This is a genomic window from Companilactobacillus futsaii JCM 17355, from assembly GCF_001435505.1.
Classification (GTDB): Bacteria; Bacillota; Bacilli; order Lactobacillales; family Lactobacillaceae; genus Companilactobacillus; species Companilactobacillus futsaii.
Genome location: NZ_AZDO01000146.1, coordinates 8,424 through 66,094, shown reverse-complemented (window position 1 = coordinate 66,094; position 57,671 = coordinate 8,424). Strand labels below are relative to the sequence as shown.

Genomic DNA, 57,671 nt, shown 5'->3' with positions numbered 1-57,671 from the left:
GTGAAATTGCAACTAACATCATGTTGATAACTAATTCATTCATAGGCAATCCTGAATGATTATTGAATATACCAACGGCAAAGATCACAGCAGCGATCCCTAAAATCAACCAAGTTAATGTTTTACCAAGTGAGTTTAAATTATCTTGCAGTGGTGTGCTAGTTTCTTCGGCTTTGTTGATCATTCCAGCAATCTGACCAACTTGTGTGTCCATCCCAACACCAACTACGACCCCAGTTCCACGACCATAAGTAACATTACTATTCATGTATGCCATGTTCTTACGATCACCTAACGGAACGTCCTCATCGGGTAAAGTTTTCGCTTCTTTTTCAACCGGAACGGATTCACCAGTCAAAGCGGCTTCTTCTATCTTCATTGAAGCTGAGTCAATCAAGCGGATATCTGCTGGAACAATATCACCAGCTTCTAGTAAAACCAAATCTCCTACTACTAAAGCTTCACTACTAACTGTTTCTAGTTTACCATTTCGTTTGATATGGGCTTCAGGTGTCGACATTTCTTTCAATGCATCAATTGCTTCTTCAGCTTTTGATTCTTGGAAAACGCCAAAGACAGCATTAATAATTACCACTGCCAAAATCAAAGCCGCATCAGCCCACTCTTGAGCCACAAATCCAGAAATCAGCGCTGCGACCAATAAGACAATAATCATGAAATCTTTAAATTGATCAAAAAATCTTTGGAACAAATTCTTTTTCTTGCCTTGTGCTAAAGCGTTTGGCCCATTTTCTTCCAAACGCTTTTTCGCTTGGTCGGTACTTAATCCAGCTTCACTAGTTTGCAACTTATCTAATAGTGAAGCTTTATCCAGTGCATAATATCGAGTATCTTTCAAAATCCAACCCCTCCTTTGGTTTAAAAAAAGAGACTTGCACGCCAAAAAGCGTACAAGTCTCACTAATTAAGACAAAACCAGACTTACGTCTTGCTGACGATTTTGTCACAGGCAACTTTTCTGCAAGTTACTCCCTTGTTTAAAATCAGTATATCGAATATCTATATTTAAATCAAAGAAAAGATGCAATAAATTAAATTATATATTTGGCATTAACCCATTCATTGGTTGCTACTCGATAATATGTTGTTCCATCGACAACCTTAGTTTGATCAGTTTGCCATGATGTGTTATTTGCTAAAGCACGATTAGTTATCGTTGTCATACTTCCGTCATCTTGTAAAGCCATCAACGGTACATAGCTACTTGAAGAATTGTCTACTTCAATTATAGAACTAGTAGATCCACTATCAGTTACAGCCGAATCATCTGTTGAGGTGGTTGTACTTGAAGTATTTGGTGACTGATATGTTGTAAAGAAATCATCATATAACTCAGATACATCAAAATAACCACTGCTTCCACTAAAAGTATAAGTACTCGACCATTGCCAGCCGTGATTAGATGTGTACCATTCTTGTCCAGCAGGATTATATGGATATGATGCGATCCAACCGGTATCGACATTCATTACACTACCGACCCATGAACCCATGGTATAAATTGTTGAACGATAACCATACTTAGCAACTTCGGTCATGAAAGCTTGATTATCGGCATCATTTTGTGATTCAGATACAGAACTTTGTTCTGAACTTTCAACATCAGTAGCTAAAACTGCTCCTTGTGGTAACCCATCAGCTTGAGCCAATTTTCCAGCATAATCTGCTTCAGCAATCGCACTAGCTACGCTATTATAATGAGCAAAGTGATAACCACTAATATACATGCCCGCTTTTTGAGCATTTGCAATATTATTAGCAGCTGTACTATCCTTAAAAGAAGTACCTTCACTAATTTTAATTACGACTGCTTTAACGCCATAGTTGTTGTACATATCTTGGAAATTAGCAACAGTCATAGCTCCATTATTGTTAGACACATCGACCATATCTGTCCTTGCAGCACTAACATTAGTTGCTCCCAAAAGTACTACCAAAAGCGAAAATATCAAAGCTAAAAGAATTGTCGTTTTTCTTTTTAAAACCATTATCAAATCTCCCTCTTGTTGTTATCACAACAAAAGAATTATAAAACTGGTATTAAAAAATGAACCAAAAATTACATGATTGTACTAATAAATTAACATGGTAACTATTTTTTAATCAAAAATTAACTTGATTTATTGTTTTTTTTGATTTTTATTTTTAACAACAATTCTTGCTTATTTACGGAGGTTTTTATGAACTATAAATACATCTTAATCGACTTAGACGACACTATCCTAGATACGAGAGCCAACACACGTAATGCTCTAAAAGAAATGTCAGAATTCGTCGATTTTCCCTTTAATGATGAACAAATTCAATATTGGTATCAGATGAATGACTACTTATGGAAACAATTGGAAGAAAAACAAATTAGCCGACAGGAACTGATGAACAGTCGCTTTCCAAACTTATTCCGTCATTTCAATAAAAAAATCGATACTACCAATATAAATCAACAGTACTTTGCTGTATTAAACCAACAACATGAATTAATGCCCGGTGCTAAAAAGACTCTACAAGAATTAAATAAAACTTATCGGTTATTTGCCGCTTCAAACGGAACTAGCGATAAACAGTATTCCCAGACTGCTGGTGCAAAAATCGACCAATATTTTGAAAAGATATTCTTATCAGAAAATATTGGTTTCGATAAACCTGATAAAAAATTCTTCGAATCTATTGAAAGTGAACTACAAGCACCGCCAAAAGATTTCTTAATGATCGGTGACTCACTTTCTTCAGATATAGCCGGTGCTAATGATAGCGATATTGACAGTCTTTGGTATAACAAGAATAAAAAAGTCAACCAAAGTCACGTCAAACCAATTTTTGAAGTAACTAGTCTACCAGAAATCATTAATATCCTTCAGTAATTATTCCATAGTTAAGACAATTCTCTTACCTTTAGTTTGTTGATTTTCCAGCAATTGATGGGCCTTTGCTGCTTGATCAAGTGGCATTTTTATAATTTCATCAGTTAACAAACGTCCAGCTTCAAAATTATCATTTAAAATCTTGCCCGCTGATTGGATTTGGCTTAAAGTAGCGTGGCTGATGACGAATCCATTGATGCTTTGGCTCTTCGTGTACATTTGACGAACACGAAAATTGAATTGATTATCTTTTGGAGCTGTAATCAGAGCAATTTTCCCATATAAATTCAGATGATCTAAGTTGTCTTGTAAATTAACCTTTCCGGACGTATCAACAATGTAGTCATAACTACCTTGGATTGATTTATGGTAATCGAATGTCTTATCAGTTCCCAATTGCTGTAATTTCTCAAAATCATTGGGATTACTAGTAGTCGTTACTTCAAGGCCCAATGATTTGGCCAATTCGATAAATTTTGTCCCGACGTGGCCTGCTCCGCCCTCAATTAAAATTTGTTGATCACTTTTTACTTGAAGTACATCTGACAATACAATCGCGGCGGTGGCTGAAGAATGAACTGAAGCAACTAATTTAACTGGATCAACTTCTGGTGCACGAAACAGTCTTTTTGCAGGTACGGCAACAAATTCACTACTCGTACCCATGCGACCGTCGTACCCCATACTGTTGGTCCAAACTAAATCGCCTATTTGAAAATCAGAAGTATCTTTTCCAATCGCACTGACTGTTCCAACAGCATCTCGTCCAATCACGAACGGAAAAGCTTGTTTAGTTTTAAAACTTCCCGCTCTAACAAAAGTATCGACAAAATTCACTGATACGGCTTTAACTTTTACTAAAATTTCATCTGTTTTTAATTCTGGGACTGGCAATTGAACAATTTTTATGGTTGATGCCGGTCCATTTTTTTCGATATATGCTGCTTTCATAATTACTCCTGACAAAAAAGACATCCGACTTGGATGTCTCTTTTCTATTTAATATCGTAATCAACTGGATTGATTTCTTTAGAAGCTTTCTTCAAGTGGAACATAGCTCTGAAGAAGATAACTAACAAGATGACCACTCCAGCTGTGAAAATAATATCAGGCACTGATCTAGCAATCGTTAAGCCATTTTCTAATGGTTGACGATAAAAGCTGATCTGTCTAGCGTGCCAATAACCATTTTCAAGAGCATCTTTTAACTGTAAATAACCCAATGGCATCAAAGTAACGAAGACCATTCCAGCTAAACCTACATTCATTGTAATGCATGCCCATTTGATCCACTTCTCAACTTTTGTAGTCCAGAAGTTAGTTTCAGTTAAATGTCTAATGGCAAACAACATGATAGCAACGGAGAAGAATCCGTAAACACCTGCCATTGAAGCATGAGCGTGTGCTGAAGTCCATTGTGTTCCGTGTTCAAAGTAATTGATAGCTGGGGCATTGATCAAGAATCCTAAAGCACCAGCACCTAAGGCGTTCCATAAACCAGTTGAAACTAAGAACATAAAAGTACCTTTGTAAGGGAAGCCTTTATGACTATCTTTATAAACACGATAATGAGTATATGCTTCCCATACCAATAGACAAAGTGGGATTACTTCTAGTGCTGAGAAACAAGCACCTAAGGCTAACCAAATCGAGTGGTCACCTTCCCAGAAGTAATGATGTCCCATACCAACAACACCTGTTCCCAATAGTAAAATCAATTGGAAATATAGCGCTCTGATAGTTGATTTGATAGTTGTTAACTTCATATCGACCATCAAATAACCAATCAAGATAACCGCAAATGACTCGAAGATTCCTTCAACCCACAAATGAACGATCCACCATCTCCAGTAATCAGCGAATGTGACGTGTGAATTTGGCAAGATGAAGAGCGATGCCAAATAGAAAGCTGGAATGGCGATGGAACCAATGATCAATAATTGTAGTAATCTGGAACGATGAAGATTCTTTTTGATTTTAATTGCTGGTACGAAACCACGCAACATAATGAAAATCCACAAGAACATCCCAATAATGAAGAGAATCTGCCAGAATTTACCCATTTCAGCGTATTCCCAGCCATAATGACCAAAAATCCACCATTTACCATTGATAAAACCAAGTGTTGATCCCCACTCACCTAACATGGAGCCACCAACGACAATGATCAAAGCCCAGAACAAAATATCAACTAAAATTCCTTGACGTTTTGGCTCTCGACCAAGAACCCGTGGCGTGATATAAATTCCAGTTGCTAACCAAGCTGTAGCAATCCAAAAAATAACTAGTTGCAAATGCCAAGTTTTCGCTAGATTGAATGGCCAGATGTATTGCAATGGCAAACCAAAGAAGGTGTCTTCAACATAATAATGCGACATCAACTCACCTAAAAGAATTTGAACTAAGAACATCATCATAACGATCAAGAAGAACTTAGCTGTCTTTCTTTGTGAATTACTGATTGGTTCATCCGTCCTAATTTCCGGTATATCAGCGTATGATTCATTAAATTGCATATCAAAATGATATTTCTTATAGAAATAAATTACTACTCCAACACCAGCAACTAATACCGCAACGGATAAAGCTGTCCAAACCATAGCCTCACTAGTCATAATATTGCCAGCATCTAAATCATAGGGCCAATTATTAGTGTATGAGTATGTTTGATGTGGTCGATTAGTTGATGACAACCAAGCACCCCAGAAGAAGAAATAAGTCAATTGGTCAATTTTATCACCATTTTGCATGAAATCATCAGTATTGTTGTGAATCATGTTCTCCGGTAAACCTGCTTCGTGAGGATTATTTCTAAACTCATGACGGTAGTGTTTCGTCAAATGATTCACCCCAGCCACTTGCGCAGTAGTCAAAACTAATTGATCCGTTTTACTATTGTAGCGATTTTTACGGATCTCGTGTTTTACTCTTCCCTTAATTCCTGATTGTTTTTCAACACTTAAATCTTTGAAATTAGTTTTGTATTGTTTTTGAGCATAATAATTTTGCATCCCCTGAATATAAACGTGCAAAGATTGTGCCGTGTAGTCGGGACCAAAATAAGTTCCGTTTCCTAAATAGGACCCGTAGTCAGTTAAGCCATATTTTTCATAGACCGCTTGTCCAGAAAGCAATTGTTTCTTAGTGACGATAGTGGTTCCTGATTCATCTACCATTTTTGAAGGCCTAGGTGCTTCGTTTTTAAAAATCAAAAATCCACCTGCAATCAAAATAGAAAAGGCAATTACTAGAACCCAAAGAAGCGTTCTATTCAGTCTTTTATAGACTTGCATTCTATCTCCCCCTATAACAAAATCATGGTCAATTTCGAATAATTTCTAAATGAACAAAGAAGACCACACTTTGAGTGTAGTACGCTTACAATTGAATGTAAATGATTTTTATATGATTTAATTATATTCTTGATATACTTTTATAAATATCAAGTTTTGCACTTTTGTATATGGGATTTGATGTGGAACCGGTTCGATAGACTAGAATAACCGTGATTACAGCGTTGATTAGTTTACATTGCGTTATAATCGATTTGGTCATAAATAATTTTATTTTTATTGGGGAGGGATTTTTATGTTACATTATTTTGACCTGAAACGTCCTCAAAAATTGGGCTTATCAATTGACGAACAAAAGAGTCGTTGGTTTCGTGAATTCTTAAAGTCATTTTTGGTCGTCTTCTTCGTTTATTTCTGTATGTATTTGATCCGGAATAATCTTTCTGCAGCACAACCTTTGTTAGTTAAAGATGGGATTTCTACAACTTCACTAGGTTGGATCGGTTATGGATTCTCACTAGCTTATGGGATTGGTAAAACCGTCTTAGGTTACGTTGTCGATGGTAAGAATACTAAGAAGTTCATGTCATTTCTTTTGATTCTCGCTGCAATTATGACATTAGTCATTGGGGTTGCCTTATTAATGGATCAAGCCCCCGTCGGATTAATCTTAGTCCTCTGGTCATTGAATGGTATTTTCCAATCACCTGGTGGTTCAGCCTCCTTGTCTACCATTTCACGTTGGACAACGACTACTACTCGTGGACGCTATATCGGGATTTGGAACATTTCTCATGAATTCGGTGGTGCCGTTGCTGGTGTTATTGCTCTTTGGGGTGCAAACCATCTCTTTGGTGGTAACGTCGGTGGTATGTTTATTTTTCCCGCTATTATTGGTTTGATTATCGGTTTCTGGGGATTATTCTTCGGTGCCGATGACCCACAAGAACTAGGTTGGGACCCTAGTGAAGTCATCTTTGGTGAAAATATCTCAAAAGCTGATCAATCGGCTTCTAAGATGAGTAAGTGGACTATTTTTAAGACCTTTGTTATGAAGAGTCCTTGGGTCTGGCTATTGTGTATCGCTAACGTCTTTGTTTATGTCGTTAGAATCGGAATCGTCAACTGGGCACCTTTGTACACCGTTCAACAACTTCACTTTACTGTTGCTCAAGGTGCTAACACTTTGTTGCTCTTCCAACTAGGTGGCATTATCGGTAGTGTTGTTTGGGGCTGGTTCTCTGATCTTCTGAAAGGACGTCGGGCAGTCGTTTCGATTATCTGTTTAGCTTTAACGGCCTTCGTTGTTTTAGGCTATCGTTACGGAACAACTCCTATGATGATCAATACTTCATTGTTTTTCTTAGGTATGTTGATTTACGGACCACAACTACTGATTGGTGTTTCTGTTATCAGCTTCGTTCCTAAAAACGCCTTGAATGTTTCTGATGGATTGACAGGTACCTTTGCTTATATTTTCGGTGATTTGATGGCTCAAGTTGGTTTTGCGGCTATCGCTGACCCTAAACAAAATGGTCTCTCAATTCTTGGAATGAATCTTCATGGTTGGAATGATACCTTCATTGTCTTCTATTTGGCAGTCGTGTTGAGTATCGTTATTCTAGCCATTATCGCTATTGGTGAAGAAAAGCGGATTCGCCAACAACTAAACTAATCTAACAAAAACAGGTTTGATTCCTTAGTCGAAATCAAACCTGTTTTTATTTACTTTTCTTTTACAAAATAATCTTCTAGAAACTTAGCTAGACCATCTTTAGCATTAGTTTCGGTAACAAAATTAGCTACCTTTTTAACCTCAGGTAAGCCATTACCCATTGCTACTGAATATTTAGCTTCTTTCATCATCCCAACGTCATTCATTCCATCACCAAAAACAAAAGTATGATCATAATCAATACCCCATTCTTGTTGAATTCTTTTGACCGCAGTTCCTTTATCCGTCCTCAATGGTATCATCTCCAAATTATCTGGACTTGAAGATGACATTTCCATTAGTTGGCTGTCGACCAATTCATCTCGAACGATATTGAGCTCCGACATATCGCCACGACTCAAAATCACTCCATTAGTAATGTCTTTAGTAACTGATTCTAATTCCGAAAAGCTTTCGACTTCCTCATAGCCAAAATCTTCATCAAAATTACCAGCATTTTGAGCTATAAAATCAGGAATTTTTCTAGTGAAGTAGGCTTTTTCTGGTGTGAACAGCATCATTGGCAACTGATATTTGGACGTTATTCGATAAGCTAATTTAACTGATTCTGAACCTAGTTTAATTATTTCACGACCCTTTGCTCCATCAAATACAGCACCGTTAGACGTTATCATTTTTACATTAGGATTCAATAGTCTTTGTGTAATTTTAGCTAATTCATACATACGTCCAGTTGCAATGTAAAAAACTACGCCTCGCTGTTGTAAATCTTCGATTGTTTGCTTAGTTCGTGGAGATATATGCTTATGATCACTTGTTAAAAGCGTTCCATCAAGATCCATAAATACTAAATACTCTGGCATGAATTTTCCCCTCGATTTTTTAAATAATTTCATAATCTATTGTAGCAAAGTTTTTGTAATCGGTTACTTTATTCGGGCTAATTGTTTAAGTAATTCTTCTCTTTGTTGCTTTAATCTCTTACCAACATCGGTTTGAGCGACTCTTTTTCGACTTACAGCTTGTTCTATTACCCTTTTGGTCGAAACAACGTCAGTCATTTCTTTGATTGCTTTATCTCTAGTTGTAAAAGGCTCGTGGGTCACTAATTGCAAGCCATAAGAATTTGATAGCAGTGTGTATCCACCAATACCAGTCGTTTTGTGATATGGCTTTGACATTCCACCATCTATCACAAAAATTTTCCCATTAGCCATAATTGGCGATTCTCCAACTCTGACTGGCGTATGACCATTGATAATATGACCATTCTCTAAGCCAAAGTTTTGTAACAACTTATCGGCAAACCATTCTTCTTGACGTAAAGAGTAATAAGGATTTAAAACTTCAACATGGGTCTTTTTATCAGCGATAAAATAACGTTCAAAAGTTGTCATTCGGTCTTTTCCAAACAGAGGCGATAATTTTCCCGTCCATAAATACCAAATCATATCAACATCTTGACTAGTCGCTTTATTTTTTAAAGCTTCTCGGATGATTTCATCGAAATAGTCAAATAGAGTATGTCCAAAATATTTATGACCATCAATTTCTAAACTCAACAATTCTCCATTTTTATCAACGGGAACACAACCGTGTAACAAAAGATTATCATTATATTTTAAATACATTGAACCGTTGTCAATCAAATAATTAATATGACGATGTAGCTTCTCTGAGTTAGCAAATTGTTCCATCAAATAATCAATTATTGCAGTTTCATCTTCCGTCAATTGATAAGGATCCTCTCGATCAATTAACTGAAAACATCCCTCTTGAATAGGATAAGTTTGTCCATCTATCGTGATAGTTTGACGATCAAAATCAATTTTTTCTAATAAAAGCCGACTCTCCATTTGAAATTCTGGATGTTTTTTTATTGTTTGACCTTCTAATTTAAACTGCATGATGGCAGCGGCCTGTTGAACGCAGCCATCGATTGTTGCTTGTGATTTAGAAATTTTTTTGCCTGTGTCCGATTTTGGTAAAAACACTGTTTGTGCCTGATAATTTTTCAAAGAAAAATCAACCATCTTCTGTAAATCGATTCCATATGCAGTTTGTAAAATCGTTAAATTATCATAACGTGCACAAATTCGTAAAAGGTTTAGCATACACAATTTAGATCCAGCCAGACTACCCATCCACAAAATATCGTGATTCCCCCATTGAAAATCAAAACTCTGCCAATGTCTAGCTAAATGTTCGATCACAAAATCCGGATGTGGACCACGATCATAAATATCACCGATAACATGAACGTGATCGACTACCAAACGCTGAATAGAATGACATGTTGCAATAATGAACTCATCAGCCATTTGTAAATCAATAATCCCATCCAAGATATTCTGATAAGACAATTGTTTTGTTTCCATATTGTTATCAGCATAAAGTAATTCTTCAGTCACATAAACAAATTCGGGATCGAGGGTTTTTCTAACTTTAGAACGAGTATATTTGTTAGCTGTATAACGTAACATTTCAATTAAATTATTAAAAGTATCCATATACCACTGCGTCAAATCATCTTTATCATCAATACTAGCTTTCGTTCTTTTCAAAATTTCTGAAGGGTAATAAATCAAAAAAGCTAACTTCTTTTGAGAAACGCTAGACAAACGACCGGTAAATAATTCAGCAATTTTTTGTTTAGTATTTCCTGATCCATTACGCATAATGTGGGCAAATTCATCATATTCACCGTGGATATCGCTGACGAAAACTTCGGTACCTTTGGGCAATCCTAAAATTGCCGATAAATTAATCAATTCCGTCTTAAGTTCATTTTCCGTTGTAAAATTATTAGCCATTTGTATATACCTTTCTAAATATTATTGATTAAATAGTTATATTAACAATGACAATTAAAACTATACCATTTAAAGAAAACGATTCCAAGACACAAAAAAGACACCCATTTGGATGTCTAATTTTTTTAAACTGTCAATTCGATTTGATTGCCTTCAGGATCACAAACGACACTTTCATAGTACCCATCACCAGTCACTCTAGGCCCACTTAGATGTTTGTAGCCAGCTTTTTTTATTCTTTCAGTTAACTGGTCAACTTTTTCTTTTGATCCTAAGGCAATAGCAATATGCATATAGCCGAGTGGATTACCCTTTTCATGATGTCGGTTCAGGTCATCTCTAGTACCGACTTCTAATCTTGCTCCATCTGGAAAAGTCAAAAAACGAGAAGAAAAAGTTGTGACTGGATTATGATATTTGTCTGAAGCTCTAGCCTCAAAATAAGTTTCATAAAATTCGACTGTTCGTTCTAAGTCTCGTACAAATAGACCAACGTGTTCTATCCTCATAAAACCCCTCTAATCTAATTTTCTATATTTATACTTATTAGTGTAGCTTACTTTCTGATTGGCGGGTAGAATTGTGTTTCCAAAGTCTGGATGATGAATGGCATCTGGCAAAGTTTGTAATTCCATAGCAATTGAACTGAAATCATGATTTTGAGCTTTCGTAGAATCAATTGGATTAGCTGTGAAAATAACTAAACCATCTCTATCAGTATATAAATCAATTGCACGATGCTCAGACTTCAATGTAGCAGCCTTTTTACCAACAACAAAAGCATCATCAAATTCAACTTTATCCAATGGTTTAAGCTGTTTTAATCCCTGACCTATTTTTTTGAAATTTTTAAAATCATAAGCATTAGTCGTAGCTAGTAATTTTCCAGTGGGAATTTTTTTGTTGTCAACATCAACAAAACGTTTAGAATTAATTTTCAATTGTTGCTGGCGAATATTTTCATCGTCAATATCAAAATAAACGTGACAAGTTGGATTAAATAATGTGTCGTGATCAGTTTTAGCGTTGTAAGTAATTTGTACCTCATCATCATCGTTTAAACTATAACGAACTTCGACATCCAATATCCCTGGAAATTCATCTTCACCTTTGACTGTATGAGTAAACAAAACTGAATTATCTGAATCGATCGTACTGTCAAAGTTTTGACTCTGTAATCCATGATCACCACTGTGCATCACATTCTCGCCATTGTTAGGTGTCATCTGATAATCAACGCCATTAATCGAAAATTTAGCACCTTTGATTCGTCCGGCAACCCGTCCAATAGTTTTTCCAACCATGTAAGGCGTTTTAATGTAATCTTCCAAGTTATTGAAATGCTCGATCAAAGAATGCTTAACACCATCTTCAACCACTTCAAAGTTTTGCCACGTTGCTGCATAAGTCAAAACATTGATACTAGTTTGATTTTTATTTGTTATTTTGTATGAATAAACGGGATCAGTTCCAATTTCCCCAAAAATTGTCTTCGTTACTGTCATATTTCTACCCATTCTGTGCAATCAATATCTGATACTGCGATTAGATAATTAATCCATAGCCTTTTTAATATTTTCTAACGTTACTTCAGAAGTATCGTTGAAGTTAATATCTGCTTCATTAAGAATCTTTGGATCACCAATCCCAAGAGAAGTTTCATAAGCCCCGTTGATTGATTTAATTCCAGCAATTGCATCTTCTAAGCCGATACATTCCTCAGGTTTTAGGTTTAAGACCTCAGCTCCACGAGTATAAATTTCTGGATCAGGCTTTCCATGAGTCAAAGTGGCTGGATCAACTTTTCCATCAAAGTATTTGGCTAAATCTAATTTTTTCAAGACGATTGGTGAATTTTTTGAAGAAGAAGCCAAAGAAATCAAATAGTGATGAGCTGATAAATCTTCGATAAATTCCTTCATTCCTGGCAAAATATCATCTTGACTCAAAGAATCTAACAATCCTAAATAGTTATCGTTTTTCTTAGCAGCTAACTTTTCCTTTTCAGCTTGCGTGTAGTCATTTTCTTTGCCACCAGCTTTAAGGATTAAATTCAAGGAATCCATTCTGGCGACCCCTTTTAATTGGTTAGCCAAATCTTCAGTCCAAGTAACACCCAATTCATCAGCCAATTGATGCCAAGCTTTGCCATGATAAAGTGACGTATTAGCAATCACGCCATCCAGATCGAAGATAAAACCTTTAATTTGTTCAAATTTAACCATACTATTCTCCTTTGATAAAAAAGTGCCTGAATAAAATTATCCAGACACCTTTATTTTTTACAATTATTTAAGCATTTGTGGCTTACCGTAAACTTGAATCTGTAATGGTTCACCAGAAATCAATCTGAATTGTGGTCCATCACTTGAAACAGACACTTCAATTACACGATTTCTAAAGACTTGTCTAAATGAATAACTGTTCCATTTCTTAGGCAAGAAAGGCTTGTAACTTAACGTTCCATCATCAGCTACTCGCATACCGGCAAATCCTTGAACCATTGCTAGCCAACCACCAGTCATCGAAGTAATGTGTAAACCATCCGCGGTGTCGTTATTATAATTGTCTAAGTCTAGTCTAGCGGTTCTCTCATATAATGCAACCGCTTTCTCTTCGTAGTGAAGATCAGCAGCTAAAACAGAGTGAATTGCTGGGGAAAGACTTGATTCATGGACTGTCATTGGTTCATAAAAATCAAAGTTACGTTTCTTTTCACGTTCACTGAAGTCGTCGATGAAGTCCCAAATCCCTTGGAGAACATCACCTTGTTTGATATATGGCGAACGTAAGATTTTATCCCATGACCAATATTGATTGATTGGCAATTGATCACTTGGAATAGTTGAAACGGGATCATGATTCTTATTCAAGTAACCATCATGTTGAACGAAGATACCCAAATCTTCATCATAAGGTAGATACATCTTATCGATGATGTCTTGCCACTGATCCATTTCAGCCTTAGAAACAGCTAGCTTATCAAATTGTTCTTCTGAAACTTCGCCGAGAATTTGCAACGTATACTTCAAGGTCCACTTAGCTAAGAAGTTCGTGTACCAGTTATTATCAACGTTATTCTCATATTCATCTGGTCCGGTAACGCCAAAGATCATGTAACGGTCATGACGCTTGCTGTAGTCAACTCGATCAGCCCAGAAACGAGAAATCTCTGTTAGAATCTTGCTGCCTTCATTGAGAACAAAGGATTTATCACCGGTATAACGAGTATAGTTATAAATAGCAAAGGCTATATCGCCGTTACGGTGAATTTCTTCAAAGGTAATTTCCCATTCGTTATGGCATTCAATTCCGTTGAAAGTAACCATTGGGAACAAAGCACCCTTTAAGCCTTGTTCTTTAGCATTGACGTAGGCACCGTCTAATTGGTTATAACGATACATCAAGAGATTTCTTGAAACATCTGGTTGAGTGATACCTAAGTAAACTGGAATACAAAAGGCTTCGGTATCCCAATAAGTAGCACCACCATATTTTTCACCAGTGAAGCCTTTTGGTCCAATGTTCAAACGAGAATCTTCACCAGAATATGTCGTCAATAAACCGAAGAGATTGAAACGCATGCCTTGTTGAGCATCAATATCGCCGTCAATTTTAATATCTGATTGGCTCCAACGTTGGTCCCAAACATTTTTGTGTTCACTGAGTAATTGTTCATAAGAGAACTTAGTAGTTTTGGCACTAACTGCTTCAAGGGCATCTCTTAAATCGTCAACCGTTTCATAATCACGTGATGTTAAAACAACGACACGTTTTTCAATGCTTTTAACTTCTTTTGGCTTCAAAGTCTTTTGGAAAATTTTGCTTGTCTCAATATCGGTAACTTTTTGATCAACTTCATCTAAGTCAGTTACATATTTGGCATCCATCCCCGAAGTAAATCTCGGCGTACCAAAGTCATTAGGCTTAGTCTTGGCAATCAAATAATCTTCGTTAATTTCTAGAACTTGCCAGAAACGTTCGTCGTAGTTAGCATCTTCATTTTTTACATCAGCATCAATACTTGAGATGACTTTAATAGTGACATTTTGATCAGAAAGGTTCTCAAAAGTTACTTTTTGAACTGACAAATTCTTCTGAGCAGCACTTAAAAATCTTACAAAATTAAATTTGATCTTTTTACCATCTTTGTCAACGATAAAAGATCTCGATAAAGTGGCATCTTTCATATTTAAATCTAATGTGAAATCACTGATTGAATCTTTATTTAAATCTAGTTTTGATCCATCGATCAAGAAATTCATTTTAATGAAGTTGACGGCATTAATGACCTTTCCAAAATACTTAGGATAACCATTCTTCCACCAACCGACACGTGTTTTATCGGGGAACCAAACCCCTGCTAAGTAAATTCCAGGAAGACTATCCCCTGAATAATCTTCTTCGAAATTACCTCTCATCCCCATGTATCCGTTACCTAGACTCGTAATACTTTCTTGGAGTCGCTTGTTTTCTTTATCTAAATTGTGGGTTAAAACATTCCAAGGACTAACTTCAAAAATCCTTTGCATTTTGACACCTCCTATAAAAAAAGGCAATTAGGTAAACACCTAATTACCTTTTATAATCCTTAAAGAATTGTTTCTTCTGTATCTTTGTCAAAGTAATGTGCTTTTGTCATTTCAAAAGCCATTTGAACGTTATCGCCAGGTTGTCTATGATCACGTGCATCAACTTTTGCAATAAAGTCAGTTCCACCGAGATTAGAGTAAAGGATTGATTCAGCACCTAGCAATTCGGAAACTTGAATCTTAGCATTAATTATGGCATCAGGGAAAGCTTGAATTGCAACTTCTTCGGCATGAATATCTTCTGGACGAATACCAAAAGTAACTTCCTTGCCGACGTAACCTTTTTGTTGAAGTACTTTGTATTGACCTTCAGGAATAGCGATGTTGATACCACCGTCATTTACAATTTTGCCATCTTCAATTTTGACATCGAAGAAATTAGTAGCTGGTGAACCAATGAATCCAGCAACGAATTTATTTTCTGGCTTACTGTACAATTCAGAAGGACTACCAACTTGTTGAATCTTACCATCACTCATGATGACGATACGATCAGCCATAGTCATAGCTTCGACTTGGTCGTGAGTAACATAGATAAAGTTACGTCCCAAACGTTGATGCAATTGAGCGATTTCAGTACGCATCTGAACTCTCAACTTAGCATCCAAGTTTGACAATGGTTCATCAAGTAAGAACAAGTTCGCATCACGGACAATGGCACGACCTAAGGCAACACGTTGTCTTTGACCACCTGATAGAGCAGCTGGTTTACGTTTCAAATATGGTGTCAATCCTAAGATTTTAGCGGCGTTTTCAACCCGTTTCTTAGTATCTTCCTTATCGTTTTTACGAATATTTAAACCAAAAGCCATATTATCAAAGACTGTCATATGTGGATACAAGGCATAGTTTTGGAAAACCATCGCGATATCACGATCTTTTGGTTGAACCTTATTCATGACCTTGCCGTCCATCTTAAAGTCACCTTTAGTAATATCCTCTAGTCCCGCTATCATACGTAATGTGGTGGATTTACCACATCCGGAAGGTCCAACGAAGACAATAAACTCACCATCTTTAATGTCTAGGTTGAAATCACTAACTGAATAGTCAGTATTACCTTGATAGCGTTTGTAAATGTGTTCCAAATTAATTTTTACCATTCTTAACGCTCCTTTTATTTTTTGACTTCCAGTTAACTAATAAGTTTAATCTTACTAATCAATCTAGATGTGTCCTCCACACCCAAAGTCAATCCTTTTTGGCTACTTGACCACCTAATAATCTGTATGAGACATACGTTGCAAGCGAGACACTACAGATTACACTCAAGAAGGCCAACTGCAAAACGAAATTCAACAATATCAAGATTAAAAATACTATTACTGAGATTATAATTGGTAAAGGCTTTTCAACGAATAGAGTCAAAGTACTCTCAAACTTATTCGTTGCTAATTGGAAACTAGCAGCAACTAAAGCCATGAAGTAAACGAACGTTAAGATCATTACTGCTACATGCCATTGCGTGCTTCCCATTGCAATTTTATTTAATAAAATAAACAAACTTGCAACAAAACCTAAACCAAAGTTGAGAAGATAGTTTTTCTGAAAATCAAACCATTTTTTAAAAAAATATTTGAAAAAACTTACACTACCATTTAATTGCCATTCTTGAACTGCTGCATAACTTGCAACTAATCCAGGAATTGTAAAAACTGATAACATCAACCACACGATTACTAGAAGTACCGTATAGGTTGTTGAAAACTTCAAACTGAACAAGATAATTGCTGTCAATATCACTGGAAAATTGATGATAAAGAATGAGAAATTAATGGTAAACAATGACCAAAGCCAGTTACCACTAGCCATTAATCTTTGTCCGTTTTTCGATTTGAGATTGATCACAATAATCTGTCCTTTCTTTAATTACTTAACAGCACCATCGGTAACACCCTTGATGATCCATTTTTGTGCGAATAGATAAAATAGGATGACCGGAATGATGGAAATAGTGATACCAGCCAAGGCTAAGTGCCATTGCTTTGTGTATTCACCGAAGAAATTAAACATTTGAAGTGGAATTGTGTATTGCGCTTGAGGCAATACTAGTGATGGCAATAGATAATCGTTCCAGATAGCAATGATATTTAGGATTGCTACAGTAACTGTGATAGGACTGAGCATTGGGAAGATAACTTTAGTAAAGATCTGCCAACGACTTGCCCCTTCTAGTTCAGCTGATTCATCCATTGCGATAGGAATACTTGATAATGTACCCTGATACAAGAAGACTGACAAACTACAGTCAAATCCTAGATACATAACGACAAGTCCCCACATGTTAAGAAAATGTACAGCACCGAAGTTAGCTGTCAAAGGAATCATAACTGATTGGAAAGGAATCAACATAGCGGAGATGAATAGCAACAACAATCCACTACTCAATTTACTATGATTTCTTTGCAGAGCATATGCGGCCATTGATGAAGCTAAAATGATGACCAATACACTGCAGACTGTAATAATCAATGAATTCGTTAACGAAGCGATAAAGTGTAAAGCTTGGAACGAATTAACATAGTTATCAGTTGTACTTGGATGTGGCAATGATAAAACTGATGCAAAGATACCTTTTGGTGTCTTAAATGAATTTGATACGATCAAATAAAATGGGAACAACCATAAGATACCTAACAAGAGTCCGACAATTCCAATAACGGTTCTACTTTTTGTTTTCAATGGAGATCAGCCTCCCTCTTACGGTTATAAGCAACTTGCAATAGTGAAATAGCAGCAACAATTACGAAGAACACGATAGCTTTAGCCTCTGACAAGGAGAAGTTAGCTGAGTTATAAGCGGTATTAACAATATCCATCGCTAACATTTGTGTTGAATTGTAAGGACCACCATTTGTCAATGACAAGTTTTGATCATAAATCTTAAAACCATTTGATAAAGTTAAAAACATGCAAACTGTAAATGCAGGAGCAATCATTGGGAACGTGATTTTTGTGAAACGTTGCCATGCTGAAGCTCCATCGATCTTTGCAGCTTCGATGATTTCATTAGGGATGTTTTGTAGGTAAGCGATGTAGATGATCATGATGTAACCACTCATTTGCCATACTGTAACAATAACTAGTCCCCAGAAACCAGTTGTTTCATTTGTTAGCCAATTCAATAGCCAATGCATATGCAAGGCATTACCTAAAGCTTGGAAACCTTGAGTAAAAATAAATTGCCAGATGAAACCTAAAATTAAACCACCAATCATATTTGGCATAAAGAAAACGGTACGTAAGAAATTATTTCCCTTGAATTTTTGTGTTACTAATAATGCTAAGCCCAAGCCTATTACGTTCAGCATAATGACAGTGACAATTACAAACCCCACTGTAAACCAAAAGGCGTTAATAAACGCCTTATCGTGGAACAATGTTATGTAATTTTGAAATCCTACCATCTTGGTAAAAGTTAAACCGTCCCAATCAGTAAATGAGTAAAACAATCCTTCAATTACCGGAATAAATACTACCAAAGCTAACGCAATGAGGGTTGGTGTTAAAAATAGCCAAAACGAAAGACTTCTATTTTTCATATTCATTGCCCTCTTTTGTTACTTTTAGTTAGATGATTTTTGTTGTTTTGCCCAACCATCTTTCATATTTTGAACTGTCTTATCCCAGCTTTGTTTGCCTGATAAGTACTTTTGTAGATTTGGTTGTGCAACATCTGGATCCCATGAAGTACCAGTGTATCCTGGGAATGCCCAGCCTGTTGTCTTGTGATTTTGTGAGTATTCAAAGACTGATGTTGTCAATGGATCGCTCATCTTAAAGTTATCGTAACCCTTGTAAGCAGGTACAAAGTGCAACTTGTTTACAACTTGTTTCTTACCTTCCTTAGATGTGTACATCCAGTCTAAGAAGTCTTTAGCAGCTTTTTGTTCTTGTGTTGATTTCTTACTATTAACTGCCCAGTATAGTGAAGTACCGACAGGCATCTTGCCTTCTTGACCAGGTACAGGAATAGGAATCATACCAACGTCGTTCTTAGCAAAGTCTTTATCGATACCTTCGATTGTAGGATAGATCCAGTCACCTTGTTGAATCATAGCAACTTTACCTTGTGAGAAGTATTGGTTAACTTGTGCTGAGTAATCTAGTTGCATGATTGGTTGGATAGAATAAGTCTTTTCAAGATCAATCATAGTCTTCATATCATTAGCCTTTGTGAATGGCATCTTCTTTGATTTGTAAAGTTTCAAAGCGTTACCATTGAAGTCTTGACCAATGTATAGGTTTGCCAAGTGATCTGAGAATACCCAAGCTTCTTTACCAGGTGTAGCAAAGACGCCTTTGATACCTAATTCACTCTTTTGTGCATCAATTTGTTTGATAGCTGCTTCAAGTTTATCCATAGTTGTCAAACTGTTTGGATCAATACCAGCCTTTTGGAAGACTTGCTTGTTATAAACTAAACCATAACCTTCAACGTTGAATGGAAGTCCAACGGTCTTACCATTAGTCTTAACAGCGTCCAAAGTACCAGGTTGTGCAGCCTTTGCTGCCTTTGTATTTGACAAATCTGCTTCATGTGCTTTGAATTGTTGCACATCAGCTGGACCAGCCAAACTGAAGATTGTTGGTGCATTACCAGATGAAATTCTGGTCTTTAGAACTGGATCATATTGAGTACCACCACCGATTGATGTAACTTCAATCTTTACATGTGGATGTGACTTTTCATAATCCTTAGCAATTTGTTTGAATTGCTTGTTGTTCTCAACCTTTCCTTGAAGAATTGTGATCTTAACATCCTTACCTGAGGATGAACTGTTACCACACGCTGCCAGCATAAACGCTGCACTGGCTGCCAGAGCAACAACTGCTATACGCTTTCCAAAGCGTTTCCAGAAGTTCTTCTTCATTACCAAAACCCCCTATAAAAATATTATTTCCTTACTACAGTTTCCATTATGTTTCTAAAAAGGTTTCTTTGCAACCGTTTTCAAGATGTTACCGATAACAGGTTTGTAACACAATTGAAATTTAAGGTATTCAAAAAGCAGTCAATTATTAATCTAATCGACTGCTTTTTATTATTCGTTATTCTTACCTTGGATAATAATTGGATCATAGTCTAACATAACGATTCCATCTTCAACTTTGATCATGGAATTGTCAATCATGTTAGTGTAAGTATCACTTGCCAATGCTACAGGAACCTCTCCTGGCATCCCTTTAAGAGTGAAGATACCAATTCTAATAATGTCTCCCATCTTATAAGTTACTTCAACGATATCATTTTCTAGAGCAGTAATCTTATAGGTTCCCGATACTTGAATATTGCTTTGACTCATTTGGTGCATCTTGAAAATCAAAGAACTGAGATTCATCTTCTTATCATCCCAATTCAACTTGTCGCTATCAAAAAGACTTGGAGTATGTTTAAAGCCATATTCTTGTCCGGCATAAACTAAGGTTGAGCCTTTTTGGAATTCTGAGAATGCTGTCCAATTGTAGACATCATTTTCATTGATAAAGAGACTGTGCGCTCTTTCTTGGTCATGATTCTCCAAAGCTCTCATCTTAATATAGTTAGAAGGATAAATTACTCCCTGAGTATTCAAAGCTTCAACATACTTCTTTAGAGGCACATCGCCTTTAACATATTTACGGAAAGTCTGGTCAATATCATAATCATAAGTCATGTCAAAGGCACTGTATAGCTCAGCATCTGAAGAAACATGATATCCCTTAGCACCTAAGGCTTTAATATAATCTGGACCAGTTGATTCAGCTAACCAAATAGTCTTAGGGTTGACCTTAGCTACTTCTTTTCTAGCTTCTTTCCAAAATTCGATCGGTACTTGTGGAGCAACGTCACATCTGAAGCCATCGACAATTTTAGCGTAGCGTTTGAGCGTTTCGATTTGATAATTCCACAAAGCCTTGTGGGAATAGTCTAATTCAGCTACATCTGTCCAATCTTCATTTTTATTGTACAAATCACCTTCATGGTCATGTAAGAACCATTCTGGATGTACTTGTAACAAGACTGAATCACGAGAAGTATGATTGTAGACAATGTCCAACATGACTTTCATACCACGATCATGGATAGCTTTTACTAATTCTAGAAAGTCTTGCCATGTACCCAATTTGGGATCAATTGCACGATAATCCTTGATTGAATAAGGTGAACCTAATTTGCCTTTACGATTTTTTCTACCGATGGGAAAAATTGGTAACAACCAAATACAATCGGTACCTAAACTCTTGATTCGGTCCAAATCAGGTTCAATTGCTTTTAAAGTACCCTTTTTAGTATGGTTTCTTACAAAAATGCAGTAAATTTGCATTTTTCTCAATTTAACATCTGTTTGACTTGCCATTATTACACCCCTCTAATTAGATTCCAAAGCACAACATCCCCAAGGACCTAGTTTCACTACCCCATCCTTGATTTCATTAGACTCATTAGCTAATACAATTCTCCAAATATTCTTTGGCAAAGTAAATTTAGCTTTTTTATCAGAAAAATTAGCTATTACTAATCCTTGTTTATCAATAAATTTTCGTTGGTAAGCGTAAATATTTGAATTCGTAATTAACAAATTATAATCGCCACTAGTAAAACAGTCATGCTTTTTAACTTTTAAAAGTTCTCTATAAAAATTCATAACACTATCGGGATCAGCAATTTCTTGAGCAACACAATTCGAATCCACCTTAGCCCAATTCCAAGGTCTCTTTTTTGAAAAACCACGATACTGCGTCGAATCCCATTGCATCGGACCACGAGCCGTCATTTCATCTTGATTGTTCAATAAACGTAAAATTTGGGCATCAGTAAAGGACTTGTGATGTAAATTACTGATCAAATCAAGTGCTCTTTGGTCGGAGAAATCAGCCACTTTTTGATATTTCAAACCGTGCATGCCAATTTCTTCACCATAATAAATTACTGGTATTCCTCGTTGTAAAAACAACATCATTGCTAATAATTTAGTGATTTTTTCATCGTGTACCGGCAAATTCAACCGATCTAGAACTCGACTGATATCATGATTACCCCATGTTAAAGTTGGTAAACTGACATGATCTAAAATACTTTCCCAAGTCACATAAGTTTGTTTCAGCATATCGAGTGACAGTTTTCGATCTTGGAAGAATTTAGGAATATCCGGATTACTATCATCGTAAACTTCGCCATAATTATCTGAGTTAACTACCACATCACAGACATGTTCATCCGGACGCGTGTATTCGGCTGCATCACGAGCTTTAGCAGATGACGCTTCGCCAAACAAAAATACATCAGGCTTAAATTGCTTGATTTCTTTAACGAATTCTGACATATAGTCTTTTACTGCGGGCAACTTAGCATAAAATTTATCATCAATTGGAAACTTAGTACTATTGTCCAAAGAATTCTGTTCAAAATTAGCTTTAGCGATATGAATAAAAGCATCCAGACGGAAACCGTCAACACCTTTTTCGAGCCAAAACTTGGCAATGTCAGCAATTGACTTTTGAACTTCAGGATTTTTCCAATTCAAATCGGGCATCTTTTTATCAAATAAATGGAAATAATACTCGTTTGAATCAGTTGGATTCTTTTCCCAAACGCTACCGCCAAAAAATGAACCCCAATTATTTGGTTCATGGCCGTCAACTGCAGAATGCCAAATATAATAATCCTTAAAAATACTATGTGGATCATTCACCGCGTCTTGGAACCATGGATGTTGATCGGATGTATGATTGATCGGTAAATCCAAAATAATGTGTAGCCCCAATTCATGAGCTTTGTTCATCATTTCAGAAAAATCATTCATATCCCCCAAAATTGGATCGATAGCAAAGTAATTAGATACATCATAGCCATTGTCGATCTGTGGCGAAACGAAGATTGGATTCAACCAAATCGTATTGAAACCCATATCTCTAATATAGCTCAAATGTTTAATAATCCCTTGTAGATCACCAATACCATCATCATTAGTATCTTGAAAACTCTTAGGATAAATCTGGTAAATAATTGCTTGATCATACCAATTCATGATAGTTGCCCCTTTCATGTAAACCCTTACACCTTAGTATAAAAAAGTAAGCCTCGCCTAAGCAAGACTATCTGAGATGTTATCGGTAACAGGTTAATCCCTAAGAGTACCGCCAAAACTAATCTTGGGTTCAAAGACTAAAGCTCCTTGGCTTTCTTTGGTTTCAATTTTATCCAGTAAATTTTCTCCACAGGCACTGCCCATCTCAATAATCGACTGTTTAATCGTAGTTATCTTTGGTGAAGCTACCTGATTTAAAAAGACGCCATCAAAACCAGTTACGCCAAAATCTTCTGGAACTTTGCCGCCAGAGCGGACTATTCCTCGTAATATACCGATTGCTAAACGATCCGATGCGCATAAAAAGGCAGTATTCGGTTTGATTTTCTTCCAATTCGTTTCTATAAATTCCTCTGCCAAATGACTATGGTTATCGAATCGATGTAATTCCGGAAGCATCCGTAGCTCTTGGACTTGTTGTAAGTAACCAGCTTCTCGGGAATACTCGAATGATTCTTTACTATCGATCCCTATATAAACTAGTTTCTCATAACCTCTTTGCAAAGCTAATTGTGCCAGTTTATAAAGGCCGGCTTTGTTGTTAGTATCTACGTAATCAAATCCGTAACGGTTCTCACCAAACATAACAACTGGTTTTTTCAAATTCTTGATCCAGTCTACGTCTTGTTGACGCATCCCAGTGATAATATAACCGTCACAATTACCAATGTCAAAGTTCTTACGAGTAACCAACTGCAATGAATACTGGTGTAAATCTAAAGTTTTAGCTATACCAATCATTAAATTCATATAATATGGTTCAGTCGTATCGATATCTTCCAAAATACATAGCTTAATAATTCTAGTACTTTTATCCACCAATGCCTTGGCAATCATATTTGGATGATAATCCAATTCACGCATGGCTTCATAAACTAATGCTTTCAATTCATCGGTTACTTTGTCTGGATGATTGATTACCCGAGACACAGTCATCTTTGAAACGTTAGCTTTTTTTGCAACATCAACTAAAGTAGTCATGCTCTTCCCCTCCATATGCCACAATTTTATTATACCAATTTAAAGGCTTTACAGTCTTCTTTTTATAAATTTATCCATTTTTTTAAATTATATTCAAATCAATATATTGTTTTTATTTACAAAAATTACGCTAATCTAGTTGTTTGAACATCTTTTAATTCTATGCAAAAATTTAGTTGGATAAATTACTAAAGAGATGATGCAGATGATTATTTACTTGATTGCAATTACTATCTTTATTATCCAATGTGCAATTATGTATTTTATTTACTTCAAAGATCACAAACTTTTTAAATCAGAAATGGCAGCTGCTTATCACATTAACAACAATCTAGACCAATTCTTCTATTTTTTACTGGTACCTTGCTTAAATGAAGAAAAAGTTATTCAAAATACTCTACAAAATTTATTAAATCTAGCTGGTCAAAAAGAAATCATTGTCATTGATGATGATTCAGATGACCAAACGATTCAAAAAATCAAAAAAATGTCTGGACCTATCAGTACTGTGGAAAGAAAATTACCTAATGCAAGAACTGGCAAAGGAGACTCTTTAAACAATGCCATGTCCTTAGTCCACAAAATAATTAAACAAAGAAAACTAGATCCTAAAAAATGTATCGTTGGCGTTATTGATGCTGATGGTATTTTGAGTGCCAATTGTATCTACAAAATAAACAACGCCTTTGAAGATGAACACATCGATGCTGTTCAATTAAGGGTCAAGATGAAAAAACCTACGACTGTCTTGCAAACCTTTCAAGATATCGAGTTTTATACTATTAATCACCTGATTCAATTGATCCGTGGCAAGATGCATGCAGTTGCTCTTTGCGGTAATGGCCAATTTTTCAGATATAAAACTGTCACTCAAAGAATGGGTATAAAGCCTTGGGGCAATGCATTACTAGAAGATTTCGAACTTACTTTAAAGTTTGAATTAAATGGCTTGAATATTAAATATTTAGACGATGCCTACGTTGATCAAGAAGCTCTATTGAATTTCAAAACGTTAATCAGACAAAGATCACGTTGGGCACAAGGTGGCTTAGATTGTTGGAAATATCTATTTCGTGTCACGAAGTCTCCAATCATGTCTAAAGCTCAAAAATTTGATACTTACTTCTTTTTAACTCAACCATTATTAAATGTGTTAGCTGATTTCAGTATTATTTATTTAACGATAAAATATCTTATTTATGCTGTTGGCAATCCTAGTTTCTTCATTGTTTCTCTTTTCTTCCTAGTTATTATTGGTTCAATTTTTGGAATGATTTTTACTTTGATCTATCTTCATGAATTGCGAATAACCCAAAAAGCCAATATTGCGATTGAAGAAAGTGATATGTTGAATTTGGATATGAAATTGGGCAAATTTCTGTTAACAGTTGGCCTTTTGTCTTATATCTACGTCGTTTTATTTTTGAGTCTGATGAAGTCTATTTATTCTAAAATTCGTGGTAACACTCACTGGGTTAAAACTAAACGCATCTAAAAATAAGCCACCCTAATTAAAGGATGGCTTATTTTTTTAGTTACGGAGTCAACATAACTATTGCATGTACTTTTTTATTTTTAACAAATATCTAGGATATCTGTTGACTATCATTATTCACTTTTTCACTTTTCGTGTAAACATTTGATTGATTTTATGACTAAATCGTTAGTTTCATGTGACAGAATTGTAAGATTGCGCCGATTATGGAATACTAGAAATATACTAATATGGAAGTGATAAAATGCTTTTTCCGACTCAAATGATTTTTAATATTACCATCATCATCATCGCAATTGCTTTGATAGTGGGCGTAATCCTTAGTTCAATAGCTCTTTTAAAAATTTCTCACGCTTTAAAGTTACGTAACCAAATGCTGAAACAAGTCAGTCGAGCTTATTTGAACTGTACCAAAAATAACAATCAATTAGAAATTCGTAACATCGGCCAGGTTCCTTTAACGATCGACAAAATAGTTTCCTCCGAAAAATTAAATATGACTTTGACAACAATTGCACCTAATCAAGTATATTACTTCCAAATCAATGGCATCAAAAAATTATCCCTCTCAATCGACTACCATGATCAACTCAATCATTATTCTGAAGAATTCGATTTATAATCTAACACTTTTCTACCATTAATATATTGTTATGATAAGATTCATACTTTTCTTCTTACAAACCTTACAAAACCGTTAGTATTAAAGCCTTTCAAAGCATGATATTATCCTTGTAAGCTTTGGAGGGATAAAGATGAGTAAAAAAATTTGGTCTGTCTTAATAGTAGGAATAATTTTATTAATACCCTTTTTGGGATATGAATTGTGGTACGTACCTAATTATGCTAGTGAAGATTATTACACTTTCGTTGGTGACTCTTATCAAGAAGTAATTGAAAAAGACGACTCTGGCAATGACTATCGTGCTTATTATTATCGCCAAAAATCATATGATAAAGATGGCAACGAAAAATTATTAAAATTCAATAGTGCTATTGGTCGACCCATTAAGCCAGATAATTTTATTAAAGTAACTTACAATAAAAAAAGAGATTTAGTTTTATCATGGGAGAAAGTTCAAAAAAATGAGGTACCAACCAAATCACTCGATGCTCTAGACGAATAAAAAGGCAAGTATGATTGGCTTCAAACCAATTACACTTACCTTTTTTCTATTTAAAGTACTCTTTAGCAAAGTCAATCGTATTAGTAACATACTTTTGACCGGCAACCTTTTTAGCTTCGGCGTGCGCTGCTCCTTTGACTATCCAGAGTTTCTTTGGACCTTTGTCATACTGGTAATTCTTATAAGCATTTTCAGTTGGAACAAATCTATCCTTTGAACCGTGAATGATGTACAAAGGTACTTTGTTATTCTTTAAAGTATCCTTGGTACTTGCTTGATAAAAATTATAACCAGCTAGCACATCACCATATAAACTAGCCGTTGGTACGAGTGGAAAACTTGGTAAATTGAACATTTCTTTAAGTTGATAGTTCAACTCACCTGAAATAGTGGAATATCCACAATCAGCAATTGCAAATTTTACATTACTTGGATGTTTACCCAAAGTATACATTACAGTTGCCGCTCCCATACTGACCCCGAACAAACCAATCTCTGATTTCTGACCAAATTTTTGATTGATCTGTTTGATCCAGTTCATAATATCGTCACGGTCTTTCCAACCATAACCGACGTATTTTCCTTGACTCATCCCGAAGGAACGATTATCCGGTGCTAAGACGTTGTAACCTGCATCATGAAACATTTTGGCATAGTCACCCATGTAACTGCTACCGGTACCATAACCATGAATCACAACGACAGTTTTAGCAGTTTTCTTTTCGGCTGGTAAGAATCTGGCTTTTAACTTCAGATTATCTTTTGACGTTTGTTGCCAAGTTTCAGTCTTAGAATTCACGAACCATTTATCATCTTTTGATAATGGTCCTTGTGGCTTACTGCTATAACCATTTTTACTAAAGGCGTAATGGAATAAATAACCACTGCCGCCAATATCAGCCACTAATGCAACCCCAACTGCAATAGAGAGAATAACTTTAACATATTTTTTTACTCGCATAAATCTACCCACTTATAATTTGTTGCTCAATAATCATAAGCTATTTTACAAATTAATTGCAAATTTTATTTATGCTTGTTCGCGAGCTACTTCTTCATCACGAGCACGGTTTTCGCTTGCATCACTGTGGAACCAGTGGATATGTGAATCAAAGAAAGCAATCATATCGTTCATGAAGTACATAATGTATGTCAAGAATAAGACTGGACTAGCGTCACCTTGAGTTGCTGTAACACCCCAAAGGACGATTGACATAACACCTTGAACTGTCCAGAAATAATATTGTTCACGGAAACGCAAAGTACACAACAAAGCACCTGTAAAGCCAATAGCTGCTGAAACTGAATCGATGATAGGACGAGGACTGATGAATAAATTAGTATCCATCAAATACAATAGGCCCCAAACAACAAAGAAGAAGACAGCTGTTAAAAGCCATTTCTTTCCAGTTAATCCATGGATGTGCTTTTCAGCATCCTTAGCCCATTGTGGACTGATCAAAACAGGAATATCCAATAAAACAATATAGCTCAATTGCAAAACAACATCTGAGAAGTTCTTGGCGTTGATAGCAACGAAAATATAAATAAGTGCTGAAACTAATCCTAAGACACCATTCAAAGGCTTAGCATTAGTGATTGCAACGGTACAAGTAAAACCTAAAGTACCAGCTAACCAAGTCCAAATAGCAATACCTGTGATTTGGTGTGAAAGTGTTGATGCAGTAATGGCCCCTAGACCAAACATTAATAGCATGTAACTTCTGAAACTCCAATGTTTCATTTGTTCAACATACCATCTTGGGTTGAAAATGCTCATGGTTCAATCTCCTCTTAGATTAAAAATGATTAATTAATAATCAAATTCAATCAAATTAATTTATCCTCAAACTGTATTTATATTAAAATACAAATTTAACGACAGCTAAAATCATACCACCAATCGAAACCAAAATGCGAGCCGAAATGTTTGATGTAATGAAGCCATATCGATGTAAAGCGTTTACCTTTGTTGGTGCGATAGTAATTTATCATTTGATACAAGATATTGATTTTTGCTCTTTTATAACACTATATCTTGTTATAACGGTCTAGAACTTTGATGATTTTATCGTTATAACAAAAAAAAGCTACATGCCAATTTTGACATGTAGCTTCTATAATCTACTTTTAAATTTTACCAACTAAATCACCACTAGGCTTGATTGTTTCTTCCCCGGGATGCCAGTTAGCTGGACAAACATTATCACCATGTGCTTCAACGAATTGAGCAGCTTGCAAGGTTCTCAAGATTTCACGTGCATTACGTCCAATTCCCATAGCATTGATAGTATAAGACTTAATAAGTCCTTTTGGATCAATGATAAAGACTCCACGATAAGCTTGACCACTTTGTTCATCTAAAATATTAAAGAAGTCAGTTAATTGATGTTTTTGGTCTGACAACATTGGATATTGGATTTTTCCAATTGTATCCGTTGTTTGAGCCCAAGACATATGTGAAAATTGGCTATCGACTGAACATGAATAAATTTCAGCATTGGCAGCTTTGAAATCTTCATAAGAATCTTGCAAATCGCTCAATTCAGTTGGGCAAACAAATGAAAAATCGGCTGGATAAAAGAACAAGATTGACCATTTGCCGAGAAGATCTGACTTATTAAAAGTTTTCAACTCCCCTTTTTGATATGCGTTAACAGTAAAATCAGGAATTTCTTTATTAATATAGTTCATATTGTGCCTCCTAAGCTTTGTTTAAACACATATATAATATAACAAACTTTTTCTTTATTTTAAATAAAAGGCCTTTTGTGTGACAATAGAATTATTCTAATAATGAGGACTGAGTAAATGACAAATCAAGACCAACTTTTAAAGGTAAAAGAATTCTCTTATAACAAAATGAAAAATGATTCTACTGGTCACAATTTTGACCATATTCAAAGAGTCATCAAAACTGTTCAAAAACTATTAAAGAGCGAACCAGCAGATCCTGTTATTACCTTGTCAGCTGCTTATTTACACGATGTGGCCGACGATAAATTAGTCAAAGATCCAGCAAAATTAGAGACTGAGATCCGTCAATTTTTAAAAGAGATTGATTTCACTCCCACACAAATAGATGAAATAGTTTATATCACTCACAACTTATCTTTTAGTAAATCATTGAGCGAGAATCCACCTAAATTGTCGTTAGCTGGACAAATTGTCCAAGATGCTGATCGATTAGATGCTATTGGAGCGATTGGGATCATTCGTGCAATCTATTATGGTGGCGCCAATTCTGAAACAATCTATGATCCAGAAATTTTACCACGTAAAAAAATGGATAAAAAAGAATATCGTAATTTATCTGATGAAACGATCATCAATCATTTTTACGAGAAATTGTTGAAGTTAACTGGTATGATGAATACCCCAACGGCTAAAGAAATCGCTAAAAAGCGTCATCAATACATGCTTGATTTTCTCGATGAATTCAAAGCTGAATGGAATAGTGAAAAATAGAGAGGAAGTAAGAAATTTGGTCTCATATGAAGAATTAGATAAGCAATATTACGAACATATCATTCGTAATTTAAAGAATCGTGGCGTTGAACTAAAAGATATCGCTGAAATTGTCATGTTTTTAGAAAAAGATTACGTAAAAGGACTCGATGAAGAAATTTCAATTCACGCTATCAATAAAGTCCTCCACAAGCGTGAAGCTCAAAATGCTATCATGACTGGAATTGAACTCGATATTTTAGCTGAAAAACATCTTTTATCCGCTCCTATGCAACGAATTATGGAAACTGATGAATCAACTTATGGTATCGATGAAAATATGGCGATAACTTTAGCCAGTCTTTACGGATCAGTTTCAGTTACTAACTATGGCTACGTCGACAAATTAAAGCATGGTATCTTAGGCAAACTCAATGACAAATCTACCGGTAAAATCAATGTCTTTTTAGATGATTTAGTTGGTGCTATTGCTGCCGGTGCTTGTGGTTGGTTAGCTCACAATGAACATGAAGTTCAAGAATTATTAAATCAGGAAAAATAAAATAATCCTATCAGAGTAAGTTAACTCTAATAGGATTATTTTTTAAACTACAATCAAAATATTTATATTACTGTGTTCTGAAACGTAACGAGTAACGGAACCGACAAATACTCTGGTAAATGAATTAGTTCCTGTCTTTCCCATCACGATCAAATCAATATCATTTTCTTTGGGGAATCTGGTCAATTGCTCTCTTGGTTCTCCATCTAAGAGTTTTACGTAAGGTGAGATTCCAGCTTGTTTGACGATATCTGTTGCTTTGTCCAAATCTTTTTGAGCAGCATTTTTTAAGTCGTTAACTAAACCAGGTGCATAAGAAACACCAACATTCATTGGCAAGTTAGCCGTATTTACAACTGAAACTAGATACAACGCTGACTTAAATTGTTTAGTCAAATCAATTGCCGCATTCAAAGCATTGTATGAACTTTGACTACCATCAATAGCTACTAATATTTTTTTATACACAATACCTACCTCCCATTTTATTCTTTACATAAATTTTACCAAGTTCTGGACAAAGATGGTAATTTTATATATCAACTTTGATATACTTATTAATGAATAGTAAATAATTTTTTTATAGGGGATTAGTTATTATGCAAACCAAACAGAGACTGGAGCTTATCAAACAAGAATGTCAAATTAGAACTGATTTAAAAGAAATTCAATTTACTCATTACTTCACCAACCGATTCATGGAACAAAATACGCAATTTTTTTGTATTGAAGAATTCTTTGAATCGATTGGCGTGACTAGTCAAAAGGCTTTAGAACGCCTACCGATTGATGCTTGGGAAAAACATGTACGAAAATCAACTATCTTCTCTTCTTGGCAGGAAATGTTAAATTCTGCTGGCGAAGAATATGCCAATAATAATTTCTATTAAAAAAGGTACGTGAGCCATTTGTGGAACTTCATTCCAAGAAACTGGATAACCAGCGCCATGAGCACAAAAAACTGAATCTGGTGTATTTTCTAAATCTGATACCGGATCATAATCTCTACTCTCAATCACTTCTTTTGCATTGTGACAAGCTTGGTATCCCATTACAACACATTCTAAATTACCTAAACCATGCGTATAAGAATTAACCGATTGTGAATAGCCTTGCATCGTTTTTACTGGCGCTGTCCCAGAAATTATCGTTAAGTCTGACCCATCAATCATTTCTGGAGTTTCAAAAGTGCCATTCATCTGTTGAATATCATTCATAGCATGTCCCACTTGATCTTGTGGTACTTCTAATCGGAATTGATACCAAGGTTCCAACAATTGACTACCATTGTTTCTTAATTCCATCAAACCTTGTCGAACAGCTCGCCAAGTAGCTTCCTTGAAATCTCCACCAACTGAGTGAACATTGCTAGCTTTTCCACCGATCAAAGTAATCTTCATGTCAGTGATAGGTGCGCCAATCAACACTCCTAAATGTTCTTTTGACTGCAAATTGCTCAAGACTTGATGTTGCCAATTGCTAGCTAGAACATCCAAACTACAATTCGAGGCAAATTGTAAACCACTGCCAACTGGACCTGGCTCTAGTAATAAATGAACTTCTGAGTAATGACGCAAAGGTTCAAAATGCCCTACCGCTTCAATAGGTTTTGTAATGGTTTCTTTATATAAGATATTTCCCTCACCAAAGTTAACATCTAAACTAAAACGATCTAACAATAACTGTTGAATTATTTCTAATTGGACTTGACCCATCACTTGAATTCTAATTTCTTGTAAGTGACTTAACCACTGAACATGTAATTGTGGGTCTTCATCTTCCAATTGACGCAATGCCTCTAAGCATTGATGAATATCGTTCTTCTTAGGATCCAAAGCAAAGTTTAGGACTGGTTGAATAGTTGGCTTTTCACTATCTGCTTGTTTTCCCAAACCTAATCCTGGATAAGTATCAGTCAAACCGGTAATGGCACAAACCTCACCAGCTGATAAATTTTGATTTAAAGCAAATTTTGAACCATCATAAATTCGTAGTTGATTAGCTTTTTGATCATGGTACAAAACAGCTTTATTTTCCAATACCCCACCAGTAACCTTAACCCACGTCAAACGTTCATTATCATCGTGAGAAATTTTGAAAACTTTAGCACCAAATTCTGTTGGATAATCTTCTTTAGTTGAAAAACGTTGAATACCTTGCAAAAACTCTTCGATACCTTCCATTTTCAAGGCTGAACCAAAGAAAACTGGAAAGACCTGGCGGTGTTTGATCAATCTTTGAATGGTTGAATCTACTAGTTCACCATTATCTAAGAACTGTTCCAAGACATCGTCATCTACCATTGATACGTCTTCTTGAAAATTATCAGATTCAAAATCGACACAACCATTAGCTAAATTTTTTTGCAAATCTGCTAGGACTTTTTGTCGATCAACCCCTACTGCATCCATTTTATTGACAAAAATAAAAATTGGAACTTGGTAATGCTCTAGCAAATGCCACAAGGTCCTCGTGTAACCTTGCACGCCATCAGTCGCTGAAACTACTAAAATAGCATAATCTAAAACACTCAAGACTTGTTCTGTCTGGGAGGCAAAATCGACGTGTCCTGGAGTATCCAAAAGTGTCAATTTCAAATCTTGATATTGTAAATTAGCTTGGTGAGAAAATATCGTGATTCCGCGCTTTTTTTCTAAAGCATCTGGGTCCAAAAAGGCATTTCCTTTATCGACTCTTCCTAATTTTCTAAGTGCACCCGTTTGATATAGTAAAGCTTCTGACAAAGTAGTCTTGCCCGCATCGACGTGTGCTACGATTCCTGTTACTATTTGCTTCATTTTAATTCCTCCAGAGCTACTGCAAATAGTTTATCATAGCACATTGATAATTAAATGAATTAACCATAAGTGAGCCGGATAAAAAATATAAAAAAGATACTTCAATTGTCGACTATGTGGACCAATTTTACCGTTGTAAAAATGTAACAGTGGAATTATTAAAACAAAGAAAATATCACTGGCATTCATAGCGATACTGTCAAACAACATTAAAAAGTTATTAATTGGGACAGTCAGTGCCATTGGTAACTCAAGCAACGCTAAGATTGCCATTAAACCTAGATAACAAAGATTTCGTTTCTTGATATTTTGATGCGTTAACTGAGTAATAAACATAAATGGTACAACGACTGTACTGCCTTCAAAGAATGGGACGATACTAAAAATCAATAATACCACCGATAAAATACGTAATTTTTTCTTAGTATTTAAATTTTTTGATTGATTATCCCACAGCCAAATAACTATTAATCCTAACGCTAACGTTGCAAAAATGTTGTCACCGAGGATAGACATTTGATTTGATTGTCGTAAAACAAATATATTTAGTAAATAATTACCTAAAGCCATAAAAACACTCCAACCAACTAAACGAACTAGATAGTTTTTACGACTATGAGTGTAATGCATCCCTTCAACTACTAAATATGCAAAGCCAACTGCGACAACTCTAGTAATAATATGGAAAAAATCTGCTAAATATGGGGAAATAAAATATTCAATATGATCCAAAACCATCAACCCCATTAAGATGATTTTAAATTTTTCGCGATTCATCGCCTTATTAGAAATACTTGGTATGAATTGTTGCATATATATAATCTCCTCTTTCATCAATATTTCACATTATCCAAATTTCTCTAAGGCTTGTAAATATACCTAACACAACCGTTAGTGATATATTACAAAACAGTAAGGTTAAGGAGTAAATTATGCAAAAATTCAATCGATTCTTACATTCAGATAGTTATTATGTTGTTATTGTCTTAGCAGGACTATTATCATTAGTAATTTTAGTTTTGAGTTTTATTCCCGGTTTTAATATTTCCAAATCACCATATGTCGAAATTGATTTTACAACTTTATTAATTTTTGGATTCGATTACTTTGGAAGGTTATTTTTAGCTAAAAATAAAATGCATTTTTTCCGACATAATATCGTTGACTTGTTAGCAATCATGCCCTTCTTTACTATTTTTAATGTCTTTCGATTTTTCCGAGTCTTCAATGTCATTCGCTTTTCAAAAGTGTTCACCCTCGTTCGACTCATTGGAACTGCTGGTAAGATGCAAAAAAGCGCTAAAAGATTTTTAAAGATCAATGGTTTTGTTTATTTATTAATAATTTGTGGCATAGTCTTAGTTACATCAGCCATCACTTATTCATTAGCTGAAAAGGCTTCTTTAAGTAATTCTTTTTGGTGGGCTATCGTCACAGCATCAACTGTCGGTTATGGCGACGTTGCTCCTCAAACTTTGATGGGTAGATTGGCAGCAGTTTCCTTAATGATCGTTGGAATCGGCTTTATTGGAACTTTGACTAGTACGATAACTAATTACTTTACTAACGAGCATAATCACGAAAGTGATGATAAATTGGAACAAATTCTGTCCAAACTGGATCATATTGAATCTGAAAATCAGAAACTGCAACAAGAAATCGTCCAATTAAAGCAGCAGAACGATCAAGAAAAACTTAAATAGTGATTAATATTTTTCGATATAGTAAGTATTGTATTTTAATAACGTTTTCATTTATATTTATTAATACTTTTTGTTTATTTATCATTAACTTGTAATATAATTATTTTGTTAGAAGAAAACCAAAATATGTAATATTAAAACTAAAATTCTCATTAGTACGATTCTTCTATAAAATATTCTTCTAACAAAGAGGACACTACTCAATCGTAGGGTCCTTTATTTTTATGTTCAATAAGCATATTACATTATCATATTTTTGTTATATAATATAAATCGATAGAGATATTACAATTAAAACCTAGAAAAATCTATTCACACATATCTCTTTCATTGAGGAAGGTCACTTCAGGTGATCTTTTTTTATTTAATTATTCGTATTTAGTCAGAAAATTTCAATTGATTTAATATATCAAATTCGTGTGGAATATCCTTTTTAACTTCAGCTATAATGATGCAAAATAAATAGGAGCAAATTAATGAAACTAAAGCTTACTTTGTTGAATTTACTAGCCTTGACTATATTTACGAGTTTTCCTAACAACGTCTATGCAAGCAAAAGTAGTCCAACAGACAATCTGTCTACTGAAGAAAAAAGAGATCACCATTTAGCTAATAAAATTAAAAAGATCAATCATACACTCAACAAGCTGATTTATGATTTTAAGGAGCATCCTCAAAAACAGGCTAATTTTGAAGAAAAATCATGGATAAATTACGTAAAAAACGTCAACTATTTAAAAAATAACCAACTAGAAATTTACGTTAATCGCAACTTTACAAAACTCAGCGAAAAAAGACGAGAAAACATTGTAGCAACAGTTCAACGAATTTCCTTATCAGAGGTACTTAAAGTATTAGATATGTCCCCTGAAGACTATATGGAGGGTCTCAGTTCAATTATTTATTACGATGGTAGTCGTTTGGGTCGTTCAGCTTTTTTAAATTCCAAAGAACTAATATGGTACGACTAAAATATGCTATAGTTTAGCTAAAAAGAGGAATTGCCATTGAAAAAAAGATTGAAACGGGTCTTACAGTTAAATACTTTCTTAACGGCTTCAATAATTGCGGCTGACTTATTTCTTTTACACCATCACGATGAACCAGATTCACACGTCCGCCAAGTAACAACTTCAAAGAAAATGTTATTAAGGCCGATTTCCAAATTACGCAGTATCCAATCTAATGAAGAAGAAGAATTTAACGATAAATAAAGATGGACAAAATTTTGTTCATCTTTTTTCGTATTTTCTCCTAAAGGAGTGAAAATGATGCTAAACTTTGGAGAAATCTATGCCCTATCAATTTTGGATGGAAAACGTGAGGACTATTACTTTAATTCACATATCCTCAGAAATGTCTTTATGGTCTCAGAAACTAGTATTGCTAATCATTTGCTAGAAAAAGGATTATTGACCTTAAGCTTTGAAAGAGAATTGAGCTTATCTAAATTTTACGTTGATCAACTAAAAGACATTCTCATAAAACATGATCTTTCTACCACTGGACGCAAAGCAATCCTAATAGATCGTATTATAGAGAATCTCAACCACGAAGAAATTAATAAAATTATCAAAACCAAAACTTTTTTACTTACCGACCAAGGCCAAGAATTGCTCGATAACAACCCTCTTGTCCACTTTATTACTGAGAATTATTGTGACAATGTTATTACTTTTAAAACTGCCGAAATGGCTGGGGTATCTAACGATCAAAATGATCCTATAATTATTATTGATCAAATAACCGACTTTCTAATTCAAAAATACCTTCAAGAAAGGCGTTATCAAAAATTGTTTGAAGTCCTTAGTCACAGACTTTTTAGCAAATTAAAATATGATGTCGACCAAATTGATTTCTTGGATACCTGTTTAAAAATAATTTTTTTAGCCCCCGCTGGACAATCATCAAATATTGACAATTATCAACTGTCAGAGCTCAAACAGCACCTTGAAAGTCTCGATGATTTAAAATCAAAAAGCGCAATTTTCCCCATGAATTATGTAAATAAACTAATTCGATTCCAAGCAGGTAGCGGTGTCTCAGATGACAGTCTTTTATTACAATTTCACTGTATTTTGGATGAATACCAACAAATAGACAGTCTATTCTCTGACGTTGAATTAGTTGCCCTTCTAAAGGCGGGATTGACGTATAACTACGAAGCTATCGATAAAATTTATCAAAACACTTTTGAAAACACAAAAAAGGAATGCCGTTAACTCAGCATTCCTTTTCCATTTATTTAAGGTGAGTACAGGATTTGAAAAAGTCCATGTATCAGTCTTTATGACGCTTTTGCGCAAAATAAGCGCAAATAGTTATCTTTTCTTACCCTTTTTTACCTAGTTAAAAGGTAAAATATTTATTAATTTCCAGCTCTTCAATAATCAAAATTGTATCACAACCCAGTCACTAAAAAGCACCCATCACTTAAATTAATAGATGATGGATGTTTTTATACTATAGAAGGCAATTTACAGTAAATTATGAACCTTGGACATATTTGGATATCTTTATTAGTGATGATATTATGTTAATTAGATAAAAACAAATCAAGGTACGAGGAAAGATTTATGCTTTTTAAAAAAAATTATTACTTTTCTTTTGTAATGATATATATATATTTCATTATCATGTCTTTTTTAATAATTCCTGTTGGAGATGACTACTTTTGGTGGGGAAATAATGGCATTTATTTACTAAAACACAATTTCTATGGAAATAATCCAGTGTTTGGTGGGAGCTGCAATGGTAGATACTTGGGAAATATATTCGAAATATTAATAATGCACAGCTCTCTATTTGCCGCCATAGTGTATGCCAGTACTGTAACTTTATTTATTTGGTGTATATGGAATTTAACAGGTAAGGGAAAAGTATCTCTCGGATTATCATTAGCATTTCTAACTATTTTTCAAATGGAATATATTAGAAGTATTTTCTTATGGTTTAGTGGCTTTGCAAATTATCTTCCACCTATCACATTATTACTTTTCTATTTTGTTTTGATTAAAAATCATATTAAAAAAAAATCTATGTTACCTATTCCTATCTATTTCTTAATTTCGTTGGCTGGTGGACTTTTTGTCGAACATATGACTATTTATCAAATTTTTATTGGATTCTTTTCAATCTTGCTTATCCACACTATAAACAAGCTTAAATTATATAATTTATCTCTAAAACCTATGTATGCTTATCTCTTAGGAGCCTTAATGTCAGCAATTATAATGTTCTCGAATCCATCATACCATCATAATAATTCTTCATATCACAAAGTTGCTTTTTCCTTTGTCAAATCTATACATAATTTCAATTTCATTACACACTTTTGGATATTAACTTTCAATTGGCAAATCATTCTACTAATTTCCATCTCCATTTTAATAATTTCATGGAAAAATATTTCTAATAAAAAGATAAAACTTTTTTTGATTTCATCTTCCTTGTTATTTATTTCATATTATTCCATTGTAAACATTTATATTAAATATAATTACAAAATAAATGAATACACAAATCAAATCATAAATGTTAATAAGATTTTTGCCTATTTTGATACAGTATTTGGTGTACTATTTTTTTTGTTTATATTAATATCTACATTCATAATCTTTAACAATATAAAATTCTTAGATATTTATTTTTATTTATTTAGTTTTCTTGCATTAATCGTACCCTTCTTTTTTATTTTGTCTCCTATATTTATTAGAGAGTATTTTAGTTCATTCGTTTTTCTATTCATTGTATCAATACTATATTTTCGAAAAGCTATAGATACATTATCGAATGAATCCTCTAAAATTTTAGAAAAAGCTATCTTAATATTGATTTTTATTACATATTCCTTAACTATGTTTATGATGATGGCCAATTACCATTCTAATATTCAACGTGTGAATGATAGTTCTTTTCTTTCAGAATCCAGACCCTTAAAATATAAAGTTCCGTACAATAATTATGTATTTTTAAACGATACATTAAATATGCAATCTTCTGAATATTGGAATAATAAACTAAGCTTTAAAACAAGCGATTATATTTTCAACAGTTATTATAAATAAAAAAAGAGGATCATCCATAAGTATAAAAATACTTATAGATGATCCTCTTTTTAAAACCATTTTTTTACAACATTTATAACTTCAGGTGACCACATTATAGTTCCATGATTTTGGTTATTACATACAGTGACACTGCCAGGGAATACCAAAGAACCACACAAGGCACTATCTTCTGCAATCGTACCATCATTTGCAATCGTACTTGGAAAAGTATTATATCGATCATCTCTAGCAACAAATACATGGACACTATTATATTTAATCCTATCTTTATCTGCCATAACTTCTTTTACAAATCCTGTTTGTTTAACTGTAACTGCCTTTCCATTATATGGAGTAGCTGCAGTAACAATTTCATTAATGTAGTTAGGGGTATAGGTTTCTAACCATCTAACAATAGCGTTACCAACATTAGAATGTCCTAAAATATTAATACTATCAGTAGGTCCCTCCGCATTTCTAAATAATTGTACTGCATTTTCTAAATAGTAACCTAAGTTCTCTAATTCTTCACAATTATAATGATAAGTTTGAAATGTAACCGTAGCAGACTTTGCACCGTATACTCTTTTAACAAACTTTGCTTCTCCCGTCTTAGTGACTGTTATAACATTAAAGTTGTTTACACTAACACCCCAATGTGATAATTCGGAACCATCAACTATAAAACTTGTTGTTGCTCCTGATCCACCTACAAAAATATTTAACATAATTAATTCACTCCTTTTTGTTCTGGAAAATATCTACCATACATAAGCGGTGTTCCAGTAGCATCGTTTATATTAATAAATTGATTATCACCAATCTTAAAGCCAGTTCTATCATTAGTCGTATAAACCGCATCTGATAATATTTGATGGCCTAAATTATAATGAATATTAGTTACTGCATTTCCGTTTAGGTCAAAATAATCTGGTGCAACACTATTGACATTAATAATTTTATTAATTGCTGTTACGTTTTCACCATAAACTGATCCACTAGAATAAGTAAGTTTGGAATCTGGAAATACGCTTTTCATACTATAATAATCAGTGTTATCAACTCTAAATCCTGTATTATAACTAGAAATAGTTACTCCATTACTAGTTGTAGAATCAAACATTTCAATCCCACCATTAGTGATAAATCTACCCCCGTCAGTTTGATAAACCTGCGTAGTTTCTGAATCAGAATGATAACTATCTACAGGATATAAAGTAAAAGTTCTAGGGACTAAATAATCAAAGTCTCTGTCAATAATTACAGTATAATTACCATCTGAATTGTCAAAATCTACTTTAATATTTTGATTTTGTTTTTCAAGACAAGCCCACTCTGTATTATCAACTTTAAAAAATTTTCTTTTTAATGATTCATCATATGCATATTCTTGGTACTTCCATGCAGTATGAGAGCCCAAAGTATTACCATTTTTCACAAAAGTATTCCCATTTAAAATATATAAATCAATGATATTTTCTTGTGTTGAAAAAATACCATTTGAATTGAATCTTCTAATCATTATTCATTTCTCCTTTTATTTGTTTCCGCCACCGATAGTGTAAAAAGCGCTGATATATTCATTTGTAGCTACTTGGAAGTAAATCGTTCCGTTGATGACTTTTACCCCACTATCAGGTGATTGCCATTTACTAAAATCAGTAAACGTTCGTTCAGTTCCTGAAATACTATTTCCATTTCCGTCATATGCAACAATTCCTTTGATTGCGTTGATTGTAATAATTCCAGCTTGATCAGTGTACTTTTTTGGAATGTATTCATCGGTTGCAACCTTGTACATTGGTAAACCGTTAATAATTTTAATTCCAGCAGATTGCCAACTTGAACCATTTACAAAAGTTGTATTTGATCCCGCAACAATTTCACCCTTGCTATTCCAACCAGCGATACCAGTTGATGGTCCATTTTTGACTGTGACAACATTTCTTGCAGGTGTGCTAGGTTTCGTTGAACTCCCACCAGTGGAACCACCAGAAGTGCCATTAATACCGTATGCAATATCATGAGCTAATTGCTCTTGAGTGATACCCCATTTTGGATATAGGTAACTTTGAACAGGGTCAATATGACTGCCCCAAATATTTTGTGATACCCAATAATGGGTCTTGATTCCTTTATCATACTTGCCACCTGTATCAAGGGTACATGGAATGCCAAATTGTTGAGCCTTATAACGGGCAAAATTGACAAATGTTTCATAATCCTTTTGGAATGTCGCTTTATCATTTGTACGAGCCAATTCGATCTGGACTGGAGAATTGGCATTTGCATATGAACCTGCACCCCAAGCAACGTAGCCATCAGAACCAACTTGGTAAATCTTACCCCCATCACCGATAACATATTGCACATAGGTTTGTGTCGTTGACCAATTATTTTTGAAATAAATTGCATTATTAGCAGCACCTACATTCGTTGTTTCATGAAGGATAATAAACATATTATTCGTTCTTTGGGATGAACCTTCATTTGCTCCCAAAGCATATTGTGTATTGATATTAAATTGTGCCATTTTAAAATTCCTTTCTATTAGTGCTTGTCATTTGATTCGTAACCACCTGTAACACCTTTGAACCCTGTAAATAGACCGGCAGTCGTCCCACCGACTAGAAAGCCTGCAAGACCTGCTTTGCCTAGGCTTACATCTCCAAAGATTCCTGCAATGACTAGACCGACAATAATGCCGACCACCATTGCGATAAATGGTAGATATGTGTTAGCTATCTTTAACTTTGATAACTTGATCGCTTGGATTATGAAATATACTCCAATACCTATAATTGCTAATTCTGGCGCACTTACTAATCCAAAACCTTGTATTATATCCATAAATTACCCCCCTTTACTCTTTTCTTTTTTCCATTCAAACAGTGTTTTTAACTGTTCATCATGCCTTGATAAATGCTCGCTCTGGTCATGCAACTGGTCATAAATATCATTGTGAGTGTTCCCCGAACGCTCATCTAATTCATTAACATGGGTAATAACTGAATCAACAGAATCAATAAATTCAATAAACTTTTTCAACAAGTTAAAAAAACTCCAAAGGAAACCACCAATTGCCCCAAATATCGAAATAACGGTTAATATCGTCGTCAAAGGCAATGGCTTCGCCCCCCTTCATAAAAAAAGAAACAATCTAACATTCGTTAGACTGTTCCATATCTGCTATCCAAATATTGATCTGTTGCGACACGGTAAGCTATATGCCCACCGATTTCCATTTTACGGTCATAAACAAATGGTGTGCCTTCGGTTAGATTCATAGTGTATTGCTCTCCTGATTCGTGATAGCCGGTTTGAGCTGTTCCTGTCGCTTTGATTTGACCCGATACCACAACATAAGAATATGCGACTTGGTCTTGATATACCCATTCATTGGTTGCTACTCTCAATACCTTCTTGCCATTCAAGGTACCTGTATTGGCTACTGAATATGTTTGACCTACGGTTAATGCACGACCGATTGTGCCATCAGGTCCATAAATATTCGTTGGTTGATATACACCAATAATAGGAGTATTTGTTACATCTTTTTGATTCTCAATGATTGAAACAGGCTTATTATTATTCGTCTCACTCTCATCAAGAGCCAATGAATATGCAGTCGTGAATACTACCTTCGTTGTGTCATGTGTCGTGTCTTCCAAAATAACACGACCATCTGGCATGAATGATAAGAATACAGGTTCAGCATTGTGTCCATCACTATCCATTGCAACACCAACCCCAATCTTTTCAGACTGTGGGCGACATTCCTTAGGTAATAGGAATACCGTTGAACCACCTGACGTATTACTAAATGCAGCGATTGACATTTCAACAACGCCATCTCGTAAAATCAGACTTGAACCACCTGCTTGGTGCCATGAATTAAATGGATCTTGCCAATCAATGTCACTAGCTTTATATGTCTTCGTTGCCATTGATGTTACATGTTCATTGAACGTTGCCTTTGATACGACATCATTGTTTGCAAATAATTCTTTGATATTACTGCCGATTTGATTTAATGCGTCATAATCGGATTGAAATTTCTTGATTGCGTCATCTGCCGCATTGGCACTCTTTTCAGCCTTATCGTTTGCTTCTTGCAATCTTTGAATAATTTCATCACTCAACTGGCTAGAGAAATTCTCCGAGCCAATACTGATGTTATAAAAATCATTTGGTAAGACATCAAGGTTAAAATTAATCGTTGCGATTACTTGATCGCTATTCTTAACTTCAACAACCATGCGCTTATATTGACCTGCACTCGCAAAGCATTGAGATGGCAAATACATGGTTACTCGTCCACTTTGCCAATCTGTATCAGGTTGAGCGCTCACGACTTTAAACTTACTGTTTGAATCTTCTCCATACAAGGTAACAGAAGCATTGTCAGGGTCTAACTGATGGGGAATATTGCCATCATAGAACCACATCTTTAAATCTGCCCCATTTTCTCCCTGTCTGAATCTCTTATTTAATGAATAGGTAACTAAATCAACTTTGTTAAGGTCGATTTTTAAGAATCCACCAACAGAATCAGGAGTTGCGGGCAACCATGAATCTTGGTTCAAAATTTTATCTTTGTTTTCGTCCATTATTGATTTTCCTTTCTTTTAAACCCGTAAAAAATAAGACTGGCGTTCATGTCTCCAATTAATTCGGAAACCTTGAGCCAATCTTTATTTACTGTGTCTATATAATCTTTTGTAAAATATATCGTTTCAGGTATGTTCAACGTGAACACCTTGAAATTACTGAAATCCGTTCGGATTATGTCATTCTTATTGAACCCCTTATTGATTAAATGATTAATTAACGTTTCCAACTTATTGAAATCATAAAGCCAATTCTTATAAATTGCTGAATCATCTCTCGTCGCATACAAGGGTTTGAATACTGATGTCGGTACAATACTTGGATCAACAATATAATTATCTGTTAAGACCTTCCACACCGAAGCCATCTCGTTAGATACGACTTTGAAATTATCATCATTAATCTTCAAAAAATCAGGATAAGGTGTATTCGTTTCTATCTTCTTAAATTCCATTTTCTCCCCCTAATAACTCGTCACATACGTAACCGTAAATTGAGCATAACCATACGTTATTGATGTTTGTAATGTGACATTCCCCGACGTATCTATATTTACTGCACCTGCACTGTAACTATGATAATTTTGGTCCATTGTAAATACTATGCTACTAACGGTATTCATTGGATATGCCCAACTTGGCAGACTGGCAAAGGTAGTGTAATTACTGTTTGCATCCATTCCTGAATACTGAATCGTTACTAATCTACCTTGTTTCGTGATATACGCTGAACCTGTAAAAACATTAGTGTTGATTGACAACTGCTGATGTATAAACGTTGGCTCATTCTCTGAAATCTTGCTATTGATCTGCGATATTGTTTGACCCTTCGTATAATAATTCGACAAATTTATATTACTTATTGCACTATTGATTGCTGAATTTACTTGCGTTGCCGTCTGATAACTTGATAAATCTGGCTTTGCTTCTGCAATCGCTGAATTTACCACGCTTTGGATTTTAGACACTGTTTCGGCTTTGGTAAGGTAATTAGCCATGTCTGGCGATAAACCTTCTGTCGCTTTAGAAATAGCGTCTTTAACCTGCGTGCTAGTCATGTAATTAGTCATATCTGGTTTTATATCGGCAACTGCCTTACTAATTTGACTGCTTACATCACTCTTCGTTGGATAATCTGTTAAATCTGGTTTTAATCCTGAAATCTGGGATGTTACTTCTGCTTTGGTTGCGTAATCTGTTAAATCTGGCTTTGCCTTATCAATTTGAGCCGTTACTTCGGCTTGGGTTATGTAACTTGATAAATCTGGCTTTGCACTATTGATTTGAGCGGTTACTTCGTCTTTAGTCAGGTAATTCGATAAATCCGGTTTCAATCCTGAAATTGCATTATCAACTTGAGTTTTGACTTCATCTTTCGTTGGATAATCACTTAGATCGGTAGGAGTGATATTCTCCACTGCACTATCTATCTTTTCTTGGACTTCATCACTGTTCAAATAGGTTTTTAATGCGTTCTTAATTAAAGACTGAACTTGCGTTGATGTCTGAAATCCTGATACATCAGGTGCATTGGCTTTGATTTCATTCAAAATCTTTTCGTCTAATCCATCAGACTTCACATAGTCATTAAGTGCACTGGTAATTGCTTCCTGAACCTGTTCCCCTGTCTGATAACCCGATTTATCGTTATTATCCTTGATAGCCTTATTTACCACTGATTGGACCTTAGAAACAATTTCGTCTTTTGTAAGATAATTACTTAGGTCTGGCTTTAATCCTTCGGTAGCTTCACTTATTGCTGTTTTAACCTGTTCTTTGGTCAAGTAATCTGATAAATTTACCTTGGATTTTTGAACAATGTCGTCTACAAAATCATAAATACCCAAAACAGCTTGTACATGGGTCTGTGGAAAGAATGCTGTCCCATTCTTTGACATTTTAAATATATCAGTCATCAACTTCGCCTACCTTTGTAACATCAAATTGACTGTTTACATCAGCATTTGATTGCTTAGATTGCAATTCTTTGATTGCTTTTGTATCAGTCATACGATTTGACTGTAATTGAGCAATCATTTTATTTGGATCAAGCATAAAATTACCAAATGTTAATGTATCTTCTTGGTTACTCTGTGGGTATAAATCCTTCTGAATAACACGAGTTTCAACATCAATGTCATTTCTATCTTTTAGATAACCCCAATTACCTATTGTCGGGTCATTTAATTTGTCGGTTGGGTTATTAGTCTCAAACTTATTTACGTTCGCCGTGTACTGAATTGATGGATAATCTTTGAGCTTTGCTTTCATCTCTTGAATTAATTGGTCTTCGGTAGTCGCATTATCATCTGTAAATAAATCATCGTCAATCACTCCATAGACTTTTGCAAATGGACTGGTATATTCTGCCTTAACTGTGCTTGATGTTGTCGTACTGTCTGTATCATCACTTGAATCGTCTGAATCGGACGATTGCGAACTGTCAGAGCTATTTTCTGTTGTCGTCTCGGTAGTTTTACCTACTCCATAAATATGTGTTCTAATCTGCGTATAATCTCCTGTATCTGCAAGCGTGTAAATATCGCTTCCTGATACATAAACAAACGCATTGTGTTCTCCCAACGATTTATAAATATCAATGTGATACCCGTGTGCCTTAAACTCAAACTTAAAATCATTCATGACTGTATCGGTAAATAATCCTAATGCCTTTTCTTGACCGATTCCGTCTTCGCCAAAATCAAAATTATCAAAACTATCATGAATCGTATATGTGAATTTTGTTCCCTTCGTCAAGAATTGCATGGTACTATCCAAACTCTGGGAACCTGTCAATTTATCCATGATTAAATGATCGTCAAGGTCTTGCAATACCTGCAACCCTGTAATCGTCCTTTGATAATTATTACCAAACGTCGTTCCATCATTCTCGGATATTCGATACTGTTCGCCTGTTTCTGGAACTGTAATTATTGACCTTGGTTGAAGCATTTTATACGCCGATTCATTATCGGGAATATTTATCGTTGTAAAGTCCAACTGTTCGACCGTATTCAACTGTTGGGTAATATGAACATCACTTACAAGCAACGGTTCTTGGTTACCTGCCAAATCGGATATATACAACATATGAACACCCCCTTAATAATAAAATCTCGTTGTAAAACTTATCGTCCAATTACTTGCACCACTTACTACGATTTCATTCTTGCCTACTGCAAAGTCTAGAAATTCATGATTACTATATTGAAATGCTGAAACACCGTCTAAAACAGGTTTCAAACCATAAATCTGCAATTTATTGCCACCATTCAATGCTTTCTTAAACGTTAGCGTTTGATCGGTGGTTTTATTTTCTATTGATAATTGACTTCCAACATTCCCTGTAAATTCAATCAATACTGGTCTTTCATCAGCCTTGAGTGGAATGTGTCCCAAATTCCAAATGTCGAAGTTACTTTGATTGCTATATTTGTATGAAATTTTTTCATCACTCGGAACACCAAGTCCCCAACTCATCAAATTACTTGGAACTGTGAAATCATTTTCGGCTGTCGTAAATACTGTTTCTGCGAATCCTTCTCCATAAACCAAATTGATGGTTATTGGTTGCGAATACCAGAAACTGCCTTGTCTCGGAAAATCAAATGCTTCTGCACGCACCTTCCAACGAATCGTAGGTATTCGCATATTGATTACATAAAAATCTTCGTAACTTGCGAATATCTTCAACACTCTTTGGCGCATTAACTCATAATCATAAACATTTTTGGCTTTCACACGAATCACTAATGGAGCCGTTGTCTGTTGAACTTGCGTATCAGTCAACGTTGCTCTTGTCTCATGAATCTGTGTGTATGTAAATTGATAATTTGGACTTGGTGGGTCAAAACTAATAACCCGAATGCCTAAATCATCAAGGTTATATGTTGTTCCATCTAACCGTTGAATTAAAATGCTTTCACTCATTAGTGAAGCCCACCTTTCTTGGATTGAATACTAATTTCTTTGGCTTGCATTGCCTTCATTAATGGATATGTACCTTGTACGATTACACCATTATCGAGCAATGTATTTACTGTGATATTGCCTAAATTATTTGAATTGATTCCAACATTGCCACGACCGATTGAAGCATTAGCATTTGAAATGCTCTTGCCTGTAAATTCATGAGCTTGGTTCCTTGAATTATGAATGGTCTTCAATGCTTTAGCCATGGCTCCATTAGGATTCTTTTCAACACGTTTCTTGATTGCTTCCATGATTAATTGATCGGCACTATCTCTGTTTGGATTGATTGCTACTTCTGGTTCGCCCGGAATCTCCCCAAAAATAGCTTCTTTATCAGACCAACCACCATTGCCAAATCTTGGACGTCCTTGTGGTCCTGAATGCAACCAGTCAATCTTAGATGTCCCCCAAATTGATGTTGGACCGATTGAACTTTGCCAATCACTGTTATTAAAGAATGCAAGTAATTGGTCGAATGGATTCATGATATTGGTATGTCCCGGAACAGCATAATAACTGAATGTCGGTGGTGTGTATTGCAAAATACCACGAGCTTCGTTACCACCACTGTTCATATCTTGGATTTGTTGAACAATATTTCTGCCACCTGATTCGGATTGAATTACTGATTGCAACATCTTAATGAATGAATCACTAGGATTTACCTTCATCATTAAAGCAGCAGCCTTAATCATCTTTGGATCATAATTGCCACCCATGCTGAAATCCATATCGGACAATTCTTTCTTGAATGGTTCAGAAATTGACTTCAACAATCCATTTTCTAATGCGGGTCCAAACTGTCTTACAAATGGACTGCCCGTAAACTTAGCCTTTTTATCGAATGATTTCTTCAATAATGGCATTGGGTCTTTCTTAATCGTATCAAGATGTGTAATTAGGTAATCCATCATGTCATTGCTTGCGTCGCCTTTACCATTTGCATGATGTGGCAATCCTGCAACCATTGACATAAATTGCTTAGACATACTGTGTGGCATGATTGACGTATCTTGGTCAAGGTATCGAATTTCTTCGCCTTTAGTACCAACTGGATAAATACCATGGCGCTTGTCATATGCTAATTCGTAACCTTGTTCCCCAACGACTGCCAAACCACCTGCGTAACCTGATGTACCACCTGCAAATTGTGCAAGTCCTAACTTCTTACCACCAAATGCACCAATGACTGTGTTCACGCCACCAATACCCTTGTTGATTTGAGCAATGACTTTGCCCATATCTTTATTAGCGATACCCGGTAAACTGTTAAATGCACTTCTGAACGATTTCTTCATGGAACCGAGCCATGAACTCCACGTATCAAGAAACTTGCTTGAGAATTTACTTTCAGAATTAAGTATTCTGTTGGTTTCATTAACGAATGTACTGTCTAACTTGCTGACTTTGGATTTTTCATCACTATTAGCTTTAGTCCAGACATCACGCCAATCACTATTGAACGTCTTCTTGAAACTTCTTAACCGTCTAATAATCTTATTTACTGAATTATCGAATTGAGTAGCAAACTTACTGCCCTTCGTGGCTTTATTGGCAAGACTTACTTGTTCTTGCAACTCTTTACCGATATTGTCACGCTTCAATGTCTTAGATAAACGTTGGAAATCTCTATTTAGCTTGCTGAATGGGTCTGATTTGCTCATTCTCTTACTGAATGTGTTCAAGGTCTTAAATGTACTATTTACGACCCTAACCTGTTTAGCAAACTGTCTCCAAATTGGCGTGCTCTTCTTGATTTCTCTATCAATCTTCTTGATTCGCTTGCTTGGATCATTCTTCTTTAATCCAGTATTTAATCTCTTGAAATCTTTAACAATATCATTCTTCTTTAAAGTCTTGTGCAACTTCTTGAAGTCCTTATTCAACTTAGAAAATGGGTCGGACTTCTTGATTTGCTTGCTAAAACTAATCAAGGTCTTAAAACCTTTTTCAACCTGCTTGAGTGGCTTTACGAAGTTCTTCCAAGAAGATGTATTTTTCTTGATTGAATTAGACAAATTCTTAAATGTCTTACCAAGCTTATTCTTCTTCAAGTCCTTATCCATTTTGTTTAGATAAGTCGCAATTTTGTTTTTCTTCAAGGTCTTTTCTAATTTAGGCAAGTCCTTGTTGAGTTGAGCAAATGCGTCTTTCTTGCTCATGGATTTAGCAAACTTAGCTAACGTCTTGAAGGCATTACCAATTGACTTAATTGGCTTGGCTAACTTGTTCCAACCCTTTGTAGAACCTTTGATGTTCTTACTGATAGCAGTAAGTTCCTTGTTAGGATTGTTCTTCTTCAAGAATGACTTGAGACCAGATAAAGCTTTCTTATACTTCTTGATTGCAGGCACCATATCTTTAACATTCTTAATATCTTTTTTAGATACATGTGTCGTTGCTACATCTTGAATTGCTTTAGAAGTGGAAATCTTCTTAGACATTGACTTTTTTGTTCTTCTAGATCTCGATTTACCCCCACGAGTTTCTGAATTATCACTCGTAAAGATATTCTTTACATTCTCAAAATCATCTTTGAAACCTTCAAATATACCTGTCCAACGTTTCTTTAATGCAGGTATAATCTTGTCAAATCTGCCTAAGAAAGCATTAGAAACAACGTCCCAAATTGAAGACTTAATGCCAAATGCTACCTTGAACATATCTTTAACGATGTTAAATTCACTCTCTATGGAGCTTTTAACTAATCTAATACCAAAACCAATAACAGGGTGCTTACTTTCAATCTTGGCAATAATATTGTTCCAATTATGCATTGCTTCATGAGTATTGAAACCAATCTTGGCTATGATTCCTTTTGGCTTGAATCCTTTAGCCCAATCATTCCAACCATTGGAGAAATTGAGAGTAGCTTTTCCTGCCCATTTTCCTGCCATTCGTCCAATGATATTACCAATCGTAGCGCCGACACCACCACCGAACACTACACCAATACCGGTACCAATTAAGCCCCCGATACCTTTACCTGTTCGTGTAAAACGTTCGTCTCTACTCTTTGATGTAATACCCTTGAATATATCGAATGCGTCAAATGCAATATTTAATCCTAGGACTAGCTTTCCACCGATTGACTTACCAACATTGGTAGCCTTTGCTAGACTTCCAGAACCTAAGATTTTAGATAGAATGCCACCTTTACCTGCACTAGCCGTTGCACCTTCTGCACCTTTTGCTAAATCTGTGCCTAATGCAATGGTCTTCAATCCTTTAAACAATTTGATTAATGATTGGATCTTCAACATGTAATTAGTAATCTTTGATGTTGCCCACATTCCTGCGAGTATACCACCGAGAACTTGAATAGCCGTCTTATGCTTTGCAATTCTTTCTAAACCATCTGCAATGGCATTTACTCCGTCGCCTTTGGCACCAATAAAAATCTTAAACAGACTTGCTAAACCGTCGATATATCCAATCGTCAAATTACTACCGATTGAGCCAACACTCTTGAATATTCCTGTAATTGACTTAGCATGGTCGGCAACCCAATCAAGGGAATCTGTTAGTCCTTTACTGATTTTATTTACTGCGCCATTTAAGACACTAGACATATTTGTGTTTCCAACTTGATTGCTGAAAGCACTCATTACGTTATTCATTCCATTGCTAACCTTTTTACTGGCTTGCTTGAATACATCATCAGTCTTTGGATCAGAAACCCAACTGGACACACTCTTAAATAATGGGTTCGACATATCAAAGAATGGTTGCGTTATTTCTCCAATCAATGCAGGTAATCTACCCTTGATTGTACGAACCATACCTTCGGACGTGGCACCAAAATTCTCGGTAGCGGATTTATATTTCTTTTGCATATGAATAAGAACTTCGTCCATTGTTGCGGACGAAATTTTACCCGCCGACATCATGTCATTCATTTGCTTCATGGTTAAACTACTGTTATTCGTTTGCTGTTGCATTGTCTTTAACAACTCGGTACGAATCTTTGGAAAGACATTAACGAAACTCATCATATCTTGTGCCGAAATTTTACCGTTGGCTTCCATCTGTGACCATTGTGTTGCAAAATTTTGAACAGAAGCGTCACTTTGACCGAATGCGTCTTGCAACGTCAACATTGCTTTGGTCAATTTTCCTGTTCTTTCGGCATTATTCGTAACAGCGTATAACTTAGAATTTAAATCCTGAACCATGGGAACCGAATTAGCAGCCGCAGCCGCCATGTCGGTCGTCATTTTGACCATCTGTTTACCTTTTTTAGATGAACCGGTTAATGTCGTCCATGTAGCGTTCATTGTCTGCATTTGCTTGTTATATTCAATACCTGCACCAACTACACCAGTCACTGCTGACTTGATCGCATTGAATCCACTGATTGCAGCATTAGAAGCTATGCCACCAAAGAATGCACCACTGAATACGCCCCGAATCTTGCCCGATTGTTCTTTCAAATCTCGAACTTTATCCATTGCAGAACCCATATTGTGGTTGAAATTAGAAAAATCTGCCTTGAATTTCGTCTTAACAGGCTTTTTAAGCGATTCTTCTTCTTTCTTAATACGATTGACCTTGCTGTTTACATCTTCTGTCTGAGCCTTGATTTTTTGTGTTACGGTATCGCCTAATTCGGACTTTACCTTCTCGTGGGTTTCCTTTGCCTTATTAGATACCTTGGACGAGTTATTTTTGAACGATTCGTCCATCTTATCCCCTGCATTATCGCCAAAATTGCGAATTAATTGCTTTGCGGATTCCAAATCAGGCGTGAATTTGTCTTTATTCAAAACTAAATCAATGTCTATTGTTCCATCTGCCATTTAATTACACCCCCTTTCTCGTCTAAATTGAACTATTTCTGTTCAGCCATGCCTTTTAGCATAGTGAACATGTCTCCTACTTGTTGATTGAGTGTATCTACACTTGAATCTTCAAGGGAATAATATTCTTGAGCTCTTGTAAGGTCAGCTAACGCCTGTCCTTGATAATCGAGTATATTTGCTTGCCTGATGTCAATGATTCTCATGATTGGAGATTTACTTGAAAGGTTATTAAAAAGCGCCCTGAACTTCTCCCAACGCATTTTGTCGATTGAATCAATTAGATCAATTCCATAATCAAACAAAAAAGACGCATAAATTGCTTCTGCGTCCTGTTGGTAACTGAACCATTTTGTCGGTTCGATATTCGGTTGATTATTTCCTATCCCTATTTGACTTTCAGGTTGGTATGGGTCTTGTGATATGTACTCTGTGATTTTCTTTAAAGCGTCAGCCGACACTTCGTAATCTTCCATATCATTAAAACTCAACGTATCAGCACCGAGAAAGATATTCCAACCAATAACCAATTTCTTGGTAAGAGCAACGTCGTTTTTATCAAGGAGTTCATACCATTTCAAAACATTATTGAATGAAAGATTTACTTTCAAATCTCCAATTTCAGTGCTTACTCTATCATCTAGCCCATTGGTTAGAGATAACAATATTTACACCCTATTTCTTTTTGGTATTAGTATTGATTTCAACTTTATCAAGGCATTCATTGACCTTGCCGAATACTGTTGCTAATGCTCTTGTTGATTCATTGAAGTATTGGTAAATTTCTGTTCCTTGACCGTCGCCAAAATACTTGTCAAAGAATGGAATGATTGCATTGCGGATTTCTTTATATAATCCTGACATCATTTTCACTTGTTCATCAGTGGACTTCTTATTTACAACGTTTTCTTGCATTCTATTGACCTTGTCAGAAATCTTTTGCACCTTAAATTGAACCTTGTCCATATCTAATGCACATTGGTCATCAAATGTAAGCTCACGCTTTTTGCCACCAATCATAAATGAGTATTTTAGTGCTAGTTGATTATCAATATTTACGTTAATTGCCATTATTAAAAATTCCCTTCTAATTTACCGCCTTCGTCTACCGAATACTGTTTATTTCTTAGGCGATTTTTATACATGATTATTTATTATTTTCCAGTGTCTCCAGAAGCTGTTTTATCTCCTAATGCTTGGCTTGAGCCTGATGTTGTACCATTCTCGCCGTCGCCATCATCATTATTTTTGCCACCTGTACCTAGAACTGGAACGCCATTCAATGAGAATGTAACAGACATTGTTTGACGTGCATTGGCATTACCACCAAATGGAACAATTGCAGTCATGGTTGCATTAGCAATTACTGTGTTTCCTGCTTGATCGATCCAACGGAACAATGTACGCAATGAATCTCCCATGGATAAGAACTTAGAAGCAATATAATCTTGTGCTTCGTCCCCTACCACTCTTTGGAATGTCATTGCAAATGTGACACGTTTACCTGTGACATCTGTTTCACTAAATCCTTTATCATTCCAGAATGATTGTGTATCGGCTGTTTCATTGGCAGCAGGTGTTGCTGTTTGCAATCCTTGAGAAATCTCTGCCCATTGCGCTTTTTCAGCGTCAGCACTTGGGTCTTGACCGCCATTTAAATCTACTTCAAACTTATTGACCCAGTTTTCAGGTCTTGTTAATGTTTTTGTTGGCATTTTTTATACTTCCTATTTCTTAATATTTGTAACGACATCTACAAAAAAATCGAGCATATACACTGAATAACCTTGCGTATCTTGTTCAGACACACTGGGTAATCCTGTTTGCTCGATTTCGTCAAATTGAAAGCTGTCGTTCTTACTTTCAATATCATTCAACTGTTCTAGGAAATTTGAGATTTTCCATAATGAATCATTCGCTAATTCTTGGTCTTTGGTTCTGATCGCAATTTCATAATTGATTCGCTTCGTCTGGTTTCCTGCCCAATCTTGGTCAATTACAGAAGAACCCGGCAATGGATATAATCCTATCGAATCATCAGCTTGCATGTACCCTATTCTTACTCTGGTTGGTAAATCTGGAACTGTATTCAAGGCTTCGCATAATCTATCTATTAGGTCCATATAACTTGGCTCCATTGATTAATGCTTTTTTAACATGTCTCATTTTCGATTTATTACCCTTTAACCTTAAATCCCAACGTTTACCAGTCCCCGGTGTCGAATAATTATGGATTGGATATTGATTGTCTATCAATCCAATAAATTGAGCATGAGCATATGGTTGGGTATATCTGATGGTTCTACCATCATCTGTAACGTAAGAATCGTCACGTAAATCCCCTTCTTTGTAAGGAACGTATTTCTCCATCTCTGATTGTGCTTGAGAAGCCGCCGCCTTACGCCCTGCTTTTACTCGATTAGGCATATCATTAATGTCCTTCATGTTTATTGATACATTGATTGCCATTTATAGCACTTCCAATTCATAAGACCATACTTCATTGCTGTATGGGTCACGATTATCTGTAATTTGAGTGATTGAGTAGTCTTTTCCTTCAAAATTCAATGTCGAACCAACATGCTTAGGGTTCAAAACTGGCATTGGACTAGTGATTTTGGCATAAAAAAATACAATAGCATTGGCAACGATCTGCCTGTTATTGTTACTTCCTGAATAGATTGTCTGTGGTTGAACTACACAATGTTCAATAGAAATCTTTTCATATTCTTCTTTGCCCCAATTATCCACTTCGCCTGTCTTGAACTTTAACACAACTGATTGGTTTGCCATCTCTTTGGAAATCGTTGGTAACTTAATGACTATCAACCCCACGATAAAGAAGCCCTGTATGTACTAACAATTCATATGCAGGCAAATATACACCCGACTTGCCATAGGTAACCGCATTTACTGGGTTACTTGACTGTTGAAGATGTGTCCTGCCTATCTGAACGTCTGTAATACCTGCCTTCTGTTGTTCTACCAGACTTGAAGCCCCTAAATCATCTGCAAATTCACACTGTACGCAAATTGCTTTTTGAAATTGGTTAGCTCTGAACTTGATGAAATCATCATCAGAATTTAAGTCTTTTTGAATATCATGAAATTCGTAATAATCCTTAGCGAGATTACCGACCAATAACTGCGAACTAGCTATAACTTTATTGAATGAATCATTGTCTAACTTCTTGAATCCTAATTCTGTATATCTTGCAAATTCCATTTGCTTCATGTGTTACACCCCTATCTGTGGGTATTAACTAGGCTTTTGAACCTGAACTTGTACTTGAACTTGCAGGAACTGCACTCATGTAAATACCTGATTTGGCATTATCAAGAACGATTGCGTCATAATATGATAATCCCTTAATTGTGTAACGGTTACCATTACGATCGGTTGATGGGTCAATTACAGAAACATTGTCATACTTGATAACTGGTGCAACTGCTGTCAATGGTGCTAATGCAAATTGAACTGTGTCTTTGATTGATAGACCTGCCAAACGGTCTTTAGCAACTCTCAAAATAGGCACTGAACCGTCGATTTGCGCAACTGTACGATTGATTCCTTGGATTCCCATTTGGTTGGTTGAGAATGTACGAGAAACACCACTTGCATTCTTCAATGCTGTATAGAAACCACTTGAAGCGAACAATACATAACCACCGGGAACTTGGTTATCTGTCATATATGCTTCGGCTTGGTCATATGCGTCAAGAGCATTCTTAGCGTCGATTGTGTCTGTTACTTTCTTGCCTGCATTATCATAAAGAACTTGCATAGCAACCTTGTCACGACGTGGAATTGTAACCAAACGATTATGTTCAGCAACTACATTACTTACTGTTAATGCTCCATTTTCGTCCATGTCCAATTCGTCAAGGTCATATGAGAACCAATCTTCATGTGTTAGCTTAACTGTTTCTTTATCCATACTTACTTGTGAACGTACATTATCTTGATTACGTTTATATTCTGATGGTTGAACTAAACCACTCATTTTATTAATACGAACTTCATGAGTTCCGACAAAATCAGCTGATGTAACACTCTTTGCACCACCTGTTAATGGTTGCCAAATTTGTGAATCGGCTTGATATTCTTTGTCTAATTCTGCCATGTCTTTTGAATCTAATACTACTGTCATTATGTCTCCACACTCCTATTTGTTATTTACCGCTCATTCGATCGGCAATCTTTTTAACTAATGAATCTTCTTGCCCACCATTGTTTCCAGAAGGATTGCCACCTTTAAACGCATTGATATGATTGTTAGGTTCAGGTTCTTCATTTTCAAATAAGTAATCATGGCTTTCTTTTAAATCCTTGATTTGCTTATCAAGACCGGTCAATTTTCCATCTTCGCCTAATTCAATACCTGACATGTCTAAATCTTTAAACACCAAGTCTGCGTCCTTAGCTTTACTGTCACGCAATGCTAATTTGATTGCATTATCCTTCTTAACGCCTGCGAGTTGAGCCTTAAAATCATCACTCGATTTCTTGTTATCATCTTGTAATTGTGCAATTTGAGCCTTTAATTCTTTATTGTCGCCTGATTTCTCTTTTAAATCCTTTAATTGAGAATCACGATCGGTAACGCCTTGCTTATATGAATCACGTTCTGTCTTTATTGATTCGAGTTCACTCTTGATTGGGTCAATATCAGAATTGTAAGCCTTCATTACTCCATTTACTTGTTTGTCTGATAATCCTAAGTCTTTTAATGCTTTACGTTCCATGCTTAAATTCTCCTAACATTTTTTTGTACGTGGTAACGACCACGACGGATTTTTT

At 35.4% G+C, this 57,671-nt stretch carries 57 protein-coding genes (1 of these 57 only partly in view); 13 read left to right on the top strand and 44 right to left on the bottom strand.

What is annotated here, in order from left to right; all coding sequences use genetic code 11:
* A protein-coding gene (locus FC88_RS12300) for a cation-translocating P-type ATPase (RefSeq protein WP_057816045.1) crosses the window boundary here: on the bottom strand, positions 1–859 show its start. The gene continues 1,817 nt to the left of window position 1, outside the view; 859 of the gene's 2,676 nt are visible here — the first part of the coding sequence; it begins with the start codon at positions 857–859; its stop codon lies beyond the left edge, outside the window.
* Positions 860–1,052: 193 nt separating this feature from the next.
* Positions 1,053–2,009, bottom strand: coding sequence for a GH25 family lysozyme (locus FC88_RS12295; protein ID WP_057816043.1), 957 nt, complete (start codon positions 2,007–2,009; stop codon positions 1,053–1,055).
* Positions 2,010–2,201: 192 nt separating this feature from the next.
* On the opposite strand from FC88_RS12295, the gene FC88_RS12290 reads away from it, so the two are divergent.
* Complete coding sequence (locus FC88_RS12290) at positions 2,202–2,882, top strand: YjjG family noncanonical pyrimidine nucleotidase (protein ID WP_057816041.1); 681 nt, start codon at positions 2,202–2,204, stop codon at positions 2,880–2,882.
* Here the strand turns inward: FC88_RS12290 and FC88_RS12285 are convergent, their stop codons facing one another.
* Positions 2,883–3,833, bottom strand: coding sequence for an NADPH:quinone reductase (locus FC88_RS12285; RefSeq protein ID WP_057816039.1), 951 nt, complete (start codon positions 3,831–3,833; stop codon positions 2,883–2,885). It abuts the gene before it with no gap.
* A 44-nt stretch (positions 3,834–3,877) separates the two neighbouring features.
* Positions 3,878–6,175, bottom strand: coding sequence for a nitric-oxide reductase large subunit (locus FC88_RS12280; RefSeq protein WP_057816038.1), 2,298 nt, complete (start codon positions 6,173–6,175; stop codon positions 3,878–3,880).
* Positions 6,176–6,470: 295 nt separating this feature from the next.
* Here FC88_RS12280 and uhpT point away from each other — a divergent pair, with 295 nt between their 5' ends.
* Positions 6,471–7,850, top strand: a complete 1,380-nt coding sequence (uhpT, locus tag FC88_RS12275; protein ID WP_057816035.1) for a hexose-6-phosphate:phosphate antiporter — start codon at positions 6,471–6,473, stop codon at positions 7,848–7,850.
* Positions 7,851–7,900: 50 nt separating this feature from the next.
* Here the strand turns inward: uhpT and FC88_RS12270 are convergent, their stop codons facing one another.
* The 14 genes from FC88_RS12270 to FC88_RS12205 form a co-directional block, all read right to left on the bottom strand.
* Positions 7,901–8,713, bottom strand: a complete 813-nt coding sequence (locus FC88_RS12270) for an HAD family hydrolase (protein ID WP_057816033.1) — start codon at positions 8,711–8,713, stop codon at positions 7,901–7,903.
* A 63-nt stretch (positions 8,714–8,776) separates the two neighbouring features.
* Positions 8,777–10,663 carry a fructose-bisphosphatase class III gene (locus FC88_RS12265; protein ID WP_057816032.1) on the bottom strand — a complete coding sequence of 629 codons (1,887 nt, stop codon included), beginning with the start codon at positions 10,661–10,663 and terminating at the stop codon, positions 8,777–8,779.
* Positions 10,664–10,788: 125 nt separating this feature from the next.
* On the bottom strand, positions 10,789–11,172 hold the full coding sequence (locus FC88_RS12260) for a VOC family protein (protein WP_057816030.1): 384 nt from the start codon (positions 11,170–11,172) through the stop codon (positions 10,789–10,791).
* Positions 11,173–11,181: 9 nt separating this feature from the next.
* Positions 11,182–12,168 (bottom strand): aldose epimerase family protein, encoded by a 987-nt coding sequence (locus FC88_RS12255; protein ID WP_057816028.1) that lies wholly within the window; start codon positions 12,166–12,168, stop codon positions 11,182–11,184.
* Positions 12,169–12,216: 48 nt separating this feature from the next.
* Positions 12,217–12,888, bottom strand: a complete 672-nt coding sequence (pgmB, locus tag FC88_RS12250; protein WP_057816026.1) for a beta-phosphoglucomutase — start codon at positions 12,886–12,888, stop codon at positions 12,217–12,219.
* A 63-nt stretch (positions 12,889–12,951) separates the two neighbouring features.
* Positions 12,952–15,195 (bottom strand): glycoside hydrolase family 65 protein, encoded by a 2,244-nt coding sequence (locus tag FC88_RS12245; RefSeq protein WP_057816024.1) that lies wholly within the window; start codon positions 15,193–15,195, stop codon positions 12,952–12,954.
* Between the two features lie 59 nt (positions 15,196–15,254).
* The gene (locus tag FC88_RS12240) at positions 15,255–16,358 is read right to left on the bottom strand and encodes an ABC transporter ATP-binding protein (RefSeq protein WP_057816022.1); all 1,104 of its coding nucleotides are present in this window, start codon (positions 16,356–16,358) and stop codon (positions 15,255–15,257) included.
* An 88-nt stretch (positions 16,359–16,446) separates the two neighbouring features.
* Positions 16,447–17,067: a hypothetical protein gene (locus tag FC88_RS12235; protein ID WP_157060472.1), complete on the bottom strand. Its 621-nt coding sequence runs from the start codon at positions 17,065–17,067 to the stop codon at positions 16,447–16,449.
* Between the two features lie 57 nt (positions 17,068–17,124).
* Positions 17,125–17,937, bottom strand: a complete 813-nt coding sequence (locus tag FC88_RS12230; protein WP_057816017.1) for a carbohydrate ABC transporter permease — start codon at positions 17,935–17,937, stop codon at positions 17,125–17,127.
* Positions 17,934–18,797: a carbohydrate ABC transporter permease gene (locus FC88_RS12225; RefSeq protein ID WP_057816014.1), complete on the bottom strand. Its 864-nt coding sequence runs from the start codon at positions 18,795–18,797 to the stop codon at positions 17,934–17,936. Before FC88_RS12225 ends, FC88_RS12230 begins: the two co-directional genes overlap by 4 nt.
* Positions 18,798–18,821: 24 nt before the next feature.
* Complete coding sequence (locus FC88_RS12220) at positions 18,822–20,129, bottom strand: ABC transporter substrate-binding protein (RefSeq protein WP_057816013.1); 1,308 nt, start codon at positions 20,127–20,129, stop codon at positions 18,822–18,824.
* A 171-nt stretch (positions 20,130–20,300) separates the two neighbouring features.
* Positions 20,301–21,596 carry an alpha-amylase family glycosyl hydrolase gene (locus FC88_RS12215; protein ID WP_057816011.1) on the bottom strand — a complete coding sequence of 432 codons (1,296 nt, stop codon included), beginning with the start codon at positions 21,594–21,596 and terminating at the stop codon, positions 20,301–20,303.
* Positions 21,597–21,608: 12 nt separating this feature from the next.
* Positions 21,609–23,267, bottom strand: coding sequence for a glycoside hydrolase family 13 protein (locus FC88_RS12210; RefSeq protein ID WP_057816010.1), 1,659 nt, complete (start codon positions 23,265–23,267; stop codon positions 21,609–21,611).
* Positions 23,268–23,360: 93 nt separating this feature from the next.
* A complete protein-coding gene (locus FC88_RS12205; protein ID WP_057816008.1) occupies positions 23,361–24,308 on the bottom strand; it encodes a LacI family DNA-binding transcriptional regulator in 948 nt (315 codons plus the stop codon).
* 196 nt (positions 24,309–24,504) lie between these two features.
* Between FC88_RS12205 and FC88_RS12200 the strand changes: the two genes are divergently transcribed.
* From FC88_RS12200 to FC88_RS12190, 3 genes are all read left to right on the top strand, one after another.
* Positions 24,505–25,803, top strand: a complete 1,299-nt coding sequence (locus FC88_RS12200) for a glycosyltransferase family 2 protein (protein ID WP_083484653.1) — start codon at positions 24,505–24,507, stop codon at positions 25,801–25,803.
* Positions 25,804–26,047: 244 nt separating this feature from the next.
* Positions 26,048–26,425, top strand: coding sequence for a hypothetical protein (locus tag FC88_RS12195; RefSeq protein WP_057816005.1), 378 nt, complete (start codon positions 26,048–26,050; stop codon positions 26,423–26,425).
* A gap of 133 nt (positions 26,426–26,558) precedes the next feature.
* Positions 26,559–26,930, top strand: a complete 372-nt coding sequence (locus FC88_RS12190) for a YxeA family protein (protein ID WP_057816003.1) — start codon at positions 26,559–26,561, stop codon at positions 26,928–26,930.
* A 46-nt stretch (positions 26,931–26,976) separates the two neighbouring features.
* On the opposite strand, the gene FC88_RS12185 is transcribed toward FC88_RS12190, so the two are convergent.
* From FC88_RS12185 to FC88_RS12175, 3 genes are all read right to left on the bottom strand, one after another.
* The gene (locus tag FC88_RS12185) at positions 26,977–27,891 is read right to left on the bottom strand and encodes an alpha/beta hydrolase (RefSeq protein ID WP_057816001.1); all 915 of its coding nucleotides are present in this window, start codon (positions 27,889–27,891) and stop codon (positions 26,977–26,979) included.
* A 69-nt stretch (positions 27,892–27,960) separates the two neighbouring features.
* Positions 27,961–28,710: a nicotinamide riboside transporter PnuC gene (gene pnuC, locus FC88_RS12180; RefSeq protein ID WP_057815999.1), complete on the bottom strand. Its 750-nt coding sequence runs from the start codon at positions 28,708–28,710 to the stop codon at positions 27,961–27,963.
* 350 nt (positions 28,711–29,060) lie between these two features.
* Positions 29,061–29,624 (bottom strand): peroxiredoxin, encoded by a 564-nt coding sequence (locus FC88_RS12175; protein ID WP_057815997.1) that lies wholly within the window; start codon positions 29,622–29,624, stop codon positions 29,061–29,063.
* A gap of 117 nt (positions 29,625–29,741) precedes the next feature.
* Between FC88_RS12175 and FC88_RS12170 the strand changes: the two genes are divergently transcribed.
* Together FC88_RS12170 and FC88_RS12165 are read left to right on the top strand one after the other, a co-directional pair.
* On the top strand, positions 29,742–30,398 hold the full coding sequence (locus FC88_RS12170) for an HD domain-containing protein (protein WP_057815995.1): 657 nt from the start codon (positions 29,742–29,744) through the stop codon (positions 30,396–30,398).
* A gap of 16 nt (positions 30,399–30,414) precedes the next feature.
* Positions 30,415–30,939, top strand: coding sequence for a phosphatidylglycerophosphatase A family protein (locus FC88_RS12165; RefSeq protein WP_057815994.1), 525 nt, complete (start codon positions 30,415–30,417; stop codon positions 30,937–30,939).
* A 42-nt stretch (positions 30,940–30,981) separates the two neighbouring features.
* On the opposite strand, the gene FC88_RS12160 is transcribed toward FC88_RS12165, so the two are convergent.
* Positions 30,982–31,407 carry a universal stress protein gene (locus tag FC88_RS12160; protein WP_057815992.1) on the bottom strand — a complete coding sequence of 142 codons (426 nt, stop codon included), beginning with the start codon at positions 31,405–31,407 and terminating at the stop codon, positions 30,982–30,984.
* A gap of 131 nt (positions 31,408–31,538) precedes the next feature.
* Between FC88_RS12160 and FC88_RS12155 the strand changes: the two genes are divergently transcribed.
* On the top strand, positions 31,539–31,829 hold the full coding sequence (locus FC88_RS12155) for a hypothetical protein (RefSeq protein WP_057815990.1): 291 nt from the start codon (positions 31,539–31,541) through the stop codon (positions 31,827–31,829).
* Here FC88_RS12155 and FC88_RS12150 read toward each other — a convergent pair.
* Positions 31,785–33,737 (bottom strand): elongation factor G, encoded by a 1,953-nt coding sequence (locus tag FC88_RS12150; protein ID WP_057815988.1) that lies wholly within the window; start codon positions 33,735–33,737, stop codon positions 31,785–31,787. The genes FC88_RS12155 and FC88_RS12150 overlap by 45 nt on opposite strands.
* A gap of 33 nt (positions 33,738–33,770) precedes the next feature.
* Positions 33,771–34,550 (bottom strand): TraX family protein, encoded by a 780-nt coding sequence (locus FC88_RS12145; RefSeq protein WP_057815986.1) that lies wholly within the window; start codon positions 34,548–34,550, stop codon positions 33,771–33,773.
* A gap of 119 nt (positions 34,551–34,669) precedes the next feature.
* Here FC88_RS12145 and FC88_RS12140 point away from each other — a divergent pair, with 119 nt between their 5' ends.
* The 5 genes from FC88_RS12140 (at position 34,670) to FC88_RS12120 (ending at position 39,507) form a co-directional block, all read left to right on the top strand.
* Positions 34,670–35,440, top strand: coding sequence for an ion channel (locus FC88_RS12140; RefSeq protein WP_057815984.1), 771 nt, complete (start codon positions 34,670–34,672; stop codon positions 35,438–35,440).
* Positions 35,441–35,916: 476 nt separating this feature from the next.
* Positions 35,917–36,411, top strand: coding sequence for a hypothetical protein (locus tag FC88_RS12135; protein WP_057815982.1), 495 nt, complete (start codon positions 35,917–35,919; stop codon positions 36,409–36,411).
* A 36-nt stretch (positions 36,412–36,447) separates the two neighbouring features.
* On the top strand, positions 36,448–36,654 hold the full coding sequence (locus tag FC88_RS12130; protein ID WP_057815980.1) for a hypothetical protein: 207 nt from the start codon (positions 36,448–36,450) through the stop codon (positions 36,652–36,654).
* A gap of 93 nt (positions 36,655–36,747) precedes the next feature.
* A complete protein-coding gene (locus FC88_RS12125; RefSeq protein WP_162256556.1) occupies positions 36,748–37,662 on the top strand; it encodes an SAP domain-containing protein in 915 nt (304 codons plus the stop codon).
* Positions 37,663–38,016: 354 nt separating this feature from the next.
* A complete protein-coding gene (locus tag FC88_RS12120; protein ID WP_057815975.1) occupies positions 38,017–39,507 on the top strand; it encodes a DUF6056 family protein in 1,491 nt (496 codons plus the stop codon).
* Positions 39,508–39,557: 50 nt separating this feature from the next.
* Here FC88_RS12120 and FC88_RS12115 read toward each other — a convergent pair whose 3' ends face one another.
* From FC88_RS12115 to FC88_RS12020, 20 genes are all read right to left on the bottom strand, one after another.
* Positions 39,558–40,217 carry a hypothetical protein gene (locus FC88_RS12115; protein WP_057815974.1) on the bottom strand — a complete coding sequence of 220 codons (660 nt, stop codon included), beginning with the start codon at positions 40,215–40,217 and terminating at the stop codon, positions 39,558–39,560.
* Between the two features lie 2 nt (positions 40,218–40,219).
* Positions 40,220–41,011 carry a hypothetical protein gene (locus FC88_RS12110; protein WP_057815972.1) on the bottom strand — a complete coding sequence of 264 codons (792 nt, stop codon included), beginning with the start codon at positions 41,009–41,011 and terminating at the stop codon, positions 40,220–40,222.
* A gap of 15 nt (positions 41,012–41,026) precedes the next feature.
* Complete coding sequence (locus tag FC88_RS12105) at positions 41,027–42,022, bottom strand: peptidoglycan recognition protein family protein (protein ID WP_057815970.1); 996 nt, start codon at positions 42,020–42,022, stop codon at positions 41,027–41,029.
* Between the two features lie 17 nt (positions 42,023–42,039).
* Positions 42,040–42,339, bottom strand: coding sequence for a holin (locus FC88_RS12100; RefSeq protein WP_057815968.1), 300 nt, complete (start codon positions 42,337–42,339; stop codon positions 42,040–42,042).
* Positions 42,340–42,342: 3 nt separating this feature from the next.
* A complete protein-coding gene (locus FC88_RS12095; RefSeq protein ID WP_057815967.1) occupies positions 42,343–42,615 on the bottom strand; it encodes a hypothetical protein in 273 nt (90 codons plus the stop codon).
* Between the two features lie 44 nt (positions 42,616–42,659).
* Positions 42,660–44,099: a BppU family phage baseplate upper protein gene (locus FC88_RS12090; protein WP_057815965.1), complete on the bottom strand. Its 1,440-nt coding sequence runs from the start codon at positions 44,097–44,099 to the stop codon at positions 42,660–42,662.
* Positions 44,099–44,554: a hypothetical protein gene (locus FC88_RS12085; RefSeq protein ID WP_057815963.1), complete on the bottom strand. Its 456-nt coding sequence runs from the start codon at positions 44,552–44,554 to the stop codon at positions 44,099–44,101. Before FC88_RS12085 ends, FC88_RS12090 begins: the two co-directional genes overlap by 1 nt.
* Before the next feature lie 9 nt (positions 44,555–44,563).
* On the bottom strand, positions 44,564–45,997 hold the full coding sequence (locus FC88_RS12080) for a hypothetical protein (protein ID WP_157060471.1): 1,434 nt from the start codon (positions 45,995–45,997) through the stop codon (positions 44,564–44,566).
* A gap of 10 nt (positions 45,998–46,007) precedes the next feature.
* Positions 46,008–47,189, bottom strand: coding sequence for a prophage endopeptidase tail family protein (locus tag FC88_RS12075; RefSeq protein ID WP_057815959.1), 1,182 nt, complete (start codon positions 47,187–47,189; stop codon positions 46,008–46,010).
* A gap of 12 nt (positions 47,190–47,201) precedes the next feature.
* A complete protein-coding gene (locus FC88_RS12070; RefSeq protein ID WP_057815957.1) occupies positions 47,202–48,029 on the bottom strand; it encodes a phage tail domain-containing protein in 828 nt (275 codons plus the stop codon).
* Entirely contained in the window at positions 48,029–52,870 is a 4,842-nt protein-coding gene (locus FC88_RS12065; protein WP_057815955.1) for a tape measure protein, read from the bottom strand. Before FC88_RS12065 ends, FC88_RS12070 begins: the two co-directional genes overlap by 1 nt.
* A 32-nt stretch (positions 52,871–52,902) precedes the next feature.
* Complete coding sequence (locus tag FC88_RS12060) at positions 52,903–53,481, bottom strand: Gp15 family bacteriophage protein (protein WP_187323371.1); 579 nt, start codon at positions 53,479–53,481, stop codon at positions 52,903–52,905.
* A 64-nt stretch (positions 53,482–53,545) separates the two neighbouring features.
* Positions 53,546–53,941 (bottom strand): hypothetical protein, encoded by a 396-nt coding sequence (locus tag FC88_RS12055; protein ID WP_057815952.1) that lies wholly within the window; start codon positions 53,939–53,941, stop codon positions 53,546–53,548.
* A gap of 83 nt (positions 53,942–54,024) precedes the next feature.
* A complete protein-coding gene (locus FC88_RS12050) occupies positions 54,025–54,585 on the bottom strand; it encodes a phage tail tube protein (protein ID WP_057815950.1) in 561 nt (186 codons plus the stop codon).
* Between the two features lie 12 nt (positions 54,586–54,597).
* Positions 54,598–54,993: a phage tail terminator protein gene (locus FC88_RS12045; RefSeq protein WP_057815948.1), complete on the bottom strand. Its 396-nt coding sequence runs from the start codon at positions 54,991–54,993 to the stop codon at positions 54,598–54,600.
* Positions 54,977–55,339: a minor capsid protein gene (locus FC88_RS12040; RefSeq protein WP_235526940.1), complete on the bottom strand. Its 363-nt coding sequence runs from the start codon at positions 55,337–55,339 to the stop codon at positions 54,977–54,979. The genes FC88_RS12045 and FC88_RS12040 overlap by 17 nt, the downstream gene beginning before the upstream one ends.
* The gene (locus tag FC88_RS12035; RefSeq protein WP_057816052.1) at positions 55,340–55,663 is read right to left on the bottom strand and encodes a putative minor capsid protein; all 324 of its coding nucleotides are present in this window, start codon (positions 55,661–55,663) and stop codon (positions 55,340–55,342) included.
* 22 nt (positions 55,664–55,685) lie between these two features.
* Positions 55,686–56,105 carry a head-tail connector protein gene (locus tag FC88_RS12030; protein ID WP_057815946.1) on the bottom strand — a complete coding sequence of 140 codons (420 nt, stop codon included), beginning with the start codon at positions 56,103–56,105 and terminating at the stop codon, positions 55,686–55,688.
* A gap of 28 nt (positions 56,106–56,133) precedes the next feature.
* Positions 56,134–57,021 carry a hypothetical protein gene (locus FC88_RS12025; protein WP_057815943.1) on the bottom strand — a complete coding sequence of 296 codons (888 nt, stop codon included), beginning with the start codon at positions 57,019–57,021 and terminating at the stop codon, positions 56,134–56,136.
* Between the two features lie 22 nt (positions 57,022–57,043).
* The gene (locus FC88_RS12020; RefSeq protein ID WP_057815941.1) at positions 57,044–57,616 is read right to left on the bottom strand and encodes a phage scaffolding protein; all 573 of its coding nucleotides are present in this window, start codon (positions 57,614–57,616) and stop codon (positions 57,044–57,046) included.
* Between the last annotated feature and the right edge of the window lie 55 nt (positions 57,617–57,671).

Coding starts and splice junctions, on each gene's coding strand:
- FC88_RS12295 (WP_057816043.1), bottom strand. CDS start 2,009: ATGGTTTTAAAAAGAAAAACGACAATTCTTTTAGCTTTGATATTTTCG.
- FC88_RS12290 (WP_057816041.1), top strand. CDS start 2,202: ATGAACTATAAATACATCTTAATCGACTTAGACGACACTATCCTAGAT.
- FC88_RS12285 (WP_057816039.1), bottom strand. CDS start 3,833: ATGAAAGCAGCATATATCGAAAAAAATGGACCGGCATCAACCATAAAA.
- FC88_RS12280 (WP_057816038.1), bottom strand. CDS start 6,175: ATGCAAGTCTATAAAAGACTGAATAGAACGCTTCTTTGGGTTCTAGTA.
- uhpT (WP_057816035.1), top strand. CDS start 6,471: ATGTTACATTATTTTGACCTGAAACGTCCTCAAAAATTGGGCTTATCA.
- FC88_RS12270 (WP_057816033.1), bottom strand. CDS start 8,713: ATGCCAGAGTATTTAGTATTTATGGATCTTGATGGAACGCTTTTAACA.
- FC88_RS12265 (WP_057816032.1), bottom strand. CDS start 10,663: ATGGCTAATAATTTTACAACGGAAAATGAACTTAAGACGGAATTGATT.
- FC88_RS12260 (WP_057816030.1), bottom strand. CDS start 11,172: ATGAGGATAGAACACGTTGGTCTATTTGTACGAGACTTAGAACGAACA.
- FC88_RS12255 (WP_057816028.1), bottom strand. CDS start 12,168: ATGACAGTAACGAAGACAATTTTTGGGGAAATTGGAACTGATCCCGTT.
- pgmB (WP_057816026.1), bottom strand. CDS start 12,888: ATGGTTAAATTTGAACAAATTAAAGGTTTTATCTTCGATCTGGATGGC.
- FC88_RS12245 (WP_057816024.1), bottom strand. CDS start 15,195: ATGCAAAGGATTTTTGAAGTTAGTCCTTGGAATGTTTTAACCCACAAT.
- FC88_RS12240 (WP_057816022.1), bottom strand. CDS start 16,358: ATGGTAAAAATTAATTTGGAACACATTTACAAACGCTATCAAGGTAAT.
- FC88_RS12235 (WP_157060472.1), bottom strand. CDS start 17,067: ATGGCTAGTGGTAACTGGCTTTGGTCATTGTTTACCATTAATTTCTCA.
- FC88_RS12225 (WP_057816014.1), bottom strand. CDS start 18,797: ATGAAAAATAGAAGTCTTTCGTTTTGGCTATTTTTAACACCAACCCTC.
- FC88_RS12220 (WP_057816013.1), bottom strand. CDS start 20,129: ATGAAGAAGAACTTCTGGAAACGCTTTGGAAAGCGTATAGCAGTTGTT.
- FC88_RS12215 (WP_057816011.1), bottom strand. CDS start 21,596: ATGGCAAGTCAAACAGATGTTAAATTGAGAAAAATGCAAATTTACTGC.
- FC88_RS12210 (WP_057816010.1), bottom strand. CDS start 23,267: ATGAATTGGTATGATCAAGCAATTATTTACCAGATTTATCCTAAGAGT.
- FC88_RS12205 (WP_057816008.1), bottom strand. CDS start 24,308: ATGACTACTTTAGTTGATGTTGCAAAAAAAGCTAACGTTTCAAAGATG.
- FC88_RS12200 (WP_083484653.1), top strand. CDS start 24,505: ATGATGCAGATGATTATTTACTTGATTGCAATTACTATCTTTATTATC.
- FC88_RS12195 (WP_057816005.1), top strand. CDS start 26,048: ATGCTTTTTCCGACTCAAATGATTTTTAATATTACCATCATCATCATC.
- FC88_RS12190 (WP_057816003.1), top strand. CDS start 26,559: ATGAGTAAAAAAATTTGGTCTGTCTTAATAGTAGGAATAATTTTATTA.
- FC88_RS12185 (WP_057816001.1), bottom strand. CDS start 27,891: ATGCGAGTAAAAAAATATGTTAAAGTTATTCTCTCTATTGCAGTTGGG.
- pnuC (WP_057815999.1), bottom strand. CDS start 28,710: ATGAGCATTTTCAACCCAAGATGGTATGTTGAACAAATGAAACATTGG.
- FC88_RS12175 (WP_057815997.1), bottom strand. CDS start 29,624: ATGAACTATATTAATAAAGAAATTCCTGATTTTACTGTTAACGCATAT.
- FC88_RS12170 (WP_057815995.1), top strand. CDS start 29,742: ATGACAAATCAAGACCAACTTTTAAAGGTAAAAGAATTCTCTTATAAC.
- FC88_RS12155 (WP_057815990.1), top strand. CDS start 31,539: ATGCAAACCAAACAGAGACTGGAGCTTATCAAACAAGAATGTCAAATT.
- FC88_RS12150 (WP_057815988.1), bottom strand. CDS start 33,737: ATGAAGCAAATAGTAACAGGAATCGTAGCACACGTCGATGCGGGCAAG.
- FC88_RS12145 (WP_057815986.1), bottom strand. CDS start 34,550: ATGCAACAATTCATACCAAGTATTTCTAATAAGGCGATGAATCGCGAA.
- FC88_RS12140 (WP_057815984.1), top strand. CDS start 34,670: ATGCAAAAATTCAATCGATTCTTACATTCAGATAGTTATTATGTTGTT.
- FC88_RS12135 (WP_057815982.1), top strand. CDS start 35,917: ATGAAACTAAAGCTTACTTTGTTGAATTTACTAGCCTTGACTATATTT.
- FC88_RS12120 (WP_057815975.1), top strand. CDS start 38,017: ATGCTTTTTAAAAAAAATTATTACTTTTCTTTTGTAATGATATATATA.
- FC88_RS12115 (WP_057815974.1), bottom strand. CDS start 40,217: ATGTTAAATATTTTTGTAGGTGGATCAGGAGCAACAACAAGTTTTATA.
- FC88_RS12110 (WP_057815972.1), bottom strand. CDS start 41,011: ATGATTAGAAGATTCAATTCAAATGGTATTTTTTCAACACAAGAAAAT.
- FC88_RS12105 (WP_057815970.1), bottom strand. CDS start 42,022: ATGGCACAATTTAATATCAATACACAATATGCTTTGGGAGCAAATGAA.
- FC88_RS12100 (WP_057815968.1), bottom strand. CDS start 42,339: ATGGATATAATACAAGGTTTTGGATTAGTAAGTGCGCCAGAATTAGCA.
- FC88_RS12090 (WP_057815965.1), bottom strand. CDS start 44,099: ATGGACGAAAACAAAGATAAAATTTTGAACCAAGATTCATGGTTGCCC.
- FC88_RS12085 (WP_057815963.1), bottom strand. CDS start 44,554: ATGGAATTTAAGAAGATAGAAACGAATACACCTTATCCTGATTTTTTG.
- FC88_RS12080 (WP_157060471.1), bottom strand. CDS start 45,997: ATGTCAAAGAATGGGACAGCATTCTTTCCACAGACCCATGTACAAGCT.
- FC88_RS12075 (WP_057815959.1), bottom strand. CDS start 47,189: ATGTTGTATATATCCGATTTGGCAGGTAACCAAGAACCGTTGCTTGTA.
- FC88_RS12070 (WP_057815957.1), bottom strand. CDS start 48,029: ATGAGTGAAAGCATTTTAATTCAACGGTTAGATGGAACAACATATAAC.
- FC88_RS12065 (WP_057815955.1), bottom strand. CDS start 52,870: ATGGCAGATGGAACAATAGACATTGATTTAGTTTTGAATAAAGACAAA.
- FC88_RS12055 (WP_057815952.1), bottom strand. CDS start 53,941: ATGGCAATTAACGTAAATATTGATAATCAACTAGCACTAAAATACTCA.
- FC88_RS12050 (WP_057815950.1), bottom strand. CDS start 54,585: ATGCCAACAAAAACATTAACAAGACCTGAAAACTGGGTCAATAAGTTT.
- FC88_RS12045 (WP_057815948.1), bottom strand. CDS start 54,993: ATGGACCTAATAGATAGATTATGCGAAGCCTTGAATACAGTTCCAGAT.
- FC88_RS12040 (WP_235526940.1), bottom strand. CDS start 55,339: ATGGCAATCAATGTATCAATAAACATGAAGGACATTAATGATATGCCT.
- FC88_RS12035 (WP_057816052.1), bottom strand. CDS start 55,663: ATGGCAAACCAATCAGTTGTGTTAAAGTTCAAGACAGGCGAAGTGGAT.
- FC88_RS12030 (WP_057815946.1), bottom strand. CDS start 56,105: ATGAAGCAAATGGAATTTGCAAGATATACAGAATTAGGATTCAAGAAG.
- FC88_RS12025 (WP_057815943.1), bottom strand. CDS start 57,021: ATGACAGTAGTATTAGATTCAAAAGACATGGCAGAATTAGACAAAGAA.
- FC88_RS12020 (WP_057815941.1), bottom strand. CDS start 57,616: ATGGAACGTAAAGCATTAAAAGACTTAGGATTATCAGACAAACAAGTA.